45 protein-coding genes, 1 pseudogene and 1 riboswitch are annotated in these 54,325 nt (G+C 65.9%); of the genes and pseudogenes, 26 read left to right on the plus strand and 20 right to left on the minus strand.

Going from position 1 to position 54,325, the window contains the following annotated elements:
• Positions 1-127: 127 nt before the first annotated feature.
• On the minus strand, positions 128-937 hold the full coding sequence (locus tag AC1VXC_RS10685; RefSeq protein WP_481538611.1) for a M23 family metallopeptidase: 810 nt from the start codon (positions 935-937) through the stop codon (positions 128-130).
• A gap of 117 nt (positions 938-1,054) precedes the next feature.
• Positions 1,055-1,174, plus strand: a riboswitch (SAM riboswitch).
• Between the two features lie 71 nt (positions 1,175-1,245).
• Between AC1VXC_RS10685 and metX the strand changes: the two genes are divergently transcribed.
• The 4 genes from metX to rarD all read left to right on the plus strand — a co-directional run bounded on the left by metX (position 1,246) and on the right by rarD (position 5,694).
• Entirely contained in the window at positions 1,246-2,274 is a 1,029-nt protein-coding gene (gene metX / locus AC1VXC_RS10690; RefSeq protein ID WP_481538610.1) for a homoserine O-succinyltransferase MetX, read from the plus strand.
• Positions 2,271-3,521: an O-succinylhomoserine (thiol)-lyase gene (locus AC1VXC_RS10695; protein WP_481538609.1), complete on the plus strand. Its 1,251-nt coding sequence runs from the start codon at positions 2,271-2,273 to the stop codon at positions 3,519-3,521. Before metX ends, AC1VXC_RS10695 begins: the two co-directional genes overlap by 4 nt.
• Positions 3,518-4,585 carry a homoserine dehydrogenase family protein gene (locus AC1VXC_RS10700; protein ID WP_481538608.1) on the plus strand — a complete coding sequence of 356 codons (1,068 nt, stop codon included), beginning with the start codon at positions 3,518-3,520 and terminating at the stop codon, positions 4,583-4,585. The genes AC1VXC_RS10695 and AC1VXC_RS10700 overlap by 4 nt, the downstream gene beginning before the upstream one ends.
• A gap of 227 nt (positions 4,586-4,812) precedes the next feature.
• On the plus strand, positions 4,813-5,694 hold the full coding sequence (gene rarD, locus AC1VXC_RS10705) for an EamA family transporter RarD (RefSeq protein WP_313493037.1): 882 nt from the start codon (positions 4,813-4,815) through the stop codon (positions 5,692-5,694).
• A gap of 3 nt (positions 5,695-5,697) precedes the next feature.
• Here the strand turns inward: rarD and AC1VXC_RS10710 are convergent, their stop codons facing one another.
• The 3 genes from AC1VXC_RS10710 to AC1VXC_RS10720 all read right to left on the minus strand — a co-directional run bounded on the left by AC1VXC_RS10710 (position 5,698) and on the right by AC1VXC_RS10720 (position 8,710).
• Complete coding sequence (locus AC1VXC_RS10710) at positions 5,698-6,570, minus strand: hypothetical protein (RefSeq protein WP_481538607.1); 873 nt, start codon at positions 6,568-6,570, stop codon at positions 5,698-5,700.
• 120 nt (positions 6,571-6,690) lie between these two features.
• Positions 6,691-7,272, minus strand: coding sequence for a hypothetical protein (locus AC1VXC_RS10715; RefSeq protein ID WP_481538606.1), 582 nt, complete (start codon positions 7,270-7,272; stop codon positions 6,691-6,693).
• 55 nt (positions 7,273-7,327) lie between these two features.
• Positions 7,328-8,710 carry an L-serine ammonia-lyase gene (locus tag AC1VXC_RS10720; RefSeq protein WP_481538605.1) on the minus strand — a complete coding sequence of 461 codons (1,383 nt, stop codon included), beginning with the start codon at positions 8,708-8,710 and terminating at the stop codon, positions 7,328-7,330.
• 95 nt (positions 8,711-8,805) lie between these two features.
• Here AC1VXC_RS10720 and AC1VXC_RS10725 point away from each other — a divergent pair, with 95 nt between their 5' ends.
• Positions 8,806-9,030 (plus strand): glutaredoxin family protein, encoded by a 225-nt coding sequence (locus AC1VXC_RS10725; protein WP_481538604.1) that lies wholly within the window; start codon positions 8,806-8,808, stop codon positions 9,028-9,030.
• Positions 9,031-9,036: 6 nt separating this feature from the next.
• Here the strand turns inward: AC1VXC_RS10725 and AC1VXC_RS10730 are convergent, their stop codons facing one another.
• The 4 genes from AC1VXC_RS10730 to AC1VXC_RS10745 form a co-directional block, all read right to left on the minus strand.
• On the minus strand, positions 9,037-9,606 hold the full coding sequence (locus AC1VXC_RS10730; protein ID WP_481538603.1) for a DUF922 domain-containing Zn-dependent protease: 570 nt from the start codon (positions 9,604-9,606) through the stop codon (positions 9,037-9,039).
• A 69-nt stretch (positions 9,607-9,675) separates the two neighbouring features.
• Complete coding sequence (locus tag AC1VXC_RS10735) at positions 9,676-10,248, minus strand: YceI family protein (RefSeq protein ID WP_313172930.1); 573 nt, start codon at positions 10,246-10,248, stop codon at positions 9,676-9,678.
• On the minus strand, positions 10,245-10,823 hold the full coding sequence (locus tag AC1VXC_RS10740; protein WP_313493030.1) for a cytochrome b: 579 nt from the start codon (positions 10,821-10,823) through the stop codon (positions 10,245-10,247). Before AC1VXC_RS10740 ends, AC1VXC_RS10735 begins: the two co-directional genes overlap by 4 nt.
• The gene (locus tag AC1VXC_RS10745; protein ID WP_481538602.1) at positions 10,820-11,506 is read right to left on the minus strand and encodes a YceI family protein; all 687 of its coding nucleotides are present in this window, start codon (positions 11,504-11,506) and stop codon (positions 10,820-10,822) included. The genes AC1VXC_RS10740 and AC1VXC_RS10745 overlap by 4 nt, the downstream gene beginning before the upstream one ends.
• A gap of 184 nt (positions 11,507-11,690) precedes the next feature.
• On the opposite strand from AC1VXC_RS10745, the gene AC1VXC_RS10750 reads away from it, so the two are divergent.
• Both AC1VXC_RS10750 and AC1VXC_RS10755 read left to right on the plus strand, forming a co-directional pair.
• Entirely contained in the window at positions 11,691-15,230 is a 3,540-nt protein-coding gene (locus AC1VXC_RS10750) for a hybrid sensor histidine kinase/response regulator (RefSeq protein ID WP_481538601.1), read from the plus strand.
• 46 nt (positions 15,231-15,276) lie between these two features.
• Entirely contained in the window at positions 15,277-18,834 is a 3,558-nt protein-coding gene (locus tag AC1VXC_RS10755; RefSeq protein ID WP_313172934.1) for a hybrid sensor histidine kinase/response regulator, read from the plus strand.
• A gap of 9 nt (positions 18,835-18,843) precedes the next feature.
• Here AC1VXC_RS10755 and mdtD read toward each other — a convergent pair whose 3' ends face one another.
• The 6 genes and pseudogenes from mdtD to AC1VXC_RS10785 all read right to left on the minus strand — a co-directional run.
• Positions 18,844-20,265, minus strand: coding sequence for a multidrug transporter subunit MdtD (gene mdtD / locus AC1VXC_RS10760; protein ID WP_481538600.1), 1,422 nt, complete (start codon positions 20,263-20,265; stop codon positions 18,844-18,846).
• A gap of 64 nt (positions 20,266-20,329) precedes the next feature.
• Entirely contained in the window at positions 20,330-20,968 is a 639-nt protein-coding gene (locus AC1VXC_RS10765; protein WP_313172936.1) for a hypothetical protein, read from the minus strand.
• A 75-nt stretch (positions 20,969-21,043) separates the two neighbouring features.
• Positions 21,044-22,117, minus strand: a complete 1,074-nt coding sequence (hemE, locus tag AC1VXC_RS10770) for a uroporphyrinogen decarboxylase (protein WP_481538599.1) — start codon at positions 22,115-22,117, stop codon at positions 21,044-21,046.
• Positions 22,118-22,178: 61 nt separating this feature from the next.
• Positions 22,179-22,430 carry a WGR domain-containing protein gene (locus tag AC1VXC_RS10775; protein ID WP_293716036.1) on the minus strand — a complete coding sequence of 84 codons (252 nt, stop codon included), beginning with the start codon at positions 22,428-22,430 and terminating at the stop codon, positions 22,179-22,181.
• A 275-nt stretch (positions 22,431-22,705) separates the two neighbouring features.
• Positions 22,706-23,815 carry a 3-dehydroquinate synthase gene (gene aroB, locus AC1VXC_RS10780; protein WP_481538614.1) on the minus strand — a complete coding sequence of 370 codons (1,110 nt, stop codon included), beginning with the start codon at positions 23,813-23,815 and terminating at the stop codon, positions 22,706-22,708.
• A gap of 18 nt (positions 23,816-23,833) precedes the next feature.
• Positions 23,834-24,355: pseudogene (locus tag AC1VXC_RS10785) on the minus strand (shikimate kinase); the annotation flags it as partial.
• Between the two features lie 99 nt (positions 24,356-24,454).
• On the opposite strand from AC1VXC_RS10785, the gene AC1VXC_RS10790 reads away from it, so the two are divergent.
• Positions 24,455-24,658, plus strand: a complete 204-nt coding sequence (locus AC1VXC_RS10790) for a dodecin family protein (RefSeq protein ID WP_313172938.1) — start codon at positions 24,455-24,457, stop codon at positions 24,656-24,658.
• A gap of 101 nt (positions 24,659-24,759) precedes the next feature.
• Here the strand turns inward: AC1VXC_RS10790 and AC1VXC_RS10795 are convergent, their stop codons facing one another.
• The gene (locus tag AC1VXC_RS10795; RefSeq protein ID WP_481538598.1) at positions 24,760-25,593 is read right to left on the minus strand and encodes a kinase; all 834 of its coding nucleotides are present in this window, start codon (positions 25,591-25,593) and stop codon (positions 24,760-24,762) included.
• A gap of 42 nt (positions 25,594-25,635) precedes the next feature.
• Here AC1VXC_RS10795 and pdxH point away from each other — a divergent pair, with 42 nt between their 5' ends.
• The 4 genes from pdxH to AC1VXC_RS10815 are packed head-to-tail and all read left to right on the plus strand — an operon-like array spanning position 25,636 to position 27,825.
• Positions 25,636-26,235 carry a pyridoxamine 5'-phosphate oxidase gene (gene pdxH, locus AC1VXC_RS10800; protein WP_313172940.1) on the plus strand — a complete coding sequence of 200 codons (600 nt, stop codon included), beginning with the start codon at positions 25,636-25,638 and terminating at the stop codon, positions 26,233-26,235.
• Complete coding sequence (aac(6'), locus tag AC1VXC_RS10805) at positions 26,232-26,690, plus strand: aminoglycoside 6'-N-acetyltransferase (RefSeq protein ID WP_313172941.1); 459 nt, start codon at positions 26,232-26,234, stop codon at positions 26,688-26,690. Before pdxH ends, aac(6') begins: the two co-directional genes overlap by 4 nt.
• Positions 26,687-27,025 carry a hypothetical protein gene (locus AC1VXC_RS10810; RefSeq protein WP_313172942.1) on the plus strand — a complete coding sequence of 113 codons (339 nt, stop codon included), beginning with the start codon at positions 26,687-26,689 and terminating at the stop codon, positions 27,023-27,025. The genes aac(6') and AC1VXC_RS10810 overlap by 4 nt, the downstream gene beginning before the upstream one ends.
• Entirely contained in the window at positions 27,025-27,825 is an 801-nt protein-coding gene (locus AC1VXC_RS10815) for a cobalamin-binding protein (RefSeq protein WP_481538613.1), read from the plus strand. Before AC1VXC_RS10810 ends, AC1VXC_RS10815 begins: the two co-directional genes overlap by 1 nt.
• A 340-nt stretch (positions 27,826-28,165) precedes the next feature.
• Here the strand turns inward: AC1VXC_RS10815 and AC1VXC_RS10820 are convergent, their stop codons facing one another.
• Complete coding sequence (locus tag AC1VXC_RS10820; protein ID WP_481538597.1) at positions 28,166-29,389, minus strand: citrate/2-methylcitrate synthase; 1,224 nt, start codon at positions 29,387-29,389, stop codon at positions 28,166-28,168.
• 122 nt (positions 29,390-29,511) lie between these two features.
• Here AC1VXC_RS10820 and prpB point away from each other — a divergent pair, with 122 nt between their 5' ends.
• The 8 genes from prpB (at position 29,512) to pbpC (ending at position 44,879) form a co-directional block, all read left to right on the plus strand.
• Positions 29,512-30,399: a methylisocitrate lyase gene (gene prpB, locus AC1VXC_RS10825; protein ID WP_481538596.1), complete on the plus strand. Its 888-nt coding sequence runs from the start codon at positions 29,512-29,514 to the stop codon at positions 30,397-30,399.
• 29 nt (positions 30,400-30,428) lie between these two features.
• Positions 30,429-31,019 carry a DUF1003 domain-containing protein gene (locus tag AC1VXC_RS10830; protein WP_313172945.1) on the plus strand — a complete coding sequence of 197 codons (591 nt, stop codon included), beginning with the start codon at positions 30,429-30,431 and terminating at the stop codon, positions 31,017-31,019.
• 33 nt (positions 31,020-31,052) lie between these two features.
• Positions 31,053-32,210, plus strand: a complete 1,158-nt coding sequence (prpC, locus tag AC1VXC_RS10835) for a bifunctional 2-methylcitrate synthase/citrate synthase (RefSeq protein WP_481538595.1) — start codon at positions 31,053-31,055, stop codon at positions 32,208-32,210.
• Between the two features lie 312 nt (positions 32,211-32,522).
• Positions 32,523-35,138 carry a Fe/S-dependent 2-methylisocitrate dehydratase AcnD gene (acnD, locus tag AC1VXC_RS10840; RefSeq protein ID WP_481538594.1) on the plus strand — a complete coding sequence of 872 codons (2,616 nt, stop codon included), beginning with the start codon at positions 32,523-32,525 and terminating at the stop codon, positions 35,136-35,138.
• A gap of 158 nt (positions 35,139-35,296) precedes the next feature.
• Positions 35,297-35,674: an endonuclease domain-containing protein gene (locus AC1VXC_RS10845; RefSeq protein ID WP_481538593.1), complete on the plus strand. Its 378-nt coding sequence runs from the start codon at positions 35,297-35,299 to the stop codon at positions 35,672-35,674.
• 279 nt (positions 35,675-35,953) lie between these two features.
• Positions 35,954-37,147, plus strand: a complete 1,194-nt coding sequence (prpF, locus tag AC1VXC_RS10850) for a 2-methylaconitate cis-trans isomerase PrpF (RefSeq protein ID WP_481538592.1) — start codon at positions 35,954-35,956, stop codon at positions 37,145-37,147.
• 217 nt (positions 37,148-37,364) lie between these two features.
• Positions 37,365-42,272 (plus strand): alpha-2-macroglobulin family protein, encoded by a 4,908-nt coding sequence (locus AC1VXC_RS10855; RefSeq protein WP_481538591.1) that lies wholly within the window; start codon positions 37,365-37,367, stop codon positions 42,270-42,272.
• Positions 42,273-42,536: 264 nt separating this feature from the next.
• A complete protein-coding gene (gene pbpC / locus AC1VXC_RS10860; protein WP_481538612.1) occupies positions 42,537-44,879 on the plus strand; it encodes a penicillin-binding protein 1C in 2,343 nt (780 codons plus the stop codon).
• A 433-nt stretch (positions 44,880-45,312) separates the two neighbouring features.
• On the opposite strand, the gene AC1VXC_RS10865 is transcribed toward pbpC, so the two are convergent.
• Together AC1VXC_RS10865 and AC1VXC_RS10870 are read right to left on the minus strand one after the other, a co-directional pair.
• Complete coding sequence (locus AC1VXC_RS10865) at positions 45,313-45,888, minus strand: ferritin-like domain-containing protein (RefSeq protein WP_313172952.1); 576 nt, start codon at positions 45,886-45,888, stop codon at positions 45,313-45,315.
• Positions 45,889-45,914: 26 nt separating this feature from the next.
• Entirely contained in the window at positions 45,915-46,397 is a 483-nt protein-coding gene (locus AC1VXC_RS10870; protein WP_313172953.1) for a peroxiredoxin, read from the minus strand.
• 156 nt (positions 46,398-46,553) lie between these two features.
• On the opposite strand from AC1VXC_RS10870, the gene AC1VXC_RS10875 reads away from it, so the two are divergent.
• Entirely contained in the window at positions 46,554-46,991 is a 438-nt protein-coding gene (locus AC1VXC_RS10875) for an Hsp20/alpha crystallin family protein (RefSeq protein WP_481538590.1), read from the plus strand.
• A gap of 127 nt (positions 46,992-47,118) precedes the next feature.
• Positions 47,119-48,018 (plus strand): DnaJ C-terminal domain-containing protein, encoded by a 900-nt coding sequence (locus AC1VXC_RS10880; protein WP_312370804.1) that lies wholly within the window; start codon positions 47,119-47,121, stop codon positions 48,016-48,018.
• 298 nt (positions 48,019-48,316) lie between these two features.
• Here AC1VXC_RS10880 and pilH read toward each other — a convergent pair whose 3' ends face one another.
• Both pilH and AC1VXC_RS10890 read right to left on the minus strand, forming a co-directional pair.
• A complete protein-coding gene (gene pilH, locus AC1VXC_RS10885; RefSeq protein ID WP_293714037.1) occupies positions 48,317-48,700 on the minus strand; it encodes a twitching motility response regulator PilH in 384 nt (127 codons plus the stop codon).
• A gap of 91 nt (positions 48,701-48,791) precedes the next feature.
• Complete coding sequence (locus tag AC1VXC_RS10890) at positions 48,792-49,787, minus strand: YhdH/YhfP family quinone oxidoreductase (protein WP_313172955.1); 996 nt, start codon at positions 49,785-49,787, stop codon at positions 48,792-48,794.
• Between the two features lie 295 nt (positions 49,788-50,082).
• Between AC1VXC_RS10890 and hflK the strand changes: the two genes are divergently transcribed.
• The 4 genes from hflK (at position 50,083) to AC1VXC_RS10910 (ending at position 53,929) form a co-directional block, all read left to right on the plus strand.
• Positions 50,083-51,189: an FtsH protease activity modulator HflK gene (hflK, locus tag AC1VXC_RS10895; protein WP_313172956.1), complete on the plus strand. Its 1,107-nt coding sequence runs from the start codon at positions 50,083-50,085 to the stop codon at positions 51,187-51,189.
• Entirely contained in the window at positions 51,186-52,049 is an 864-nt protein-coding gene (gene hflC / locus AC1VXC_RS10900; RefSeq protein WP_282265868.1) for a protease modulator HflC, read from the plus strand. The genes hflK and hflC overlap by 4 nt, the downstream gene beginning before the upstream one ends.
• A 156-nt stretch (positions 52,050-52,205) precedes the next feature.
• Complete coding sequence (locus tag AC1VXC_RS10905; RefSeq protein ID WP_313172957.1) at positions 52,206-52,391, plus strand: DUF2065 domain-containing protein; 186 nt, start codon at positions 52,206-52,208, stop codon at positions 52,389-52,391.
• Positions 52,392-52,636: 245 nt separating this feature from the next.
• Complete coding sequence (locus AC1VXC_RS10910) at positions 52,637-53,929, plus strand: adenylosuccinate synthase (RefSeq protein WP_312918213.1); 1,293 nt, start codon at positions 52,637-52,639, stop codon at positions 53,927-53,929.
• The last annotated feature ends 396 nt before the right edge of the window (positions 53,930-54,325 follow it).

Below are 54,325 nucleotides of genomic sequence, written 5' to 3' on the forward strand. Positions count from 1 at the left end.
CTCCGTCTCGCCCCCACCCCCCCGCCCCCCCCCCCCGCGCGCTCCCCCCTCCCCTCTCCCGCGTCCTCCCCCACCCCCCCCCCCCCGCCGCGCCCCCCCCCCCCCCACTACAGGCGAAGCAGGCTGTTCAGGGCGCCTGTCGGGGAAACCTCAGCTCCCCGCGCGCGCTGCCCATGCGGAACGGAATCGAGCGCAGCGCCAGCCCGGTATTGGCCTGCACCACGAAATGCAGGTGCGGACCGCTGCTGTGCCCGGTGTTGCCGGACAGGGCGATCGCTTGCCCCGCGGCCACGTTCTGTCCGCGGCCGACGCTGGCGCTGCCGGCCTGCAGGTGGGCGTACAAGGCCATGCTGCCGTCGCTGTGCAGGATGCGCAGCAGGCTGCCTTGCTCATGGCTGTCGACCACCTGCATCACCCGGCCGGCACGTGCGGCCAGCACCGGGCTGCCCTCGGGCAAGGGGAAATCCACCGCGTACAGGTTTTGCGCATCGGTGTGGCTGTAGTGCCCGGCGAAGGCCTGGCTGACCCGAACGCTCGTGTTCCGCAGCGGTAGCACGTAGAGGTGATCCTCCGGCTGGGTTGCCGGGTCGCCAGGAAACGCGTCCAAGGCCAGCCGCAGTGGATTGCCATCATCTGCCAGCCATAACAGGCTGCGCTTCTCGCCTGCGGCCAGTACGGTGGCGGCCGGTACCCGGCTATCGCCCTGTAGGCGGACCTGTATCGGGCCGGCGGTCAGGTTGCTGACCACGGCGCTGCGTCCGCCTGCGCGTGCCTCCAGCTGCAGGCTGGCGAAGGCGTCCGAGCGGGATGCCGCAACCACGTGCGTCGACGCAGCAGGCAGCCCCCAGGCGTCGCGCCAGCGGCTGCCTGGGCTGGCTTCGGTGTCGCTGGCACATAGCAGTGCCAACGACAGCAGTATGGGAATGGTGCGGGGCACAGTGAGACGTCCTTGGTGCAGTCCCTGATTGTGCCTGTTTGGTTGCCCTGGAAACTTATTTATCTCTTTATGCGAATAAAGCGATTGACATGCCGGCGGGGCGCTGGCAATGTAGCGTCACCATCGAGACCGGCAGAGGGACAGGCCCTTTGAAGCCGGGGCAACCAGCGGACGCGCAAGCGGCTGCGTTTGGTGCCAAATCCTGCGGTGACCTCCGTGTCCGCCGAAAGATGGTTCGTTCCGTACCGCGTGTACGGCGAACACGAGCTCCGCGAAAGCTCGATGGCCGCTCCTTACCGGATACCGCCATGAGTTTCGCCACCGCTACCGCAGCTCCGCTTTTCCCCGTCGCGTCACTCGACCGTATCGATGACGGCATCTCCGCCGTGCGCGGCGAGATCGAGCTGCAGTTGCGCATGCGTCATGCAGGGCAGCGTGCGCTGCGCCTGCGCTATGAACTGGTTGGTGCAAGCGGTGCGCCGGTGGTGCTGGTAGCTGGCGGTATTTCCGCGCACCGCCACCTCGCTGCGAACAGCGCCTACGCCGAGAAGGGCTGGGCCGAAGGCCTGGTTGGCGTTGGTCGCGCGTTGGACCCGGCACAACGTCGCCTGCTTGGCTTCGACTTCGTCGGTGCCGACGGCGAACTGGACGCGCCCATCGATACCACCGACCAGGCTGATGCGATTGCCGCTTTGCTGGATGCACTGCATATCGAGCAGTTGCATGGTTTCGTCGGTTACTCCTATGGCGCGCTGGTCGGCCTGCAACTGGCGATCCGCCATCCGGCCCGCCTGCACAAGCTGATCGCGGTCAGTGGTGCCCATCGCCCGCACCCGTACGCATCGGCCTGGCGTGCACTGCAACGTCGCGCCGTCGCGCTGGGGCAGCTGCAGTGTGCTGAGAGCCATGGTCTGGCGCTGGCGCGTCAGTTCGCCATGCTCAGCTACCGCACCCCGGAAGAGTTTGGTGAGCGCTTCGATGCGCCGCCGGAAGTCGTCAATGGTCGTGTGCGTGTTGCCGCCGAAGATTACCTTGACGCCGCCGGCGCGCAGTACGTCGCCCGCACCCGCGTCAATGCCTACCTGCGTCTGTCCGAATCCATCGATCTGCACCGGGTTGATCCGGCCGCCGTCAGCGTGCCGACCCTGGTGGTCGCGGTTGAAGGTGACCGCCTGGTGCCGCTGTCGGACCTGGTCGCCCTGGTCGAAGGCCTGGGCCAGCGCGGCAGCCTGCGCGTGCTGCGCTCGCCCTACGGTCACGATGCCTTCCTCAAAGAAACCGATCGCATTGACGCGATCCTCGCCACTGCCCTACGCCTGCCCGGAGAAACCGCATGAGCCTGTCCCACACTTCCGATATCTCCTGTAGCCGTGCCACCGCGGCAGTGCGCGCGGGCATTGACCGCGATACCGCCTACGGTGCGGTGACGCCGCCGATCGTGCTGTCATCCAACTTCAGCTTCGACGGCTTCGGCAACAAGCGCCAGTACGACTACACCCGCAGCGGCAATCCCACCCGTGATCTGCTTGGCGAAGCACTGGCCGAGCTGGAAGGGGGCGCAGGCGGGGTGATCACCGCGACCGGCATGGGCGCGATCAATCTGGTGTTGAATGCCTTGCTGGAGCCCGGCGACAGCCTGGTAGTGCCGCATGATGCCTACGGCGGCAGCTGGCGCCTGTTCAACGCGCTGGCCAGCAAGGGCCACTTCGAGTTGATCACCGCCGACCTGACCGACCCGCGCTCGCTGGCCGATGCGCTGGCGAAGTCGCCCAAGCTGGTGCTGATCGAAACCCCGTCCAACCCGCTGCTGCGCATCACCGATCTGCGCTTCGTCATCGATGCTGCGCACAAGGCCGGCGCCAAGGTCGTCGTCGACAACACCTTCCTGTCGCCGGCATTGCAGACGCCGATCGCTTTCGGTGCCGACGTGGTGCTGCATTCCACCACCAAGTACGTCAACGGCCACAGCGACGTGGTCGGCGGTGCGGTGATCGCGCGCGATGCCGAGGTGCACCAGCGACTGGTGTGGTGGGCGAACGCGCTGGGCCTGACCGGTTCGCCGTTCGATGCCTTCCTGACCCTGCGCGGCCTGCGCACGCTGGATGCGCGTCTGCGCGTGCACCAGGAAAATACCCGGGCCGTGGTGGAGCTGCTGGCTGCCAGCGATGCAGTATCCAATGTGTATTACCCGGGGCTGGCTTCGCATCCGGGCCATGCGGTGGCGGCACGGCAGCAGAAGGGCTTCGGCGCGATGCTGTCGTTTGAGCTGGCCGCCTGCGAAGGCGAGGACCCGTACGCGGCGGTGCGCGCCTTCCTCGATGGCCTGCATTACTTCACCCTGGCCGAGTCGCTGGGCGGTGTGGAAAGCCTGGTCGCACACCCGGCCACCATGACCCACGCTGCGATGAGCGCCGATGCGCGTGCCGCGGCCGGCATCAGCGAGTGCCTGCTGCGCCTGTCGGTGGGCATCGAGTCCAGCGAGGATCTGGTCGCCGACCTGCAGGCTGGCCTCGAGCGTGCTGCCAAGGTAATCGCCGACGCGCAGCAGGCTGCTGGCAACTGTAAAAAAACGGTGGATGCATGAGCGCGGTACTGCGTCCGCTGGAACAGCCGCAGGCGCGGCTGGTATTGCTGGGAACGGGCACGGTGGGTTCGGCCTTTGTCGCGCGCTATCAGGCGCTGCAACAACGCCAGCTGAGCCTGCCATCGCTGCATGTGGTGGCCAACTCGCGCATCGCCCTGGTCTGTGACGATGCGCCAGACGCGGCATTGTCGCGCGCGCGCGACGCGCAGCGGCAGGGGGATGAACCGGTGCACCGCGAGGAAGTGGGGCGCCTGCGGGTTGGCGACATCGTGGTCGATGCCACCGCCAGCGAGGCCGTCGCTGCCGATCATGCGCCGTGGTTGGCGCAGGGCATCCATGTAGTGACCGCGAACAAACTGGGCAATGGCACGGCCTTGGCACGTGCGCAGCAGATTGGTGCGGCAGCCGCGACGGGCACTGCGCGCTACGGTGATGCAGCGACCGTGGGTGCAGGCTTGCCGCTGTTGCGCAGCATCCGCGCCTTGGTTGCAGGTGGTGACCATGTGCATGCCATCGAAGGCGTGCTGTCGGGCTCATTGGCCTGGCTGTTCGATCGTTACGACGGTAGCCAGCCGTTCTCTGACTGCGTGCGTGAAGCCGCAGTCGCCGGTTACACCGAGCCGGACCCGCGCATCGACCTGTCCGGCGAAGACGTGCGGCGCAAGTTGCTGATACTTGCACGTGCGGCGGGTGTGCCGCTGGAGGCGGATCAGATCAAGGTCGACTCGCTGGTGCCGGCGGAATTGGCTGCATTGCCTGCAGCGGACGTGGAAGATGCGCTGTCGTTGTTGGATGCGCCTTTGGCCGAACGGCTGCAGCAGGCGCGTGCGCAGGGCTTGAAGCTGTGCTTCGTCGGGCGTCTGGATGCGCAGGGTGCCAGCGTCGGGCTGCGTGCGTTGCCGCCAGGGCATGCCCTGGCCGGTGGCAGTGGCACCGACAATCGTGTGGCGATCCACAGTGACCGCTACAACACCCAACCGCTGTTGATCCAGGGGCCGGGGGCGGGCGCCGAAGTGACTGCAGCGGCCTTGCTTGACGACGTGTTGAGCATCGTCAATCGCTGAGCATGGCTGCAGCACCATGGCGGTGCTGCAGCGCGGACGCATCGCCGGCTGAGGCCGGCACCTTCGGCTTGCGCGCGTGCAGATGGCGGATGGACGAGGACGCCAGGTATTCGTCGCCAGCAGCAGGACTTTCAGGGATTATGATGCCCGGACGCCGGCATCATGGAGCCGCGTTGCCGTTCCGGGCCGGCCGAGCGCTGCCGGTTCCTTCCTCTGAAAGGTGTGTTGTGTCCAAGGGTGTTCTGGTTTCGCTGGCCGCGTCCCTGTTGTTCGGTCTGATGTATTACGCCAGTCCGCAACTGGCACCGCTGCAGGGCGGGGATATTTTTGGCTGGCGGGTGCTGTTCGCGGTGCCGCTGGTAGCGCTGATGTTGCATGTGACCGGCGAGAGGACGCTGATCGCTGGCACCCTGCGACGTGTGCGGGTGGAGCGCCGGCTGTGGTGGGCGTTGCCGCTGTGTGCAGGCATGGTCGGCGTGCAGCTGTGGCTGTTCCTGTGGGCACCGTTGCATGGGCGCGCGCTGCAGGTATCGATGGGCTACTTCCTGCTGCCGCTGGTGATGGTGCTGCTGGGGCGGGTGGTCTACGGTGAGCGCCTGTCGGGCCTGCAGAAGCTGGCCGTGGCCAGCGCCGCGCTCGGTGTCGGCTGGGCACTGCTGCGCAATCAGGGGTTGTCGTGGGAAATGCTGTTGGTGGCGCTGGGCTACCCGGCGTACTTCCTGCTGCGCCGACACCTGCGTATTGGTCACCTGGGGGGATTCTGGGTGGAACTGGTGCTGTTGCTGCCGGTGGCGTGGTGGGCGGCGATCGGCGATGGGCAACAGTTGCTGGTGGCATTGGCGCAAAAGCCGGCCTTGTACGTATTGATTCCGTTGCTGGGAGCGATCAGCGCGGTGGCACTGATGTGTTACATGCTGGCCTCGAAAATGCTGTCGTTCAGCCTGTTTGGACTGCTTACCTATGTGGAGCCGGTATTGCTGATGCTGGCGGCATTGCTGCTCGGTGAGAGCGTCGGCCACGGGCAGTGGCCGACCTATGTGGCGATCTGGCTGGCGGTGGCGCTGCTGGCCCTGGAAGGCGTGTTGAAGCTGGGCAGGCGCGGCGGCTGAGTTTCAGCCGCGCTTGGCCCGGTCGGCGAGCTGTTGCAGTACGGCTTCACGGCTCATGCGTGCGCCGCTGCTGTCGACGGCGGTGAACTCAACGCCGTTCTCCCAGAGCTGGGGGGCAAACAACACCGCCATGTCTTCGGAGGCGGTTTGTGACTGCAGGTTCAGCAGCCGCTGATTGAAGCCGGCTGCGCGCAGCCATGCGTTGTAGCTGGAGGTGTGTTCGGTGGCGAACTGCACCTGGTAATGGCATTCCTCGCGCTCCGGCGAGGGCCGGGCATCGCATTGCGGGTTCCATTGATGCAGGCCGATCACCGCATCGGCTTCCAGCTGCCGTTGGCCGGCGGCGGCCCACAAGGCCACGCAGATGCTGGCGCAATGCGAGCGAACCCGTACGGTGAGATTGTTGCGGTTGATCAGGCGCGCCGCTTCCAGGCCGGGGTTGGCGTAACCACCGCCGCTGGTGATGTCGATGCGGCGCACGCTCGGGTGGGCAGCCAGCAGCGCCTGCATGTCGTTGGCGAAGTTCCGGCCCACGCTGCCCTCGATACGCAGCACGCTGCCGCCTTCCTGCACCGACATGTGCGCATCATCCACCGTGGCCATGGTCGTGGATTTTTCGCCTTCTATCACCAGTGCCTCGGCACCAGCGGCGGGCGATGTGGCGGAGGTTGCGGTTGCCTGCGCAGCGTCAACGGCGGTATCGGCGCCTGCGGGTGCCGACTTGCGGTTGCCGATGTAATAGGCCAGTGCCAGCAGGGCCACTGCGGCGAGCAGCAGTTTGAGCACGGTTGCCATGCCATTGCCGGGGGCCGAGGTCCGTGCGGCCGAGCGCGGGCGGCGCACCGGCTGTTCGCCTGAGTTCTGTTCGCCGTGCATCCGCTCCCCCTGAAGCAGCGTTGTGATGGGCGATTCTGGTGGAAGCGTCGGCGGCATTGCAAGACAGGCAATACGTTGACGGGGCGCGCGTGCTGTGGGCAGGTCGGCGCCTGCTTGTGGCTAGTGCGGACGACGACGTCGCCGCCACAACGTGTTGGCGAGCAGGATCAGCAGCAGGAGGATGCTCACGGGCAGGACGAACAGCAGGTTGAGCAGTGCCATCCACCACGCCAGATCGATCTGCCAGCTCTTCCATGCCTTGCCATTGGCGGCCCTGACCGCCACCGCCATGTCCATGCCGGCGACGCTGGCGGGCACGACGTCCAGTTGACCGACCAATCGGTAGCGCCCCGGTGCGATGGGGGGCAGGGGCTGGCTGCAGCTGACGGTGTCCACCGACCAACTGTCGATGCGGTGGAAGAGGTCGCTGCCGGCGGCGACCTGCTGCCCGTTGTTTGCCAGTAGTCGCCAGTGCAGGGTGATCACGCCGATGTCCGGCGTTCCCTGCTTCCACAGCGTGGTGCGGTGCGCGAATTGCGCGTCGCTCAAGCTGCCGCGATGGAGATCCAGATTCAGCGCCCAGTGCTCCTGCGGGCGGATGTCCAAGGGCAGATTGAAACGGCCATCGGCGGCGACGGCGCCTTGCCCGGGCACCGCCGTCCAGTAACTGCTCCACAGCCAGCTGGCAGCCAGCCACAGCATCAGGAACAGCAGCAGGCGCCAGCCCCGGCGGGGCCAGCGTCTGCCTTTGTGCGGCTCAGCACTCGATGACGTTGACGGCAAGGCCGCCCCGGCTGGTTTCCTTGTACTTGTCCTGCATGTCGCGGCCGGTATCGCGCATGGTCTTGATCACCTTGTCCAGCGAGACCTTGTGCTTGCCGTCTCCACGCATGGCCATGCGGCTGGCGTTGATCGCCTTGACCGCGCCCATCGCGTTGCGCTCGATGCAGGGAATCTGCACCAGCCCACCGATCGGGTCGCAGGTCAGCCCGAGGTTGTGCTCCATGCCGATTTCGGCAGCGTTCTCGATCTGCCCGGGGTTGCCGCCCAGGGCGGCCATCAAACCGCCGGCAGCCATCGAGCAGGCCACGCCCACTTCGCCCTGGCAGCCGACTTCGGCGCCACTGATCGAGGCGTTTTCCTTGTACAGGATGCCGATGGCGGCAGCGGTCAGCAGGAAGTTGAACACGCCCTGCTCGTTGCTGCCCGGGCAGAAGCGGTCGTAGTAGTGCAGCACCGAGGGAATGATGCCGGCCGCGCCATTGGTGGGCGCGGTGACCACACGGCCACCGGCGGCGTTTTCCTCGTTGACCGCCAGTGCGTACAGGTTGACCCAGTCCAGCGTGGTCAGCGGGTCGCGCATGGCGGCTTCAGGCCGCGAGGACAACTCGCGGTACAGGGTGGGCGCGCGGCGGCTGACGTGCAGGCCGCCGGGCAGGGTGCCTTCGGAGCGGATGCCACGGGTGACGCAGGACTGCATGGCGTCCCAGATCTCACGCAGGCCGGCGCGGATATCTTCCTCGCTGCGCCAGCACTTCTCGTTCTCGAACATCATCTGGGCGATGCTCAGGCCGCTGCGCGCGGCCTGCGCCAGCAGTTCGTCGCCGCTCTTGAACGGATAGGGAATGGGTGTCTGGTCGGGCACGATGCGGTCGTCGGCGGCATCGTCCTCGTTGACCACGAAACCACCACCGACCGAGTAGTAATCGCGGGTGGCGATGATCTGGTCATCGGCATCGTAGGCGGTGAAGCGCATGCCGTTGGTGTGATACGGTAGCTTCTGGCGTTTGTTCAGGGCCAGATCGCGCTTTTCATCGAAGGCGATCTCGCGCTGGCCCATCAGCTTGATGCGCTTGCTGCTGCGGATGCGCTCCAGCGTGGCCGGGATGATGTCCGGGTCGATCTCGTTGGGCCGATGACCTTCCAGGCCCAGCAGCACCGCCTTGTCGGTGCCGTGGCCACGCCCGGTGAGGGCCAGTGAGCCGAAGACTTCGGCGCGGATGCGCACGGTGTTGTCCAGTTGGCCCGGATCCAGCAGCCAGCGGTGGACGAAGCGTTCGGCCGCGCGCATCGGGCCCACGGTGTGTGACGAACTCGGGCCGATGCCGATCTTGAACAGGTCGAACGTACTGACGGACATGCTGATTCTGTTTACTGCATTGAGATGGCGGCTATTCTACGGGTTCCTTGCTGCAGGCCATGGCTGCAGCGCAGCATTGCCGGAGCCGATGGACGATGGGATTGACCCTGTACCAGCGTGACGATTGCCACCTCTGCGACCTGGCGTTGGCAGTGCTGGCGCAGGCGCGGGCACCGGATTTCGACAGTGTGTTCATCGATGAGGACGATGCACTGGAAGCCAGCTATGGCACGCGCGTGCCGGTGCTGCGGGATACCGCGGGCAGGGAACTGGACTGGCCGTTCGATGTACCGGGCCTGCAACACTGGCTGTTGGCCTGAGCGGGGCTAGAGCTCCAGGCCGTTGTTGCGGCCATGGTTGCTATCCCGGTCGTAGGCGATTTCGCGTTGCCGCTGCAGCTCGACCAGCGACGCGCCCAGCTGATTGGCCTGCTGGACCAGGGCTTCACAGCTGCGCTGGTGTGGCAGCGCTGCCAGTTGCCGGCGTATTTCGGCCGCTGCATCCAGCGCAAACCGGTAGTGGCCTTGCTCGTGTTCGCGCAGGAGCGTGCTGTAGTTGTGCCAGCGTTCGCGCAGTTTGGCGTTGGCCGCGTGCTCGCCGGTCCATTTGGGCAGGGTGATGCTGCCGTTGACCTGGGTGTCTACACGTTGCAGCACGCAGCCGTTGCTGCGTGAATTGGTCTGGTAGTTCCAGCGCACGTTCCAGCGCGTGTAACCATGGAAGCGGCTGCCGTCATCGGCCTGTGGGCCGTTGTCCTGCATGGCCTGCAGCAGCTGCGCCGGGGTATCACCGCTGATCGGGTAGTAGCTGATGTCCAACTGCTCGGAAGCGGACGCGTGGCTGGCTACGAACAGTAGTGCGGCGATGATGAAACGTGGCGTGCGCAGGGCAGGCATCCGGTTGGGCAGGGCCCGCAGCGTGGCCGATAGCCACACTGCGGGTCAACAGGGCGGTGGCCCCCTGGCTTACTTTGCGTTGAGTTTGACGATGGTGCTGATCGCGGTTTCGTCGGGGATGGTCTTGGTGTCGGCCCAGTCGCCGCCGCCCACGCCGAAGTCCAGGCGCTTGACCGTTGCCTTGCCGGTCAATACCGGCTGTGCACCTTCCGCCCAGGTGAAGGTCAGCGTCACCGGCTTGCTGATGCCGCGCAGTTCGAGCGTACCGTCGGCGGCGAACTGGTTGTTGCCCAGCGCGCGGAAGCCATTGGCGGTGTAACGGGCCTGGGCGAATCTGGCGACGTTGAAGAAGTCCGCGCCCTGCAGGGTGGAATCACGGTCGGTATTGCCGCTCCTGGCACCGGCCAGCGGAATGGTCACGTCCAGCTTGCCTGCTGCCGGATTGGCCGGATCGAAGCTGACCTGGGTCTGGAAGCCGGGGAAGCTGCCGGTGAACACTTCACCATCATATTTGCTGGCAAACACCAGGATGGAGCCGGCACCCGGTGCCTGCTGGTAATCGGCGGCCATGGCCGGGGCAACCGCCAGCATGCCGGCCAGGGCAGCAGCGACTGCGGCGGGAGAAGTGAGCTTGATGTTCATGCGGAATCCTTTTGCGGAAGGTTGAGCCAGCCTTGCGGCAGCATGCGTGCCAGCGTGGCATCGCGTAGATGAATGTGGTGATAGAACGCAGCCGCTGCATGTGCCAGCACCAACAGGATCAGCGCCCAGAAGCCCCACTCGTGGATGGCGTGGGAGAACTGGCTGGCCTGTTCGCTCGGGGCCACCAGCTTCGGCATTTCGACCAGCCCGAACAGCTTGAATGGCCGCAGGCCACTGGCCGAGTCGTACAGCCAGCCGGACAGCGGAATGGCGAACATCAGCACGTACAGCAACCAATGCGTGGCCGAGGCAATGCGTTCCTGCCAGCTCGGGGTGCCCGGTACCGGCTCGGGGGCGCCTGCGTACAGGCGCCACAGCAGGCGCACCACCACCAGCACCAGCACGGTGATGCCGATGGACTTGTGCATCGTGTAGATCCAGAAGTACTTGGGCGTCTTCGGGAACTCGCCCATGGTCAGGCCGACGATGCCCAGGGCCAGGATCAGCAGGGCGATCAGCCAGTGCAGGCTTTTGCTGAGGCTGCCCCAGCGTTGTGCGGTGTTTTTCAGGCTCATGGGTGGTTTTCCGTTTCTGCTGCTGATTTCAGGGCCGCGTCGGCGGCGTCTTCGAGGCTGTTGTCTGGCGTGGGGACAGGGTCGGCCGCCGCCGGCGGCGCTTCAGCGCCAGCATCGCGCACCGCTTCGGCCTCGATGCGCAGCTCGACCTTGTCGCCGATCAGCGAAGGCCACGCGTCGATGCCAAAGTCGGCGCGGCTGAGCGTCGTACTTGCCGAGAATCCAGCAGTACGCCGGAACGGTGGCAGCGGGTGCCGTTTGAGGGCGTTGAGGGTGACGTCAAGCGCCACCTCGCGGCTCACTCCGCGCAGGGTCAGCTGGCCGACGACACGGGCATGGTTGGCATCGATCGGCTCGATCCGGCTGGACACAAAGCGTGCCTGCGGGAAGCGCGCGCCATCGAGCAGGTTGCGCGCCAGGGTTGCCTGGTTCCATTTGTCATCGCCCAGATCCAGGCGGGTGACCGGAACCATCACCTCCAGTCGTGCGGTGGCCCAGTCCTGCGGGTCGAAGTCGAGCACGCCTTCGCTGCCGGACACCGTTCCCAGCGCGTGCGAGAAGCCGGCGTGCTCGATGGAGAACAACACCCGGGTATGCACCGGATCGAACCGGTAGCGTTCATCGGCGGCACTTGCGGCAAAGGACAGCAGTGCGCAGGTCAGCAATAGCAGGCGTGGCAGCAAGGTCCGGCTCCGGGTCGGGATAGGGGATTCTAGGCGGATGCAGGTGAGGGTTTGTGCGCATATTGCGCAACGGTTTGTTACGTAGCCGGTTCGGGTTACTTTGCCCGGGGCCGGGGGCGGCGCTAAAGTCGCGGCGGTTGGGTGGTGATACATGCCGGTCCGCGATGGGGAGTGTCGGGCGTTGATGAAATGGATTCTTCGAGGTACGCGGCTGGGCGTGTTGGCGTTGCTGTTGTCGTGGCCGTGCCTGGCGGCCGCCCTGGATCTTGCTGAAACCCCCCGCATGCGGCGTCTGGGGGTGGCCGAGGGTCTGCCGTCACGCACCGTGCTTGCGCTGGCCCAGGACCGCCATGGTTATGTGTGGGCGGCCACCGACGATGGTCTGGCGCGCTATGACGGTACCCATTTGCGGGTCTGGCGGCATGATCCGCAGGTGTCCGGTTCGCTGCCGGGCAACACCCTGGAAACGATGCTTATCGATTCCCGCGACCGGGTATGGGTGGGTGCCAATGGCGCTGGGCTGGCAATGCTGGACGCCAACCGGCAGCGTTTTACCCGTTTCGCCGAACTGGAGGCGATCTGTAAACACCAGGTATGGGCACTGGCCACCCAGGGCACCGACCTTTGGGTAGGCACCAGCGGGAGCGGCATCTGCCTGTTGCATGCCGATGGCCGGATCAGCCGTTACCAGCACCGGCCCGACGACCCGCGCAGTCTGCCCGATGACACGATTTATGCCTTGTTGCCGGGCAAGGACGGCAGTATCTGGATCGGAACCACGTCCGGGCTGGTGCGCTGGCGGCCGGGGGCCGGCTTCGCGAGCGTGCGCTCGCCGCTGCTGCAGGGCAAGGATGTGATCCGGCTGAGCGGTGACCGCGATGGCGGCATCTGGGTGGGCACCGATGAAGGCCTGTACCGGGTCATGGATGATGGCGCGGTATCACCGGCGCCCTGGCCGCAGGCCGCACAGACGCGTGCGGCGGTGGTGCTGCACGATCGCGATGGGCGCTACTGGATGGGCAGCTCCAATGGGCTGTATCGCGGTGACGCGCAACGCCTGCAGTTGTTGGAAGGCGACGGTGGCAGCGGCTTCCTGACCGGCAGCAGTGGCGTACTGGATCTGCTGCAGGATCATGAGGGCGGCATCTGGACGGCATTGCTGACCCAGGGCATGGCCTACCTGCGCCCGGACTGGTCACGTTTTTCCAGCCACTATCAGCTCGACGGCAAGTCGCTGGAGAGCCTGTACCTGATCAACTCGGCGGCTGATGGCAATGGATTCCTGGTGGTGGGCGGGCACGGCCTGTACCAGTTGGATGCGGCCGGCAAGTTGTCGCAGTTGGCCGGCGAGGCGCAGTTGGGGCCGGGCAGTATCTGGTCGGTGCAGCGTGGCAGTGACGGTGTGATCTGGCTGGGGCGTGCAGGTGGCATCACGCTATACCGGCCATCGGACGGGCAGGTCCGCCGTATCGACCTGGGGGTGGGCGACGATCCGACCCAGCGCGCTGACCTGATGCGACTGGCCGCCGACGGCAGCATGTGGTTGTCCATCATCAACTATGGCCTGCAGCACCGTGCGGCCGATGGCCGGTTGCTGGCGGCCTATCCGCAGGGCACCGCCTCCGGCTTGCCGGAGAAGCTGGTTGAACAACTGCGACTGGGCACTGATGGCAGCCTGTGGCTGGTCGGTGGAGCCGGCGTGCAGCGCTTTGATGGCAAGCGCTTCGTCAGTGTTGCCGGGGTGTCGGAAGGCATGGTCTACGACCTGGTGTTCCTTGCTGATGGCAGCGCGTGGCTGGCGCGCGATGGTGCGCTGGAGCGCTATCGCCATGACGCCAGTGGCTTCTCCCTGCAGCAACGGCTGGGCACCGATGACGGGGTGCCGGCGGCAGCGATCGGCGGCCTGGTGGCGGGCTGCAGTGGTCAGTTGTGGGCGACGACCACGCGCGGGTTGTTATGGTGGCAGCCGGGCGCAGCGCGGGTGCGGGTGTTGGAAGAAGGCGATGGCCTGACTGACACCGAGTTCACCGCCAGGCCGCCCGCGCACGCAGGCTGCGGCCGGGCATTGGCGGTATCCGCCACGGGGCTGCTCAGTTTCAACCCCGACGCCAAGGTTGCCGCGCCGGTAGGCTCGCAGTTGGTGATCGAGTCGATAGGTGTGCGTCGCGACGATGCCGCGCGCGAGCAGCGGCTGAAAGGCCCCTTGATCCATCTCGGCCCACGCGACCGCGATCTGCGGGTGACCGGACGCCTGCTGTCCTATGTGGATCCGGCGCGGCACCGTTTCCGGGTCCAGATCGAAGGCTATGACCAGAACTGGGTGGATCTGGGCAGTGACGGCGAACGGCTGGTATCGCGGCTGCCCGCCGGCACCTATCGCATGCAGGTGCAGGGTGCGGCGGCCGATGGTCCGTGGACCCCCGCGCAGACACTGCAGATCGACGTCGCACCGCCTTGGTGGCGCAGCAGCTGGGCGCTGGCGGCCTGGGCACTGCTGCTCGGATTGTTGGCGGCGGCGGCGGTGTTCGGCTACCGGCGCCGCGAGCGGCGGCGCAATGAATGGCAGTTGGCGCTGCACAAGCAGGAACTGGCCGAACAGGCCTCGGAGGCGAAAACCCGCTTCCTGGCAACCTTGGGCCATGAGGTGCGCACGCCGCTGACTGGCGTGCTGGGCATGACTGAGCTGTTGCTGGGCACCGAGCTGGATGCGCGCCAACAGCGTTTCGCCAACGCCATCCAACAGGCCGGCACGCACCTGCTCGGGCTGGTCAATGATGCCCTGGACCTGGCGCGCATCGAGGCAGGCAAGCTGGAGCTTGATAATCGTCCCTTCGAGCTCGGCCGCCTGCTGCAGGAAGTAAGCGCGCTGATGGCACCGATGGCCGAGCGCCGTGGACTGGTGTTTGAACCCGCGGCAGCGTTTCCAACGCCGGTCATGGTAGTGGGCGATGCGATGCGCCTGCGGCAGATCCTGATGAACCTGCTGGGCAATGCGATCAAGTTCACCGAACGCGGCAAGGTGTCGGTGGCGGCAGAGCTGCTGCCCGGGCAGAGCGGCATCTGCCTGAGCGTGCGGGATACCGGGCCGGGCATCAGTGCCGAACAGCAAAGCCGCCTGTTCCAGCGTTTCGAACAGGCCGATGGCAACCGCACCGCATCGCGTTACGGCGGCAGTGGATTGGGGCTGGCGATCTGCCAGGAACTGGCCATGGCGATGGGGGGCCGCATGCGGGTCGAAAGCCGCCTGGGGGAAGGCGCGCGCTTCGTCCTCGAAGTGCCTTTGCGCTGGGAGTATTCGGCGGCTGGCAGCGCCGCTGCGGCGGTGGCCGAGTCCGGCACTGCGCTGCAGCCGCTGCAGGTCTTGCTGGTTGAAGATGATCCGACCGTGGCGCAGGTAATCACCGGCCTGCTGACCGCACGCGGCCATCAGGTGATACACGCGGCACATGGTTTGGCGGCGCTGGCCGAGGTGGGCGGGCAGACATTCGATGTCGGCCTGCTGGACCTGGATCTGCCAGCCCTGGATGGCATAGCGTTGGCTGGCCAGTTGCGTGGCTCCGGGCATCGTTTCCCGTTGATCGCGGTGACCGCACGTGCCGACGCGCAGGCCGAGCAGCTGGCGCGTGCGGCCGGGATGGTGGGCTTCCTGCGCAAGCCGGTGACCGGGCAGATGCTGGTCGATGCGATTGCCGAAGCCCTGGCAGCGACGGGACAGGCACAATAGGTGCCATCACAAACGCGCTGGGCGGCGCGGCAGGAGGCAGGGTTTGATGAAATGGTTTGCAGGGATGTTGCTGGGCGGGTTGCTGCTGATCACGGCATCCGCGGCTGCCGAAGTGCCTGCAACGCCGCAGCCGCGGCAGCTGACCGTGGCCGATGGCCTGCCATCGAGCAACATCAACGCCTTCGCCGAGGACCTTACCGGTTACCTGTGGCTGGCCAGCCGTGACGGCCTGGCCCGTTACGACGGCCGCAACTACCGCATCTGGCGTGCCGAGAACGGCTTGCGCGACAACGTGGTGTGGAGCCTGCACACGGACAAGTCCAATCGTCTGTGGATTGGCACGCAGAACGCCGGACTGGTGATGTTGTCGCCGGACCGCCTCAAGTTCACCTTTTTCGACCAGCAGACCTATCCGCAGATTGGCAGCAATACGATCTGGGCCATCGCCTCCACGGCCGATGGCAATGTCTGGTTCGGTACCGCCACCGGTGGCCTGCACCGACTGGATCCGGAAGGCAACATCCGACGCTTCATGCCGATCGCAGGGGACGAACACAGCCTGCCGGCGGCGTCGGTGACCTACATGACGGTCACGCCCGATGGCAGTCTTTGGGTCGGCACCAAGGGCGGCCTGGCGCGTTGGAACGGCGCAGGCTTCGACCGGGTCAGCAGTGCGTTGTTGCCATCGCCGCGCATCAACGGCTTGAAGGTGGACAAGCAGGGCCGGCTGTGGGTGGCCACCAACGAGGGCGTTGTGCTGCGTCATGCCGACGGTCGTTTTGAAGCAGCCAGTTGGGCAGGTGCTGCACCAGGCGACGTATTCAACATGCTGCAGTATTCCGCCGACGGCAGCTATTGGCTGGATACCCGCTCGGGGCTGGGCCGCATCCGTAGCAGCGTGGTGCGCAATGTGCCGCTGTACAGCTCGCAGGAACGCGGAATCGTAAAGCCCAACTGGTCCAGTGCCTACGAGGATCGCGAAGGCGGCCTGTGGTTCGCCAGTACCAATGCTGGCCTATGGCATCTGCCGCCGAGCTGGCGACAGTTCTCGGTGCTGTCGCGGCATCTGGATGATCCCGCCTCGCTGCGCAATCCCTATGCGCTGGCGCTGGCGCCATCCGCCTCCGGTGGCATCTGGGTGGTCGGTACGCGCGGTGCCCTGGATCGACTGGATCCGGGCACCGGCGATGTCCAGCATCACCTGCAGGCGGTTGATGGCACCAACTGGCCGCAATCGGTGGTGGAGGACGCGCGTGGCAAGGTCTGGATTGGCAGCCTCGATGCGCTGGTGCGCTATGACCCGCGCGACGGTGCCGTGCAGCGCTGGCACAGCGGTGACGGCAAGGATGCGGCGATGGTCGGCGATGCCGATATCGTGCGCAGCTGTGATGGCGGACGGATCTGGATCTACTCCGAAGACGGGGGCATGCAGCAGCGGGATGCCGATGGGCGTGTGCTGCTGCAGCTGCAGCCGGGGCAGGCCGGCGTGCCGGAAGTGCTGGTGGAAGACATGCAGTGTGGCCCGGGCGATCACCTGTGGCTGGCGGCCGGCACCGGCCTGCACGCCTGGCAGTCACAGAGCGGGCGCTTCACGCCGGTGCCGGGCGGACCAGCGGGACGGGTGTCCACCTTCAATGTCACCGATACCGGCGTGGTCTGGATCGCTGGCCTGGGGCGCATGGACCGCTATCTGTGGGATGGGCAGCGGATGACGCTGCTGGATCGGGTGGGCGCCGAGCAGGGCTTCCCGATGCTGGCGGCGACCGGCCTGCTGGTCGATGCCGAAGGCGTGGCGTGGGCGATCAGTGCGCGCGGCCTGATCCGCATTGATCCGGCCAATCGTTCGGTGCGCCTGTATGGCGTGCATGATGGCCTGCCAGGGCAGGAGTTCCGTCGCCGTTCGCTGGTACAGGCGCGCAGCGGCCAGCTTGCCGGTGGCACGCCCGATGGCGTGGTGTTGTTCGATCCCGATCAGGTCAAGCCGTCGACCCGTCGGCCGCCGTTGATCATCGAACGGGTCAGCGTGCGCCGTGGTGACAAGGAGCGCGACATCACGCTCGAGTCGCCGCTGCAGATCCTCGATGGCGACCGTGATCTGCGCATTGCGGCGCGATTGCTCTCCTTCGCCGACTCGGCCACCAATACCTATCGCTTCCGTCTCGCCGGCTACGACCCGGACTGGGTGGATGTCGGGGCCAGTGGCGATCGGGTGTTTTCACGGCTGCCGCCGGGACGCTATCAGCTCGAAATCCAGGCGGCAACGTCGGACAACGTCTGGTCACCGGTGCAGACGTTGGCGTTCCGGGTGCAGCCGCCCTGGGTGCGCAGTCCGGCCGGTGTGATGACGTTCCTCGTGCTTGGCGTGGCACTGACCCTGGGGGGCGCCTGGCTGTACCAGCGGCGTCTGCGCAGGCGCAATGAATGGCAGTTGGCACGCCACAAGCAGGAGCTGGCCGAACAGGCCTCGCTGGCCAAGACGCGCTTCCTGGCAACGCTTGGGCATGAGGTGCGGACGCCGATGACCGGTGTGTTGGGCATGAGCGAGCTGTTGTTGGCCACGCCACTGGATGAGCGCCAGCGCGGCTATACGCAGTCGATCCGCCGCGCCGGCGAACACCTGTTGCGGTTGGTCAACGATGCATTGGACCTGGCCCGCATCGAGGCCGGTCGGTTGGAACTGCAGAATCAACCGCTGGAGCTGCGGCAGCTGCTTGAAGACGTGCGTGGGCTGATGGAGCCGCTGGCACAACGACGCGGGCTGGCCTTTGATTTTGACAATGACGCATCGCCGCGGACGCGATTGACCGGCGATGTGATGCGACTCAGGCAGATCCTGCTCAATCTGCTCGGCAATGCGATCAAGTTCACCAGCCGTGGTTCGGTGAGCCTGCGCGTTCGCCTGCAGGAAGGGGGCAAGGGTGTGCGTTTCGAGGTCAGCGACACCGGCCCGGGGATCAGTGCCGAGCAACAGCAGCGCCTGTTCCGCCGTTTCGAGCAGGCGGACGGCGCGCGTACCGCCGCACGCTACGGCGGCAGCGGCCTGGGCCTGGCCATCTGCAATGAGTTGAGCATGGCAATGGGCGGCAGCATCGATGTGGAGAGCAGCCTGGGCGAAGGCACGCGTTTCATCGTCGACCTGCCGCTGGCCTGGGAAGTGCCGCCGACCTCGATGGATGATGACGCTGGCAACAACACCTGGATGAACCTGCCGCCGCAGCGCGTGCTGCTGGTGGAGGATGACCCGACCATTGCCGCGGTTATCCGTGGTTTGCTGGAAGTGCACGGACATGGTGCGGTGCATGCGGCACATGGTCTGGCGGCGCTGGCCGAGTTGTCCAGCCAGGAGTTCGATGTGGCGTTGCTGGATCTGGACCTGCCCGGCATCGACGGTTTTGGGCTGGCCCGGCAGTTGAAGACGATGGGTTACGAAATGCCGTTGATCGCCGTGACCGCGCGTTCCGATGGCGAGGCCGAACCACTGGCGCGCGAGGCAGGCTTCGCCGACTTCCTGCGCAAGCCGGTGACCGCGCAGATGCTGCTGGAGGCCATTGCCGGGGTACTTGACGCGCAGCGTCGGCAACAGGCGCAGGCCGCACAGGATTGAAGCGGGCGACTATTCGGCGACCTCTTCAACCGCGCGCGGATGCGGGCGGTTGTCGGGCAACTGCCAGAACACCAGGGTCGAACTGAGGGTGATGGCACCCACGCACAGGAAGGTGGCATGCAGCGCCGCGGTTGCGCCGTGGCCGCTCAAATGTTCGCCAAAGGCCGCCAGCAGGCTGCCCGCGGTCGCGGCGCCAAAGCCGGTAGCCAGCATCATCACCATCGACAACAGGCTGTTGCCGCTGCTGGCCTGATGCGTGTCCAGGTCGCGCAGGGTAACGGTGTTCATTACGGTGAACTGCATTGAATTCACCGCGCCGAAGATCGCCAGCTGGGTAAGCCGCAACCACAAGGGCTGCTCGGCGGTGATCAGGGCGAAACTGGCCATCGCCAGGCCCACGCAGACGGTGTTGATCATCAGGATGCGGCGGTAGCCAAAACGTTCCACCAGCGTCACCGCAGCGCGCTTGGCGGCCATGCCGGACAACGCCACCGGAATCATCATCATGCCGGCGGTCATCGGGCTCAGACCCATGCCCACCTGCAGCAGCAGCGGAATCAACAAGGGCATCGCCCCGCTGCCGATGCGCGAGAACAGGTTGCCGAGGATGCCGATGCGGAAGCTGATCACCTTGAACAGGCTGAGCGGAAACAGCGCATTGGTCGCGCTGGCGGCATGCAGCCAATAGCCCGCCAATGCGGCGATGCCAACCACCGCCAGCAACAGCACCACGGCGTGCGCCGAGTTGACCGCCGAGACGCCGTCCAATGCCAGCGACAGGGCGATCATGCCGAACGCAAGCATCAGGTATCCGGCCAGATCGAAGCGCTGTTTCCGCTGACCATAATGGTCGGGCATGATTTTCAGCGCGGCGACGAAGCCGATCACGCCGATTGGCAGGTTGATCAGGAAGATCCAATGCCAGGACGCGACCTCCACCAGCCAGCCGCCGAGGGTCGGGCCCAGCAGGGGGCCGATCAGCGCGGGGATGGCGATGAAGCTCATCGCCGAGAGGAATTGTTCGCGTGGCACCGAGCGCATCACCGCCAGGCGGCCTACCGGCAGCAGCATCGCGCCGCCTATGCCCTGCAGCACGCGCGACGCCACCAGCCACTGCAGCGTCGGTGACAGTGCACAGGCCAGTGAGCCCAGGGTGAACAGCACGATTGCGCCGAGGAAGGTGCGGCGCGTGCCGAAGCGGTCGGCGATCCAGCCGGATGCCGGAATGAAGGTGGCCACCGCCAATGCGTAACTGAACACCACCGACTGCATCTGCAACGGGCTTTCGCCCAGGCTGCGTGCCATCGCCGGCAAGGCCGTGTTGACGATGGTCGAGTCCAGCATCTGCATGAAAATGGCCAGCGACACCAGCCATAGCAGGGGTTTCTGGGCAGAGCTGGCGGGCAGGGGGAGCGGGGGAGCGGGGGACATCAGGACGGCTCGCGCACAGGCAGGCCTTCATTGTCCTCCGATGCGTGTGCAGATGCCGCGTAGATCAATCGCCGCCGCCGATGGTGTACAGGGTTGATCCGGAATCGTCAGGGTTCCGGCTCAGCATGATGGTGGAGTTGAGTTCGCCGATGGTGATGCTCCAGCTGTCCTCGTCAATGCGCTCCATCTTGCAGTTGGTTGGGATGCCAGGGTTGTTGCGCGCCCGCGGTGCGCAGTTGCGCTCGCTGATCGGGCCTATTTTCTCTACTGCCTTCTGCAGCGGAACCGCAAGTACCAGTGTGCGGTTGCCGTACATTTCGGCCAGCGTTTCGCGGGTCTCGATGACCGGCAAGCCGTACAGTGTCACCAATCCGGGCTTGATCCTGGCGCTGGCATCGTACGAGGTGTCCTGCATGGCATCGGTGCCGACGGATTCGGTGCTGCAGCGGTCGAGCGAAAGGCGGGTGATGTACGGCCGCCAGCGAGGTGCGATTTCTTCCGCTCGCGCAATGCGGATCTGTTTGCAGCTGGTCGGGAAGTCCATCGGCCCGGTGCTGAAGATGGTCAGCTGTGCGACTTCAGGAAACGCGGCCAGCGTCGGGAAGTCATCCTCGCCCAACTGCAGTGGCGGCGGTGCAGCACTTGCTGCGAGTGGCGCAGCGATTGCCAATGCCAACAGCAGAGACTTGCAAGGTTTGGACATGGGACGTGGGCCTGATGAGGGGCGCCCAGCGTCCGGGCCCGGAAGATTGAAGTCAAGCTTCCGGGCCTTCGGACCTCAGCGGCGGCTGAGGCGATGCACCGCATCCACCAGCACGGCGACGTGCTCGGGGTTCATGTCCGGCGACATGCCGTGGCCAAGGTTGAATACATGGCCTTCGCGCGAACCACCGTTGCCGGCGGCATAGCTTTCCAGCACCTTGCCGACTTCGCGGCTGATCGCATCGGGCGAGCCGTACAGCGTGGTCGGGTCCAGGTTGCCCTGCAGCGCGACCTTGCCGCCGGCTGCGCGTGCAGCGTCTTCCAGCGAGATGGTCCAGTCCACGCCGACGCCTTCAGCGCCGCTGGCGGCCAGCTCGGCCACGTACTGGCCGGTGCCCTTGCCGAACAGGATCAGCGGGGTGCGCTCGGCGCCGTCGCCGCGCTTGAGTTCGCTGGCGATGCGGTTGAGGTAACGCAGCGAGAACTCGCGGTACATCGCCGGGCCGAGCACGCCGCCCCAGGTGTCGAACACCTGCAGGGCCTGCGCACCGGCCGCGCGCTGTGCCGACAGGTAGGCGATGACCGCATCGGTCACTACCTCCAGCAGTTGGTGCAGGGCCTTGGGCTCGTTCAGCGCCATTGCCTTGATACGGGCGAAATCCTTACTGCCGCCGCCTTCGATCATGTAGCAGGCCAAGGTCCATGGGCTGCCGGAGAAACCGATCAGCGGCACCTTGCCGTCCAGCTCGCGGCGGATCAGGCGCACCGCGTCCATCACGTAGCGCAGTTCGGTCTCCATGTCCGGCACCGCCAGCTTGGCGACCGCGGCGACATCACGCACCGGATGCTTGAACTTGGGGCCTTCGCCATCGACGAAGTACAGGCCCAGGCCCATGGCGTCCGGCACGGTGAGGATGTCCGAGAACAGGATGGCGGCATCCAGGTCGAAGCGTTCGAGCGGCTGCAGGGTCACTTCGCAGGCAACTTCCGGGTTCTTGGCCATGCCCAGGAAGCTGCCGGCGCGGGCGCGGGTGGCACGGTACTCCGGCAGGTAGCGGCCGGCCTGGCGCATCAGCCAGACGGGGGTGTAGTCGACGGGCTCGCGGCGCAGGGCGCGCAGGAAGCGGTCATTGCGAAGTGGGCTGGTCACATGGAACTCCTGGGGGGGGAACCGCAGGCGCGCTGCGGCGCACCTGCGAGGAATGCGGGAATCAGGGTGCGGGCTGGCCGGCGGTGAACATCACCTGGAAGCCTTTCTTGATCTGGCCGTCGCGGGCCTTCTCGAAGGCATGCACGGCCTCGTCGTGCTGCAGGAACAGCTCGCGGCGCAGCTGGATGCGGCCACCGGTCTGGCCGCTCTCACGCAGCAACTCCCAGCCGCCGAGCAGATCCGGCACCAGGGACAGTTGAACGTAGCGGGGGGCTTCATTGCCGCTGGGCGGCTGTTGCAGTAGGACGCGCATGGCGGCGATTGTAGCCGTTGTGCGGGTTTTGGGCTGGTTTTGGGGGCGGCGTCCTCCTTCTCCCGGCGGGAGAAGGTGCCCGAAGGGCGAATGAGGGTGCGGGCGAAGCCTCGCGCTCATTTGACGGCACAAGGCTTCGCCCGGACCCTCACCCCAACCCTCGCTACGCGCCCCCGGCCCTTGCGCCAGCGCAAGGGCGTTCAATGGGCAGCGAACCAGTGGTTCGCAAGCTGCCCCTTTCACCCCGCAGGGAGAGGCGCTTCAAGCACTGCCGCTCAGCCCTGCCTCAGCACCGCCAACACCGCCGCCTCATCCACATCCGGCACCACCTCGGCCTTGCCGATGCCGCGCCAGAGTACCAGCCGCAGGCGGCCGGCGATGTTCTTCTTGTCCAGCCTCATATGTCCCAGCAAGGCCTCGGCATCCAGGCCGGCGGGGATGCGGGTTGGCAGGCCGTAGGCCTGCAGCAGTTCACGCAGGACCTCGGTATCGGCCGCATCGGCCATGCCCAGCGCGGCCGACAACTGCGCTGCCAGCACCATGCCGACCGCCACCGCCTCGCCATGGTTGAGGTTGTCGTTGCCCGGCGCGCCATAGCCCTGTGCGGTTTCGATGGCATGGCCGAAGGTGTGGCCGAGGTTGAGCAGGGCACGCTCGCCTTTTTCCAGCGGATCGCGGGCGACGATCTCGGCCTTGTGCTCACAGCTGCGGGCGATGGCCTGGGCCAGCGCGCTGTCGTCACCGGCCAGCAGCGCCTCGCGTTCGGCCTGCAGCCACTGGAAGAACAGCGGGTCGCGGATGGCGCCGTACTTGATGACTTCGGCCAGACCGGCGCGCAGCTCGCGCAGCGGCAGGCTGCGCAGGGCGGCGGTATCGGCCACCACCGCGCGCGGCGGATGGAAGGCGCCGACCAGGTTCTTGCCCTGCGGGATGTCCACCGCGGTCTTGCCGCCTACCGAGGAATCGACCATCGACAGCAGGGTGGTCGGCAGCTGCACGCAGTCGACCCCGCGCATCCAGCAGGCGGCGGCAAAGCCGGCCAGGTCGCCGACCACGCCGCCACCCAGGGCCAGCACGCAGGCGTCGCGGGTGGCGCCCAGGGTCGCCAATGCATTGATTGCGCCGCTGAAGTTTTCCAGCGTCTTGGAGGCTTCCCCGGCGGGGATGATGTACTGGCCGATCTTCAGGTCGGGGCGGGCTGCCAGCAGCGCGGTCTGCACCTGGGCCAGGTATAGCGGTGCGACGGTGTCGTCGCTGACCAGCAGTACATGGCGGCCACGGATGGCGCCGGCCAGTGTCTGCGCCTGGGACAGCAGGTCCGGGCCGATATGGATCTGGTAGGGGTGGTCGCCGCCGACGGCGACGGTGCGGGTGGGGGCGGTCATGCGGGTGGGTTCCAGGATCTGCCATTGCGCGACAAGCCGGGTTACGGTGTGCGCGGTGGCATCGGCGGGGGTATAGAGGTCGGTATCGATGATCAGGTCGGCTACTTCGCGGTAAAGCGGATCGCGGATGCCAGCCATGGTGTGCAGCACCTGTTCCCGGTCCTCGCGCTGCAGCAGGGGGCGGGTCTTGTCGCGGTGCAGCCGCGCCAGTTGCGAGGCCACGCTGACCCGCAGGTAGACCACGAAGCCGTGCTGGCGGATGTGCCGGCGATTGTCCGGATCCAGCACGCAACCGCCGCCAGTGGAAATCAATTGGCCGCTGCCGGCCAACAGGCGGGTCAGTACCCGCTTTTCATGGGCACGGAAGCCGGCTTCGCCGACGTTCTCGAATATGGCCGGGATGCTGGAGCCCACGTCGTCGACGATGGCCTGGTCGGCATCCACGAATACCAACCCAAAGCGCTCGGCGAGGCGGCGGCCGATGCTGGTTTTGCCGGCGCCCATGGGGCCGACCAGGATGAGATTGGGGGCGGGATTCATTACCGGAAGATGCTAGCACCTCGTGTCAGTGCCTTAACACGGTAGCAGCCAAGCTCGGAAGTTCCACGAATGGTTCGTGGTGCAACCAAGGAGTTGGACATGTCAGTGGCGAAAATCATTGAAGTCAGCGCGGCCTCCAAAACCAGCGTCGAGGATGCGGTACGTAGCGGCATCAAGAAGGTGGCCGAGACGGTCAAGGGCATCCAGGGTGCGTGGGTCAACGAGACCAAGGTTGTCACCGATGGCGATGGCAACATCATCGAATGGCGGGTCAACCTGCGGATCACCTTCCTGGTGCAGTGATCGCGCCGCGCGTTGTTGCGCGAGCGCCGGCAACGGTTCGGCGGCGCTATCGCCGTCGAGCTGTTCCTGCGCGGTGATCCGGCCTTGCCAGCCGCAATGCTTCAATCCGCGGTGTCGGCCAATGGTTGCCGTTGCGCGTCCAGCGCGATGACCCGGTCGGCGATGCCCGGCAGGGTACGCAGTGCCTGCCGGCTGATGCGTTCGTAGAACTGCACGAAACGCTCCAGCTGCGCACGGGTCATGCTGCTGCGGCCCGGTGAGGCCTGCTGCAGGGCTTGTTCCTGCTGCCAGCGCCAGTGCGGCACCACGGCGAAGCTGGGTGGTTGCAGCATCCACAGCCGGTCAAAGCGCCGCCACAAGGCCGGGTAGTGTTCGGCCAGCGCCTGGTTGCACCAGCGTCGCCAGGTGCCATCGGCATCGGCGTCGCGCTCCAATGCGTTCAATGGCATCTGCAGGGCAGCATCGGTTTCAGCCGGGGTGCCGAGGAACCAGCCTTCGAATACCAGCAGGTCGAGGGGGTGTTCGATTCTTTTCCACTGCGCTTCCGGCACGCGTTCGTCGGCGAGCTTGTCGAAACGCGGCAACAGGAAGTCCTGGCCTGCCTTGGCCGCATCCAACGTGGCCAGCGCCAGTGCCAGGTCATGTGTTCCCGGTGGCCCGCGTGTGGCAAGCAAGGGGTGCACGCGATCGGCCAGCCGTTGCCGTTGCGCACGGGTCAGGTAGGTGTCGTCGATGGACACGGCGGCGGCGCACAGGCCGCGCGTGCGTGCCAGATCCACGATCTGTGCTGCCAGCGTTGACTTGCCGCTGCCCTGTACGCCGCTGATCGCCAGTACCGGCGTAGCGTCGGCACTGGCCAATGCATCATCCAGCGCCTGTGCAACCAGTGCCGGCGCGAAGCGGCGTTGGGAAAAACTGTGCGGAACGGGGGACATGCCGCCACAATAGCCCAAACACGTGCCCTACGAAGCAGGATCATGACCAATCTTTACGCAGAAGCGCTTTCGACTTTCGCCGCATTGTTTGAAGAGGCCAAGGCTGGCAGAGAGATCGATGCCACCGCGATGACCGTCGCGACCGTGGACATCGATGGCCGGCCATCGGCACGCACCGTGCTGCTCAAGGCTTTCGACGAGCGTGGCTTCGTGTTCTACACGCATCTGGATAGCCGCAAGGGCCGCGAGCTGCATGACAACCACGCGGCGGCACTGCTGTTCCTGTGGCGCAGCCTCCGCGAGGCCGGCATCCAGGTACGCATTGAAGGTGATGCGCAGCTGGTAACCGCGGCCGAATCCGATGCTTACTTCGCCAGCCGCCCGCGCATGAGCCAGATTGGTGCCTGGGCGTCGGTGCAATCACAGCCGCTGGCTTCGCGCGAGGAATTCGAGCAGCGTCTGGCCGGTTTCGAACAGCGCTTTGAAGGCCGTGAGGTACCGCGTCCCGAGGGTTGGGGTGGGGTGCGTATCGTGCCGCGACGCATCGAATTCTGGTACGGCGCCGATTTCCGTCTGCACGAACGCTGGTGCTACGAAGCCGACGCCGCAGGCGAGTGGGGCAAGCGGATGCTGTATCCGTGAATACAGCCGGCCCCGTGATCCGTCGCGCGCTGGCCAGTGACTGGCCGGCATGGGCGCAGCTGCGACGCGCGCTGTGGCCGGACTGCGGCACCGAGCTGGCCGAGCTGCAACAGTTGCTGCAAGAAGGTGGCACCGTGCTGCTTGCCTTCGACCAAGGCCGGCCGGTGGGTCTGGCCGAGGCCAATCTGCGCCATGACCATGTCAATGGCACGGCCAGCTCACCGGTGGGATTTCTGGAAGGCTGGTACGTGGTCGAGGCGTTGCGTGGCAAGGGCATCGGGCGTGCGCTGGTAGCCGAAGTTGCCCGCTGGGCAGTTGCGCAGGGATGCAGTGAGCTGGCATCGGACACGGCCCTGGACAATGCGCTGGCGCAAGCCGCACATCTGGGCAGCGGCTTCGCCGAGACCGAGCGGGTGATCTATTACCGCATGCCGTTGGACGGCCCGGCGGCATGAAGCTGCAGCCGGTCTACCGCATTACCGTATTCGTGCCGCCGGCGGATCTGGCGCGGTTGAAGCAGGGCATTCTTGCCGTTGATGATCTTGCCGCAGGCGGTTACGCCGAGGGTATGTGGGAGAGCGCTGCCGATGAGCAGTACCGGGTACTGCCCGGCACCCGCAGCGTGCAGGGGCAGGGCGGTGAACGGGTGCATCAGCCCACGGTGCGGCTGGAGTTCTGCATAGCACGTGATGCACAGCGCCTGCAGCGCTTGCTGTACGCCATCGCCGCGCATCATCCATGGAATACCCCGGCGGTTTTCGTCGATACAACGGAGTTTGCCGTCGCATGATCGGCCCGCGTCGCATTGTCTGCCTTACCGAAGAACCTACCGAGACGCTGTATGCCCTGGGCGAGCAGGACCGTATCGTCGGCATCAGCGGTTTCACCGTGCGGCCGCCGCAGGCGCGCCGCGACAAGCCCAAGGTCAGCGCCTTCACCAGCGCCAAGGTCGGCGAGATCCTCAAGCTCAAGCCGGACCTGGCGATTGGCTTTTCCGACATCCAGGCCGATATCGCCGCCGAGCTGATCCGTAACGGTGTGGAGGTGTGGATTGCCAACCACCGCAGCGTGGCCGGCATCCTCGATTACATCCGCCGCCTGGGCGGGCTGGTGGGTGTGGCGGCCCGTGCCAACGCCTATGCCGACGAATTGCAGCGCGGATTGGATGCAATAGCCGCGCAGGCGGCAAGGCTGCCGCAGCGCCCGCGCGTCTATGTCGAGGAATGGGATGAGCCCATCATCACCGGCATCCAGTGGGGTGCGGAGCTGGTGGAGATTGCCGGCGGCATCGATGTATTCCCGGAGTTGTCGCGCGAGCCTCTGGCCAAGGCGCGCATCCTTGCCGATGGCGACCCGGTAATTGCGTGCAACCCGGACATCATCATCGGTTCCTGGTGCGGCAAGAAGTTCCGCCCGGAGCGGGTGGCCGCACGTCCGGGCTGGGAGGCGATCAATGCGGTGCGGGATGGCGAACTGCATGAGATCAAGTCGCCACTGATCCTGCAGCCTGGCCCGGCGGCGCTGACCGATGGCGTGCAGGCCATCGCGCAGATCATCAATCAATGGTCGAAGCGGGCAGGGGCCTTGTAGGAGCGGCGTAAGCCGCGACGCTGGCGATGCGGGAAGGGCCGCAAAAGCTTACCCCTCCCCAACCCTCCCCTTTGCTGCGCAAAAGGGAGGGAGCAGACGTGCATCGCCGTTCGGATGTGGGAGCGGCGTAAGCCGCGAAGCTGGTGATGCGGGCAAGGCCGCAACAGCTTACCCCTCCCCAACCCTCCCCTTTGCTGCGCAAAAGGGAGGGAGCAGAAACGCATCGCCGTTCGGATGTGGAAGCGGCGTAAGCCGCGAAGCTGGTGATGCGGGCAAGGCCGCAACAGCTTACCCCTCCCCAACCCTCCCCTTTGCTGCGCAAAAGGGAGGGAGTACAAGCTCACCCCCTCGGTGCCAAGCCGGTATAGCGCGCACGTGGCCGTATCAAGGTGCCCAACGCCTGTTGTTCCAACGCATGCGCCAGCCAGCCGGTAAGCCGGGCAGTGGCGAACATCACCAGCGCATGTGCGCCCGGCAATTCGTAGACATAGCAGATGGCACCCAGCATGCCGTCGATGTTCGGCCGCTGCCCGCTGACTTCCTCGGTGGCCGCCAGCACCGCTTCCACATGGCGCATGCGTGGCGAATCGCCACAGCGTTCGCGTAGCTGCCGCAATACCTCCGCACCGCGCGGATCACCCTCGGGATACAGCAGATGATTGAAGCCCGGCAGCTCATCACCGCGGCGCCAGCGCTCGGCAATGAAGGTCGCTGGCGCGCCACTGGCTTCGGCATCCACCAGCAGGGCATGCGCGCGCGCGGTGGCGCCGCCATGGCGTGGCCCGGACAGCGCCGCCAGGCCCGCGCTCACCGTGGCATGCAGGTGCGCGCCGGTGGAGGCAACCACGCGCGCGGCAAACGCGGACACATTCAGTTCGTGATCGGCACACAGCACCAGCGCCGCACGCACCAGTTCGGCGAATGCCGCATCGCCCGGCACCCAGGCATCGGCAAGCAGCCGGTGCACGGGCCGTGTGTCCGCCGCGGTGCCGACCAGCAGGGCGGCGTTCTGCCGCAGCAACAAGGCGGCGACTTCGCGCCGGACCGGCGCAGCAGCATTGAGTGACTGGCGTTGCTCCAGGGCCAGCAGCGGGATGCAGGCCATGGTGCGTTCCACCGGCGGCAGGCTGGCGTCCAGTGCCAGGCCGGCAATGCGCTCGGGCCAGGCGGGCAGGGCGGTGCTGGTGAAGGGATTCTGCTCTTCGCACTCCCACAGCAGGCGGGCGATGTCCTCCAGCGTGGCGCCGGCCTGCGCCGCGGCTACGGCCGAACGGCCACGGTAATAAGGCGCATCCGGGCGGATCAGCGAGATGCGGGTTTCCAGCACAGGCAGGCCGCGATCCAGGCTCTGCGCCGCGCCGCGCTCGGCACCACGGCCGGCCCGTTTGCGCTGCGCCAGCCGTTCCACCTCCGCCCGCAGGTACACCCGGCTGCGGGCGGAGGGCCCGGGCCGCGAGCTCAGCTGACCGCGGCTGACATAGGCATACAACGTGGCGGCGCTGATGCCGAGCAGGGCGCAGGCTTCGTTGGCGGGGATCAGTTCGGGGTCGAGGGAATCGGACATGGCGTATTCAATAGGTTGATTTATTGAATCAAGATTGATCAATGCATCTGATGGTGCCAGATTAACCGTCACAGCGGAATGGCATGCTCGCCACCGCTCAGCCACAAGCCAGGAGCCAACCCATGAGTCTTTCTTCCGCCGGCGCTGCCTTCCGCGCCGCACTGGCCGCCGAATCCCCGCTGCAGGTGGTGGGTGCGATCAATGCCAACCACGCCCTGCTGGCCAAGCGCGCCGGTTACCGCGCCATCTACCTGTCCGGCGGCGGTGTTGCTGCCGGCTCGCTGGGCCTGCCGGACCTGGGCATCAACACGATGGAAGATGTGTTGATCGACGTGCGCCGCATCAGCGATGTCTGCGACCTGCCGCTGATGGTGGATATCGATACCGGCTTCGGCCCCAGCGCGTTCAACATCGCGCGCACGGTGAAATCGCTGATCAAGGCTGGCGCCGCTGCCTGCCATATCGAGGACCAGGTTGGCGCCAAGCGCTGCGGTCACCGCCCGGGCAAGGAAATCGTCTCGCAGGGTGAAATGGTTGACCGCGTGAAGGCCGCCGCCGATGCCAAGACCGATCCGGACTTCTTCCTGATCGCCCGCACCGATGCCATCCAGATGGAAGGCGTGGACGCGGCCATCGAGCGCGCCCTGGCCTGCGTGGAAGCCGGTGCCGACGGCATCTTTGCCGAGGCGGCCTACGACCTGGAAACCTATAAGCGCTTCGCCGACGCGGTGAAGGTGCCGCTGCTGGCCAACATCACCGAATTCGGCGCGACTCCGCTGTTCAGCCGCGATGAACTGGCCGCGGCCGGCGTGGCGATGCAGCTGTTCCCGCTGTCCGCGTTCCGTGCCGCCAACAAGGCCGCCGAGAACGTGTACGAAGCCATCCGCCGTGACGGCCACCAGCGCAATGTGGTGGACATCATGCAGACCCGCGAGGAACTGTATGACCGCATTGGCTACCACGCTTTCGAGGCGCAGCTGGACAAGGTATTCGCTGGCAAGGGTGCATGATGGGGCCTTTCCCGGCCACCTGAACCGCCATGGCAAGCACTTCGTCCCGAACCGCACGTGTCGATCGCCGAGAAACGGCGCGGCAGTTCCTGCAAAAGGAACTGGAGCAGTTGCCGCCGGAGGAGCGGTTGGTGGTGGAGCGCTTCATTTCGCGGCGCAAGGTCGCGCGCAACGTGGGGCAGGAATTCCACGCTGCGCGCAGCTTCGGTGAGCGGGTGGCCGACCGGGTGGCACAGGTAGGAGGAAGCTGGAGTTTCATCCTGTGCTTCTTCTTCCTGCTGCTGGTCTGGATGGTGGCCAACAGTTTCATGCTGGCCAAGGCCTTCGATCCCTATCCCTACATCCTGCTGAACCTGGTGCTGTCCTGCCTGGCGGCGGTGCAGGCGCCGATCATCATGATGAGCCAGAACCGGCAGGCGGCCGTGGACCGGATGCATGCCGAGAACGATTACCAGGTCAACATCAAGTCCGAACTTGAAGTACTGCAGATCCACGAAAAGCTCGACCTGCTGCGTTCGCAGGATTGGGCTTTGCTGGTTGAACAACAGAACCGCCAGATCGAGATGCTGCAACGGCTGCTGGAGCAGACCACGCGCGGCACCGATCGTAATCCTGATTGAAATCGTGAACCCGTTTTCCCGGAGGTAAACACCATGTCAGAGCAAACTGCCGCACCCGCGTTCAAGCCGAAGAAGTCCGTCGCCCTGTCCGGTACCGCTGCCGGCAATACCGCCCTGTGTACCGTTGGCCGCAGCGGCAACGACCTGCATTACCGTGGCTACGACATCCTGGACCTGGCCAACACCAGCGAGTTCGAGGAAATCGCCCACCTGCTGGTGCACGGCAAGCTGCCGAACAAGGCCGAGCTGCGCGCCTACAAGGCCAAGCTGAAAGCGCTGCGTGGCATCCCGGCAGCGGTGAAGGCTGCGTTGGAAGAGCTGCCGCCGTCGGCGCACCCGATGGATGTGATGCGCACCGGTGTTTCCGTGCTGGGCTGCGTGTCGCCGGAGAAGGACGACCACAATCACCCGGGCGCGCGTGACATCGCCGACAAGCTGATGGCCTCGCTGGGCTCGATGCTGCTGTACTGGTACCACTGGAGCCACAACGGCAAGGTCATCGACGTGGAGACCGACGATGATTCGATCGGCGGCCACTTCCTGCACCTGCTGCACGGCGAGCAGCCGCGGGAGTCCTGGGTCAAGGCCATGCACACCAGCCTGATCCTGTACGCGGAACACGAATTCAACGCCTCGACCTTCGCCTGCCGCGTCATCGCCGGCACCGGCAGCGACATGTACAGCGCCATCACCGGTGGTATCGGTGCGCTGCGTGGTCCCAAGCACGGTGGCGCCAATGAAGTCGCCTTCGAAGTGCAGAAGCGTTACGAGACGCCGGACGAAGCCGAGGACGACATCAAGGCCCGCGTCGAGCGCAAGGAAGTGGTGATTGGCTTCGGCCATCCGGTCTATACCGTGTCCGATCCGCGCAACAAGGTGATCAAGGAGGTCTCGCGCGAGCTGTCGGCCGAGCAGGAAAACATGAAGATGTACGACATCGCCGAGCGTCTGGAGTCGGTGATGTGGGACATCAAGAAGATGTTCCCGAACCTGGATTGGTTCAGCGCTGTCAGCTACCACATGATGGGCGTGCCGACCGCGATGTTCACGCCGCTGTTCGTCATTGCGCGTACTGCGGGTTGGAGTGCGCACATCATCGAGCAGCGCATCGACGGCAAGATCATCCGTCCGAGCGCGAATTACACCGGTCCGGAAGACCAGACCTTCATGCCGCTGGACAAGCGCGGCTGAGTTCGAAGCGTAGATGATGCGTGATGCCTAAAAGCCCCTCTCCCGCTTGCGGGAGAGGGGTTGGGGTGAGGGGAAGCTTCTAGCACGTACAGCCCGCTTGAAGCCCGTAGAAAAAAACGAAGCAAAGCTGGAGCTCAAGCGAGAGCTCAAGCGAGAGCAAGAGCTCCCCCCATCCGCCCTTTGGGCACCTTCCCCCGCAGGCGGGAGAAGGGAACCACCAGATTCCATGTGTTGCTGTGGGATTGCTGCAATCGCAGGCATCCGCGTACAACCCAAAGCACACCAGCAAGCCCAGACCCTCACAGGCCAGCCATGAATACCGATTACCGCAAACACCTTGCCGGCAGCACGCTGGATTACTTTGACGCCCGCGCCGCAGTCGATGCCATCCAGCCCGGCGCCTACGCCACGCTGCCCTATACCGCGCGCGTGCTGGCCGAAAACCTGGTGCGCCGCTGCAACCCGGCCACGCTCACCGATTCGCTCAAGCAGCTGATCGAGCGCAAGCGTGACCTCGATTTCCCCTGGTTCCCGGCACGCGTGGTCTGCCACGACATCCTCGGCCAGACCGCGCTGGTCGACCTGGCCGGCCTGCGTGACGCCATCGCCGACAAGGGCGGTGACCCGGCCAAGGTCAACCCGGTGGTACCGGTGCAGCTGATCGTCGATCACTCGCTGGCGGTGGAATGTGGCGGCTACGATCCGGACGCGTTCGCCAAGAACCGCGCCATCGAAGACCGCCGTAACGAAGACCGCTTCCACTTCATCGACTGGACCAAGCTGGCTTTCGAGAACGTCGACGTGATCCCGCCGGGCAACGGCATCATGCACCAGATCAATCTGGAGAAGATGTCGCCGGTGATCTACCAGCAGGGCGGGGTGGCTTTCCCCGATACCTGCGTCGGCACCGACAGCCACACCCCGCACGTGGATGCGCTGGGCGTCATCGCGATCGGCGTGGGTGGCCTGGAAGCCGAGAACGTGATGCTGGGCCGCGCCTCGTGGATGCGCCTGCCCGACATCATCGGCGTCAAGCTGACCGGCAAGCCGCAGCCGAACATCACCGCCACCGACGTGGTGCTGGCACTGACCGAGTTCCTGCGCAAGGAGCGTGTGGTCGGTGCCTGGCTGGAGTTCTTCGGTGAAGGCGCGGCCGCGCTGACCATCGGTGACCGCGCCACCATCTCCAATATGTGCCCGGAATACGGTGCGACCGCGGCGATGTTCTACATCGACCAGCAGACCATCGACTATCTGCGCCTGACCGGCCGCGAGGAGTCACAGGTGGCGCTGGTCGAGAACTACGCCAGGACCACCGGGCTGTGGGCCGACGCGCTGGAAACCGCGCTGTACGAGCGCGTGCTGGCGTTCGACCTGTCCAGCGTCGTGCGCAACATGGCCGGCCCCAGCAATCCGCACAAGCGCCTGCCGGTGTCGGACCTGACCGAGCGCGGCATCGCCGACGAAGCCAAGCTGCAAAGCGGCCGGGGCGAGGAGGCCGAAGGCCTGATGCCCGACGGCGCGGTGATCATCGCTGCGATCACCAGTTGCACCAATACCTCCAACCCGCGCAACGTGATTGCCGCGGCGCTGCTTGCGCGCAACGCCAATGCGCGTGGCCTGACCCGTAAGCCATGGGTGAAGTCGTCGCTGGCGCCGGGCTCCAAGGCCGTGCAGCTGTACCTGGAAGAAGCCGGCTTGCTGCCGGATCTGGAGAAGCTGGGCTTCGGCATCGTCGCCTTCGCCTGCACCACCTGCAACGGCATGAGCGGCGCGCTGGACCCGAAGATCCAGCAGGAAATCATCGACCGCGACCTGTATTCGACGGCCGTGCTGTCGGGTAACCGCAACTTCGACGGCCGCATCCACCCGTATGCCAAGCAGGCCTTCCTGGCCTCGCCGCCGCTGGTGATCGCCTATGCCATCGCCGGTACCGTGCGCTTCGACATCGAGAAGGACGTGCTGGGCGTGGATGCCGATGGCAACGAGGTGCGCCTGAAGGACATCTGGCCGAGCGACGCCGAGATCGATGCGGTGGTGAAGGCGGCAGTGAAACCGGAGCAGTTCCGCAAGGTCTACAACCCGATGTTCAACGTGCGCGTGGAGCATGGCGAGAAGGTCAGCCCGCTGTACGACTGGCGCCCGCAGAGCACCTATATCCGTCGCCCGCCGTACTGGGAGGGCGCATTGGCCGGTGAGCGCACGCTGCGTGGCATGCGCCCGCTGGCGGTGCTGCCGGACAACATCACCACCGACCACCTGTCCCCGTCCAATGCCATCCTGCTGTCCAGCGCGGCCGGCGAATACCTGGCCAAGATGGGCCTGCCGGAGGAAGACTTCAATTCCTACGCCACCCACCGCGGCGATCACCTCACCGCACAGCGCGCCACCTTCGCCAATCCCAAACTGTTCAACGAGATGGTGCGCAACGAAGACGGCAGCTTGAAGCAGGGCTCGCTGGCGCGGGTGGAACCGGAAGGCAAGGTCATGCGCATGTGGGAAGCAATCGAGACCTACATGGAGCGCAAGCAGCCGCTGATCATCATCGCCGGTGCCGATTACGGCCAGGGCAGCTCGCGTGACTGGGCGGCCAAGGGCGTGCGCCTGGCGGGCGTGGAAGCGATTGCCGCCGAGGGCTTCGAGCGCATCCACCGTACCAACCTGATCGGCATGGGCGTGCTGCCGCTGGAGTTCAAGCCGGGCACCAACCGCAACACCCTGGGCATCGATGGCACCGAGAGCTACGACGTGATCGGCCTGCGCACCCCGGGCACGGACCTGACCCTGGTCATTACCCGTCGCAACGGCGAGGTGCTGAAGGTGCCGATGACCTGCCGCCTGGATTCGGACGAGGAAGTGGCGATCTACGAGGCCGGCGGCGTGCTGCAGCGGTTTGCACAGGACTTCCTGGAGGGCTCGGTTGCCTGAGGGCTAAAGCTACCCTCTCCCCCGGCCCCTCTCCCGTAAAGGGAGAGGGGAGTGGTGATCCAACTGTTTCGCGAGATTGATGAGACTGCATGAGGCCTGAGCCCCTCTCCCTTTACGGGAGAGGGGTTGGGGAGAGGGGGCAAAGGAGGCCCGCAATCATGCAGCAGCTCAAATTTGCAAAGTCGCTACGTAAAAACATGACCGAAGCTGAGCATCGGTTATGGCGCCACCTTCGGGCACATCGTCTGCTGGGTGAGAAGTTCCGCCGACAGCAGCCGCTGGGGCCGTATGTAGTGGACTTCGTGCACTTTGGCGTGCGACTGATAGTTGAAGCTGATGGTGGGCAACACAACCAGAGCAGGCAGGATGCGAGGCGCGATGCTTGGCTGGAGAGTCAGGGCTTCACGGTTCTGCGGTTCTGGAACAACGAGATTCTTGGGAGCGGCGATGCGGTGCTGGAAGTGATACTTGCAACTGTGAGCGCCCTCTCCCCCAACCCCTCTCCCGTAAAGGGAGAGGGGGGCAAAAGCGAATGATGGAGTTCCAGCATTGCCGGCGCTCGCGCAGACCAAAGCCCCTCTCTCCTTGCGGGAGAGGGGAGCGAAAGCAAATGACACGAGTTCCAGCATTGCCGGCGCTCGCGCAGACCAAAGCCCCTCTCCCCTCGCGGGAGAGGGGAGCGAAAGCAAATGACGCGAGTTCCAGCATTGCCGGCGCTCGCGCGGACCAAAGCCCCTCCCCCCTCGGGGGAGAGGGGTTGGGGAGAGGGGGAAAGCTCTCACCCCACACAACAACAACCCGAGGGAACCCACCCCATGTCCCACATCCCCCAGATCAAAATTCCGGCCACCTATATGCGCGGCGGCACCTCCAAAGGCGTGTTCTTCCGCCTGGAAGACCTGCCGGCCCGCGCGCAGCAGCCCGGCGTGGCCCGTGACCGCCTGCTGCAGCGGGTGATCGGTTCGCCCGATCCCTATGCCAAGCACACCGACGGCATGGGCGGCGCTACCTCCAGTACCAGCAAGTGCGTGATCATCGCGCCCAGCAGCAAGCCCGATCACGACGTGGACTACCTGTACGGTCAGGTGTCGATCGATACCGACTTCGTCGATTGGTCCGGCAACTGCGGCAACCTGTCGACCGGCGCGGGTGCATTCGCGCTGCATGCAGGCTACATCGATCCGGCACGCGTCCCCGAGAACGGCATCTGCGCGGTGCGCATCTGGCAGGCCAACATCAACAAGACCATCATCGCCCACGTGCCCATCACCAACGGTCAGGTGCAGGAAACCGGTGACTTCGAACTGGACGGTGTCACCTTCCCGGCCGCCGAGATCGTGCTGGAGTTCATCGACCCGGCCGATGAGGGCGAAGGCGAGGGTGGTGGCGCGATGTTCCCCACCGGCAACCTGGTCGATGAGCTTGATGTGCCCGGCGTGGGCAAGCTGCAGGCGACGATGATCACCGCTGGCATCCCCACGGTGTTCGTCAACGCGCAGGACATCGGCTACACCGGTGCCGAGCTGCAACCCGCCATCAACGATGACAAGGCGGCGCTGGCAAAGCTCGAGGCTATCCGCGTTGCCGGCGCGCTGCGCATGGGCCTGATCAAGACACCTGAAGAGGCGCTCAAGCGCCAGCACACGCCCAAGGTCGCCTTCGTCGCGCCGCCGCAGGACTATCTGTCCAGCGGCAACAAGCAGATCCACGCCGGCGACATCGACCTCAATGCCCGCGCCATGTCGATGGGCAAGCTGCACCACGCGATGATGGGCACGGCCTCGGTCGCCATCGCCACGGCAGCGGCAGTGCCGGGCACCCTGGTCAACCTCGCCGCCGGTGGTGGTCAGCGCGATGCGGTGCGCTTTGGCCATCCGTCCGGCACGCTGCGCGTCGGTGCTGCGGTCGAATCGGTGGATGGCCAATGGACCGTCACCAAGGCGGTGATGAGCCGCAGTGCACGCATCCTGATGGAAGGCTGGGTACGCGTGCCCGGTGATGCGTTCTGAGGCCTTGCGCCGTCCAAGCCAGGATGAGCGCCTGAAGAAGCGTCAGGGCCGCTGAAATCAGCGGCCCTTTTGCTGTTGATGGCCCGCGTGGATCGGGCGTTGTGCGGGAACGGGAGTTCCAGACAAATCGCCTGCAGAAAGCGCACCGCTACACGGGCCTTTACATGCGGGCTGGTTATACTCGGGCGATCTGCGGGAGGACGCCATGGGTAACAGGATGTTGACGCGTATTCGCTGGGCTGCAGTCGCCTTGATGGCGCTGGCCCTGGTTGCAGGATGCAAGCGCAATGAGAGCGGGCAGTTGCCCGGGGCCAGCGGGGAGGCGATCAAGACCACCCAGGAGGAGGTCAAGGGCTTCGCCATGCTGCGCGCCTACCCGGACCAGAAGAGCGGCGATGGCCTGGCGCTGGCGGTGGAGTTCTCGCGGCCGCTGGTCGGCACCCAGGATTTCGACAAGCTGCTGCGCTTCGAGGAGAAGGTAGGCAACGAGGACAGCAGCTGGTCGCTGTCCGACGACGGCAAGACCCTGCGCTATCCCTATGTGGAGGCGGCCAAGGAATACACCCTGATCATCTCCGCCGACCTGCTGGCTGCTGACGGCAACCGTCTGGGCAGCGAGGTCAAGCAGAAAGTGTTCACCGGCGAGCTGGACCCGGCGGTGGGCTTTGCCTCGCAGGGCAGCGTGCTGCCGGCCAAGGACAGCCGCGGCCTGCCGGTGGTGTCGGTGAACGTGCCGGAGGTGGACGTCGAGTTCCTGCGCGTGCGCGAGAAGGACCTGCCTACCTTCTTCAGTCAGTATCAGCGTGGCGGTCGCCGCGGCAGCTGGGAGCTGGACAGCGAATACGGCGACAACACCCCGCTGAACCAGCTGGCCGAGCCGGTCTACGTCAACCGCTTCGTGCTGGGCGGCAAGCAGAACGAGCGCGTGCTGACCTACCTGCCGATCCAGGACGTCAAGGAACTGCAGCAGCCGGGCCTGTACTTCGCGGTGATGAAGCGCACCGGCAGCTTCGACAACGAGTTTGATACCGCCTTCTTCACCGTCAGTGACATCGGCCTGCACACCCGTGCCTACAAGGACAAGCTGTTCGTGCATACCGCTTCGCTGGCCGATGGCGCGCGGGCCAAGAAGGTTGAGCTGAAGGTCATCGACGGCAAGGGCGAGGTCATCCTCAAGGGCCAGACCGATGCCAATGGCAATGCCCTGCTGAACTACACGCTGGATGCGGCGCATGTGCTGGTGGCCAGCAGTGGCAGCGACACCACCATGCTGCCGTTCAACCAGCCGGCGCTGGACCTCAGCGAGTTCGCCGTGGCCGGCCGCCAGAATGCGAACTTCGATGTCTTCGCCTGGTCCGGACGTGACCTCTACCGCCCGGGTGAAACGGTGCGCATCTCCGCGCTGCTGCGCGACAACGACGGCAAGACCCTGGCCGGGCCGGCCACCGGCGGCCAACCGGTGTTCCTGCGGCTCAAGCAGCCCGATGGAAAGACCTTCCGCGAGACCCGCCTGCAGCCGGGCGAGCAGGGCTATTTCGCGTTCGAGCAGACCATCCCGGTGGAGGCGCCTACCGGCCGCTGGACGGTGGAGTTCCGTACCGACCCGGGCAGCAAGGAAGCGGTGCAGGGCATGACCCTGCGCATCGAGGAATTCCTGCCCGAGCGCATGAAGCTGGACCTGGACAGCGCGCAGAAAACGCTCAAGCCGGGCGAGGCCCTGCAGCTGCAGGCCGATGCGGCCTATCTGTATGGCGCGCCGGCCGACGGCAACCGCTTCACCGCACGCTTGGCGGTGGCGGTGGAGCAGCATCCGGTGGAGGCCATGCCGGGCTGGTTCTTCGGCGACCCGACCGTGCAGTTGCCGCGCGAAGCCAATGACGTGATCGATACCACCCTGCCCAAGGACGGCAAGCTGCGCCAGGACGTCGCCTTGCCAGCCGAGGCAGGCAAGGCCACCACCGTGGCCGCGCTGTTGTCCGGCAGTGTCTATGAAACCGGTGGCCGCACCGTTACCCGCACCCTGAAGCGGGTGATGTGGCCGGCGCCGGTACTGGTGGCCGTGCGTCCCCTGTTCAACGACGCCGATGGTGCCGATGCCAATGCCTACGCGCGCTTCGAGCTGATGCGGGTGGACGCCGAGGGCAAGCCGCAGCCGGCCAAGGGGCTGAAGGTCACCCTGGTGCGCGAACTGCGCGACTACCACTGGACCTATACCGACAACCGTTGGGATTACGACTTCACCCGCCGTTTCGAGAACAAGGAAACCCGCACCATCGATGCCGGGACCACCGCGGCCCGTTTCGATTTCCCGGTGGAGTGGGGCGAGTACCGCGTGGACGTGTTCGACCCGGCCACCGGCCTGACCATGCGCTATCCGTTCCGCGCCGGCTGGAGCTGGAACGACGACAACCGTGGCCTGGATGCGCGCCCGGACAAGGTCAAGCTGTCGCTGGACAAGGCGGGCTACCGTGCCGGCGATACCGTCAAGGTCACGCTGACCCCGCCACATGCCGGCCGTGGCCTGCTGATGGTGGAAAGCGACCACATGCTGTACGTGCAGGACATCGACGCCAAGCCGGGCAGCACCTTTGAAATCCCGGTCACCAAGGACTGGGAACGCCACGATGTCTACATCACCGCACTGGTGTTCCGCGGCGGCACCGCGCCCAGCAAGATCACCCCGGCGCGTGCCGTGGGCGTGGCGCATGTGCCGATGGACCGCCGCGACCGCCGCGTTGCGGTCGGTTTGATCGCGCCCAAGCAGATGCGTCCGGAGCAGCCGATGACGGTGACCGTCAGCGCGCCGGAACTGGCCGGCAAGCCGGCGCACGTCACGGTGTCGGCGGTGGATGTGGGCATCCTCAACATCACCCGCTTCCCGGTGCCGGATGCACCGGCGCATTTCTTCGCACAGCGCCGCCTGGGCGTGGATGCCTATGACATCTACGGCCGGGTGATCGAAAGCTTCGAGGGCAACAGCGGCAAGCTGAAGTTTGGTGGCGACATGGCCTTGGCAGCCTTGCCGCAGGCCAAGCGGCCGACCGCGCGGGTGCAGACCGTGGACCTGTTCTCCGGACCGGTGGCGCTGGATGCCAAGGGCAATGCGCGGGTGCGCCTGCAGGTACCGGATTTCAACGGCACCCTGCGCGTCTCGGCGCTGGTCTACTCGGCCGACCGATACGGCAACCGTGACGTGGAAACGCTGGTGCGCGCGCCGATCCTGGCCGAAGCCAGCATGCCGCGGGTGATGGCGCCGGGGGACCGCAGCACGGTGACCCTGGACGTGCAGAACTTCACCGGCAAGCCCGGCGAATTTGCCGTGCGGGTGGACGGTGAAGGTCCGCTGGGCATTGCCGAGGCAAGCCGCAAGGTGCAGCTTGGCGTGGATGCCAAGAGCACCCTGAGCTTCCCGCTGAGTGCGCAGGAAGGCTATAGCGTGGCCAAGGTGCGGGTGCGGGTGGATGGCAATGGCTTCAAGGTGGACCGGCGCTATGACCTGCCAGTGCGCGCAGCTTGGCCGTCAGTGCTGCGCTCGCAGACCCGCACCCTGGACCCGCTGGCACCGGTCAACCTGGACAGCAGTTTCGCCAACGGCCTGATGGACGGTTCGGTCAATGCCCGCATGCTGGTCAGCGCGCTGCCGCCCATTCCATTCGCGTCGGCGCTGCAGGGGGCGTTGAACTACCCCTATGGCTGTGCCGAGCAGACCACCAGCAAGGGCTATGCGGCGCTGATGCTGGATGAGGCCACCTCGGCCATGCTGGGTGCCGATGGCCTGGATGCCAAGACCCGCCGCGAGCGCATGGAGGGCGCGTTCGGGCGGCTGGCCTCGATGCAGGTGGCCAACGGCAACTTCTCGATGTGGGGCGATGACGATTACATCAACCCGGCATTGACGCCGTATGTCGCCGAGTTCCTGCTCGACGCCAAGGATGCCGGTTTCGCGGTGCCGGAGAACGTGCTGCAGAAGGCCTTGAACCGCATCAGCGAAGACCTGCTCAGTGGCGGCAACCAGTTCTACGGCAGTGATCGCCGCGACGGTTTGAAGTTCGCCAACCAGGCCTATTCCGGCTACGTGCTGGCACGGGTCAACCGCGCCCCGCTGGGCACGCTGCGCACGCTGTGGGACAACGAACGCAGCAAGGCGGTCACCGGCCTGTCGCTGGTGCACCTGGGGGCGGCGTTGGCGATCCAGGGTGACAGCAAGCGCGGCCAGGCGGCGATTGCCGCGGGTTTTGCCAAGTCCAGCGCTGACCGTCCGGAGTACTTTGGCGACTATGGCACCCGCCTGCGCGATGAGGCCTTGATGATCGCGCTGCTGCACGAGCGCGGCCTGTCCAAGCCGGAGTACGATGCGCGCGTGATCGATCTGGGCCGCACCCTGGATGTGCGTCGCGGCAACGGCCTGATGTGGCTGAGCACGCAGGAACAGGTGGCGCTGGCGCGTCTGGGCAAGGCTCTGATGGCCAACCAGAAGAAGCTGGTGTCCGGTGAGCTTGCGGTCGGCGACAAGGTCGAGGCCATCGATGCCCGCAAGGCCTTCGGTCGCGTGTTCGATATGGCACAGCTGGCACAGGGCGTGCGGTTCTCGCCGCAGGGCGAGGCGCCGATGTTCGCCAGCCTCGACGTTGCCGGCATTCCGCGCCAGCCGCCGGCGCCGGACAACAGCGTGATCGGCATCGAGCGCGCGTGGTTCGGTACCGATGGCAAGCCGTGGACGCCGCGGTCGTTGAAGGAAGGCGAGGCCTTGATCGTGCGGCTCAGCGTCACCGCCAATTCGAACATGCCCGATGCCTTGATCACCGACCTGTTGCCAGCCGGGCTGGAGATAGAGAACTTCAACCTGGGCGATGCCAAGCAATGGGCCGACGTGGTCGTGGGTGAGGTGCAGATCAGCGACCGTTCGCGCGCCGCCGACGTCAAGCACGAGGAGTTCCGCGATGATCGCTACGTGGCGGCGCTGAAGCTGTCGCGTGGTAGCACCGCGCACGTGTTCTACCTGGTGCGTGCGGTCACCCCGGGCACCTACATGGTGCCGCCGCCGCTGGCCGAGGACATGTACCGGCCCGACATGCGCGGCGTGGGCCGGGCCAACCCCAGCACGATCACGGTGGTGCAGCCGTAGTCGGCTCCTGCTCCCTCCCTTTGCCAACGGCAAGGGGAGGGTTGGGGAGGGGTAAGCTCTTCCGCGGCCAAGCTGTTCCGCCCCAGCTCCACAGTCAACAATCGCGGCGCCCTGCTCCCTCCCTTTGCCGAAGGCAAGGGGAGGGTTGGGGAGGGGTAAGCTCTCCCACGGCCAAGCCAATCCGCCCCAGCCCCCCAGCTCACGTTTGAAGAATCGTCCCCAGTGAAAGCGCGCTTCCCCAGGCTGAAACCTCTTGGCTCCCGCCTGCGCGCCGTGTTCACGCTCCGCAACCTGCGCTGGGCGCTTGCCGCACTGCTGACCTTGCTGCTGGTGCTGGACCTGGCATTCCCCGTGCCGCTGCCGAAATCGCGCGACACCAGTACCCTGGTGGTGGCCGCTGACGGCACGCCGCTGCGCGCCTTCGCCGACGCCGAAGGGGTGTGGCGCTATCCGGCCGATGCAAAGACCGTTTCGCCGCTGTACCTGCAGGCGCTGCTGACCTACGAGGACCGCTGGTTCTGGCGCCACCCCGGCATCAACCCCTGGGCGCTGCTGCGGGCCGGCAAACAGATGCTGCTGGAGCGGCGCATCGTGTCCGGTGGCTCCACCCTGACCATGCAGGTCGCGCGCATCCTCGATCCGCATACGCGCACGCCCTGGGGCAAGCTCAAGCAGTTGCTGCGGGCACTGCAACTGGAAGTGCATCTGAGCAAGGCGCAGATCCTCGATCTTTACCTGGAACGCGCGCCCTACGGCGGCACCATCGAAGGCGTGGAAGCGGCCAGTTGGGCGTACCTGGGCAAGTCGGCCACCCACCTGTCACAGGCCGAGGCGGCCTTGCTGGCGGTATTGCCGCAGTCCCCCAGCCGACTGCGCCCGGATCGGCACCCCGAGGCCGCGCAGCGCGCCCGCGACAAGGTGCTGGCGCGCATGGCCGAGCTGGGCGTGTGGTCGGACGAGGAGGTCGCCGATGCGCGGGTTGAGTTGGTGGTCGCGCGTTCGCTGCAGCAGCCCCTGCATGCCGCCTTGCTGGCGCAGCGCCTGCGCAGTGCCCAGCCACGCATGGCCCAGATCGAGACCACCATCGACAGCGGCCTGCAACGCACGCTGGAAGAACGCGTGGCCGCGTATTTCTCGCAGTTGCCCGAGCGCACCTCGGCGGCCTTGCTGGTGATGGACAACCGCACCCTGGAGGCGCGCGCCTATGTTGGCTCGGTCAGCTTCGGCGACAAGGCGCGGCTGGGGCATGTGGACATGGTGCAGGCCTGGCGTTCGCCCGGCTCAACGCTCAAGCCCTTCCTGTATGGCATGGCCCTGGACGATGGCCTGATCCATTCGGAAAGCCTGATCATCGACGCGCCACAGAGCTTCGGTGGTTATCGGCCGGGGAACTTTGATGCGGCGTTCAATGGGCCGGTAGGCGCGGCCACGGCATTGCGTTTGTCCTTGAATGTGCCGTCGGTGGATCTGCTGGACCGGGTAGGGCCGGCGCGCTTTGCCGCGCGGCTGGGCAATGCCGGCATCAATCTGCGCTTTCCACGGGGCACCCAGCCCAGCCTGGCCTTGATCCTTGGCGGGACGGGCGCACGGCTGGAGGATCTGGTCGGCGCGTTTTCGGCCTTGAACCGCGACGGCATCGCCGGCCGCGTGCGTTATACGCCCGAGGACGCGCGCATCGAACGCCGCTTGGTCTCGCCGGGCGCGGCATGGATCGTGCGCGACATACTCGAATCCAATCCGCGTCCCGGTTATGGCGTGGGCACCTTCGATACCGGCAACCGCCCGCGCGTTGCCTGGAAGACCGGCACCAGCTACGGCTACCGCGATGCCTGGGCGATAGGCAGTACCCGCACCTACACCGTCGGGGTCTGGGTTGGACGCCCGGACGGCACGCCCTTGCCCGGCCAGTACGGTGCGGTGACCGCCTTGCCGTTGATGTTCGAGGTGATCGACAGCCTGCCGCGGCAGGCCGGTGACAATGCGGTGCGCGCGCGTCCGGACAGCGTCAGCGAGGTGGAGATCTGCTGGCCGCTGGGCATTGCCGCCGCGCAGACCCCGCCGGCCATGTGCCAGCGCCGTTTCCCCGCCTGGGTGCTGGAGGGCGTGGTGCCGCCCAGCTTCCCCGAACGTGAGGCGCGGCTGTGGCAATCCGGGCGCCTGCGTTTCCAGGTAGATGCAATAACCGGCCAGCGCGTGTCGCCCGGCTGTGAGGGGCATGCGCGGGTTGAAGATCGCGAGATCGCGCGGTGGCCGGCATTGGCCTCACCGTGGCTGAGCGTCGCCCAGCGGCAGGCACAGGCGCTGCCGCCCTTGGCGGCGGACTGTGCAGACGATGGCCGGCAGTCGGACGGTGTGCTGCATATCGAAGGTCTCAATGATCTGGCCACGCTGGCCCGCCCGCCGGGCGCGCAGCACGGCCCGCGCCTGCAGTTGCGGGCGCTGGGCAGCGAGGCGACGATCGAATGGCTGCTGGATGGCCGCTGGATCGCCCAGACCCAGGGCACGCGCGGTTTCACCCGTGATTTCAACGCCGCCGGCGAACACACGCTGACCGCGCTGGCCGCCGACGGCGCCTGGACCCGCGTGCGCTTCCGCGTGGTGAACTAGAAACCCGTAGTGCCGAGCCATGCTCGGCAGAGGCCTTCCCAGCAATGCCCGTAGTGCCGAGCCATGCTCGGCAAGGGGCTTCTCCCAGCAATGCCCGTAGTGCCGAGCCATGCTCGGCAAGGGGCTTCTCCCAGCAATGCCGGTAGTGCCGAGCCATGCTCGGCAGAGGCTTCCCCAGCAATGCCGGTAGTGCCGAGCCATGCTCGGCAGAGGCCTTCCCAGCAATGCCCGTAGTGCCGAGCCATGCTCGGCAAGGGGCTTTCCCGACAATGCGTGCACGACCAGCGCAAGCCATGAAGCCGACGCCTACAAACCCGCTGCGCATCTGCAATCGGATTGATTGACAGTCTCGCGGCTCGCGGCGCTCCCAAAAGGTTGGGATTGCCGGTAACGCCCCTGCCGAGCATGGCTCGGCACTACACGTTGGGCGGGCTTACTCGCCTATCCAGCCTTCCAGCATGTCGGCGAAATCGTCGGCGTGGTCTTCTTCCTGCGCCAGGATCTGTTCGAGGATGCGCTTGGTGGTGGTGTCCTTGTCACCAACGAAGTTGATCATCTCGCGGTAGCTGTCGATGGCGATGCGCTCGGCGATCAGGTTCTCGCGCACCATGTCGCGCAGGTTGCCGCCTTCCTTGTACTCAGCATGGGCGCGCGCGGTAAGGGTGTCCGGATTCAGATCCGGCTCGCCCCCCAGTTGCACGATGCGCTCGGACAACAGCGCCGCATGCGCCTGTTCCTGCTGCGCATGCTCCAGGAATTCGGCCTTCACCGCATCGGCCAGCATGCCCTTCGCCATGTAGTAATGGCGGTAGTAGCGCAGCACGCATACCCACTCGGTGGCCAGCGCATCGTTGAGCAGCTTGATCACCGCCGTTCGATTGGCGGTGTAGGTGGGCGTCACCGCACCGTCCTCGATGCTCTTGCGTGCGTTGGCACGCAAGGTCTTGCGATCGGTGATACCTGCCAACTGCGTGGTTTTTGCGGATTTGGCGGCGGGCTGCTTGCTCATGGCTGGCCTTTCCTTCTGTTGCGCCCCTATGCGGGCAGATGGGCGAGCACGTGCTCGGCCCCGGATACCTCGAATTGCCCCGGCTGTTCGATATAGGCGGCACGCACCACGCCGTCTTCCACATACAGTGCGAAGCGTCGCGAACGCAGGCCCATGCCCGAACTGCTGGCGTCCATCTCCAGGCCCAGCGCGCGGGTGAAATCACCATTGCCGTCGGACAGCATCTGCAGTCCGTCCGGCACCGACTGGCTCTTGGCCCAGGCCTGCATCACGAACGGATCGTTCACCGCCATGCAGAACACTTCGATACCGCGCTTGCGGAAGTCCTCGAAGTGCTCCACGTAGCCGGGCAGATGCCGGGCCGAACAGGTCGGGGTGAAGGCGCCCGGCACGGCGAACAGCACGACCTTGCGGCCGTCGAACAGTGCATGGGTGTCGATCGTTTCCAGGCCTTCGCGTAGACGCTTGAGGGTTACTTCCGGAATGCGATCGCCGACGTTGATGGACATTGGGTGGGGCTCCTAGGCTGAATTTGAGTTTAAAGAGGCGGTGGAAGCGCCGCGTCAACAGCTTGAAAAGACGGTCTTCACACAATACGTCCTGGGCATGGGAAAGGCAGTGCCATTCCGGCGTGCCAGTCCCTTCCTATCTTGCAGGAGGACATCATGAGCATCGTACGTTACCGCCAGTGGCCGACCCAGTCCGAGATTCATCAGTTGTTGTCGCCGCTGCTCGAAACCGTCACCAACAGCACCGCGTCGGCATGGCTGCCTGCCGTCGATATCCGCGAGGAAGCCAACCGTTTCGTGGTGATGGCAGATCTGCCCGGTGTTGATCCCGCCAGCATCGACGTGCAGATGGAAAAGGGCGTACTCACCATCAGTGGCCAGCGCAGCACGCCTGAACTGGCCGAAGGCCAGCGCCTGACCCGCAGCGAGCGTGGCCAGGGCAGTTTCAACCGCCGCTTCGTGCTGCCGGACAGCGCCGATGCCGAGGGCATTGTCGCCACTAGCCACAACGGCGTGCTGGAGGTGCGTATACCCAAGCGCAGCGAGGCGGCTCCCCGCCGCATCCAGGTGGTGCAGGGCCAGCCCAGCGCCTGAGCGGCGTGAGCGAACTTCCACCTGCGCAGTGGCCGTGGCCCGGTAGAATGGGGCCACGGCGCCTGCCGATTGCACGATGGCCCGTTGCCGCAAGGTGTCGGGCCAGTTTTTTTTCAGAGGTGTATGGATGGAATTCAAGGATTACTACGCCACGCTCGGGGTTGAGCCCAGCGCCGGTGATGCCGAAATCAAGACCGCTTACCGTCGGCTGGCGCGCAAGTACCATCCGGACGTAAGCAAGGAAGCCGGCGCCGAGGAGAAATTCAAGGCGGTCAACGAGGCCTATGAGGCGCTGCGCGATCCGCAGAAGCGCCAGGCCTATGACCAGTTGCGCGCGCAGGGCTACCGCCCCGGCGAGGAGTTCCACGCGCCGCCGAACTTTGGCGGTGGCCAGGGCTTCGATTTCGAAGAGGTGTTCGGCGGCGGCGGTGCCGGCGGCGGCTTCAGCGATTTCTTCGAAAGCCTGTTTGCGCGCCAGCGTGGCGGCGCCGGTGCCGGTGGTCGGCGACCGGGCCCGGGCTTTGGCGGCGCCGGCCCGCAGCCGATGCGTGACACCCGCGCCAAGCTGTCCGTGCCACTGGAGGCTGCCTACAACGGCGACAGCCTGCGCATCACCGTGGATGGGCGCCAGCTTGACGTGCGCGTCCCCAAGGGCATCCGCCCCGGCCAGGTGATCCGCCTGGGCGGGCAGGGCAGCGGCGGCGGCAACCTGATGCTGGAGGTGGAATACGCCTCGCACCCGCAGTTCGAGGTGGACGGCCGCAATATCCTCTACACCTTGCAGGTCACCCCCTGGCAGGCGGCGCTGGGCACCAGCATCAGTGTGCCTACCCTGGGCGGTGCGGTGGAGTTGAAGGTGCCGGCCGACTCGGACAGCGGCCGCAAGCTGCGCCTGCGTGGCCGTGGCCTGCCGGGCAAGCCTGACGGCGACCAGATCGTGGAGTTGGAGGTGGTGGCGCCGGTAGCGGGCAACGAGGCCCAGCGCAAGGCGTACAAGGACCTGGCCAAGGCGTTTGGCGAGGACTGATTGCGGCTTTGTTTACGCTGCTGATGTCGGAGAGAAGCGGGCTTTGCCCGCTTTTCTTTTGTCTTCGGCTGGGATTTTTGGCCAGGAGCTTGCCCTCACCCCAACCCCTCTCCCGCGCGCGGGAGAGGGGCTAGTGCACTACGAGCGCAAGCAATCCGAGCCCCTCTCCCGTTTACGGGAGAGGGGTTGGGGTGAGGGCAAGCTTCCAACAAGCAGAGCCAAAACAAACCCCAACCACCAAAAACAGGAAAGGCGGGCAAAGCCCGCCTTCCCAAACGCTTTCCCCAAGAAAGCAGCTTCACCCAACCGGCGGTGCCTCGGCACTGAACACCTGCGCGATCACCGCCGACAAGTCCTCCTCGGTGAACGGCTTGGTGATGTAAGCCTTGGCCCCCTGACGCATGCCCCACAAGCGATCAGTGTCCTGATCCTTGGTGGTCACCAGGATCACCGGGATGTGCTGGGTGGTGGCCTCGCGCTTGAGCGTGCGGGTGGCCTGGAAACCGTTGAGGTTGGGCATCACCACGTCCATCAACACCAGGTCCGGCAGCACCTGCTTGGCAACCTCTACCCCGGAGGCGCCATCAGTTGCGGTGAAGATTTCATGCCCCAGTTTTTCAACGATGCGTTGAATGCCCATCAACTGCGATGGTGAGTCATCGACAATCAGGATACGCGCCATGTTTTTCCCCAAGTAGTGCCGGCAGTGTAGTGCCGGCCTGCTCCCGGCGTGAAGCCGCGCGTTCCACGCCGGGGTTGTGCTGTGACTTGCGTCAATCAATTCTTACGACGGTGCGGCCGAAGGATTTGCCGTCCAGCATGGTCGAAAATACCCCCGGCAGTTCGTCCAGCGCCACTTCGCGGGTACAGATGCGGTCCAGGTGACGCGGCTTCCAGTCGCTGCCCAGTCGCTGCCAGACCTGCTCGCGGATGTCGCGGGCGGTGCCGGCCGAGGCCACGCCCAACAGCGATACGCCACGGATGATGAAGGGCATCACCGTCATGTCCAGCGCGCCGGACGCGGCCAGGCCGGCCGAAGCGACATTGCCATAGGGCGTGGTCTGCGCCAGCAGGCTGGTCAGCATGCTGCCGCCGACGTTGTCCAGGCCGCCGCCAAAGCGGGCCGATTCCATCGGCCGGGTGGTGGCCAGGGCATCGCGGCCCAGTACCTGGCTGGCGCCGATGGCGGTCAGGTAGTCCGCGGCCTCGGCCTTGCCGCTGATGGCATGCACCTCGAAACCGGCGCGGCTGAAGATGTCCACTGCCAGCGAGCCGACCCCGCCGGTGGCACCGGTGACGGCCAGTGGGCCGTGGGCTGGCGTCTGCCGGTTGTCGGTCATGCGCAGCAGCGCCAGCGCGGCGGTGAAGCCGGCCGTGCCCAGCACCATGGCCTCGCGCAGGCTCAATGCCGCCGGCAACGGGATCACCCACTTGGACTCCAGCCGCACATACTGGCTGTAGCCACCGTCGCGGGTCTCGCTCAGGCCGCAGCCGGTGGTCAGTACCTGGTCGCCCTCGCGGAAGGCCGGGTCGGTCGAGGCCACCACCTCGCCGGCCACGTCGATGCCGCCCACCAGCGGGAAGCGGCGCAGAATCTTGCCCTTGCCGGTGCCGGCCAGCGCGTCCTTGTAGTTCACCGAGGACCAGCGGGCGCGGATGACCACCTCGCCGGGGCTGAGCTGGTCCAGGCCCAGCGACTCCAGGCCGCTGCGGTAGCCGGCGTCGTCGTTGTGGATGCGGAAGGCGGTGAACGGGGCGGTGTGGGACATCGGTAGGCCTGCGTCGGAACGGGGGAGTGCAACCATAACGGTTGTGAAAAGGCCGGTCTGCCCCTATTCCTAGTCTTGGCGGGCCCGTTCCGGGGTCGAATGGATATTGCGGGACCGGGCTTCGGCCAGGGGGGGCCGGGGATCATCCACCTTGGGGGAAGGTCAGCGGGCAAACCCTGTCGGTTCAGCTAGCCCCGAACCTGTTCAGAGTCTGCCTTGTTAGAATCGGGATTCGATAGATGGTCAGGTCCTCGGCGGGAGCCCCCGCAGCCTGGCCCTTACAGATGGAGTATGCATGGCCTGGAATACACCCGGCGGCAACAGCGGTGGTGGTGCGGACAACAACCGCGCGCCGCGTACGCCACGTGGCGGCAATGGCGGAGGTTGGGGTGGTGGACTGCCTGGACCGCTGCGCGACCTGTTTGATGGCGGTATCTGGCGCTGGGTGCTGGTCGCGTTGGCTCTGCTGTTGTTGTTCTCCAGCTTCCAACTGATCGGTGAACAGCAGCGCGGTGTGGTCCTGCGTTTCGGCGAGTACTCGCGCATCCTGCAGCCGGGCCCCAACTTCAAGCTGCCGTGGCCGCTGGAGTCGGTGGTCAAGGTCAATGCGACCCAGATCAAGACCTTCAGCAGCAACGTGCCGGTGCTGACCCGTGACGAGAACATCGTCAACGTATCGGTCAACGTGCAGTACCGCGTGGACGACCCGCGCGAGTACCTGTTTGGTACGGTCGATGCCGACCAGATGCTGGAACAGTCCGCGCAGAGCGCCGTGCGTGAACAGGTTGGCCGCGCCGACCTGAATACCGTGCTGAACAACCGTGGCCCGCTGGCCGTGGTTGCCGAGCAGCGCCTGCAGGCCTCGCTGAAGACCTACAAGACCGGTCTCAGCGTGACCGGCCTGACCCTGCCTGACGCGCGTCCGCCGGAAGAAGTGAAGCCGGCTTTCGACGAGGTCAACGGTGCCCAGCAGGTCAAGGAACGCCTGATCAACGAAGCCCAGGCTTACGCCGCCAAGGTGGTGCCGGAAGCGCGCGGCCAGGCCTCGCGTGCCCGTACCACCGCCGAAGGCTACAAGCAGGCCATCGTCGCCCGCGCCGAAGGTGACGCCCGTCGCTTCACCCTGTTGCAGGGCGAGTACAAGAACGCGCCGGAAGTCACCCGCAAGCGCCTGTGGCTGGAAACCGTGCAGGAAGTGCTGGCCGAGAACCGCAAGGTCATCGGTGGCGACGGCCGCCAGCTGATCTACGTGCCGATGCCGGCCGACGCCGGCAAGACCTCGGCTGCCCCGCAGCTGACCCCGGAAATGGTGGCACCGGCCTTGCCGGCGGCGACCGACAGCATTCGCAACGCGGACCGTTCGGTCTCGCGCTCGGCATCGCGTGAGGAGGCCGGCCGATGAAAAACTCAGTCGTTATCGGCGTACTCGTCGCGGTGTTGCTGGGCCTGTTGGGCTCGGTCTATGTGGTGCGCGAAGACCAGACCGCCATGGTGCTCAACCTGGGCAAGGTGGTGCGTGCCGACATCAAGCCGGGCCTGCACTTCAAGGTGCCGTTGGTGGAAACCGTGCGCGTGTTCGACCGTCGCTTCCAGGTGCTGGACACCGCCCCGGCGCGTTATTTCACCGCCGAACAGAAGGACGTCAGCGTCGACTTCTTCGCCATTGGCAGGATCTCCGACGTTCGCGCCTACTACCGCGCCACCGGCGGCGACAGCAAGATCGTCAACGCCCGCCTTGCGCCGATCATCACCGACTCGCTGCGTAACCAGATCAACTCGCGCACCTTGCAGGCCTTGGTGTCCGGTGACCGTGGCGAGCTGATTGCCGGCCAGCTGAAGTCGATCAACGAGGCGATTGCTGCCTTGGGCATGGAGATCATCGACCTGCGCATCAAGCAGATCGACCTGCCGACCGACAGCCAGGTGATCGCCGACGTCTACGAGCGCATGCGCGCGCAGCGCAAGCAGGAGGCCGCCAAGCTGCGCGCCGAGGGCGAGGAGCAGTCGCTGACCATCCGTGCCCAGGCCGACCGCGAAAGCACCGTGATCGTGGCCGAAGCCGAGCGTGATGCGCAGCAGCTGCGCGGTGAGGGCGACGCCCAGGCCGCCTCGATCTACGGCAAGGCCGGCTCGGCCGACCCGTCGTTCTACGCCTTCTACCGCAGCCTGGAGGCCTACCGTGCCTCGATGACCGACGGCAACGGCGTGATCGTGCTCGACAAGAACGACCCGTTCCTGCAGTACATGAAGAGCGATCGCTGATCGCTTGACCTTTGACCCCTCTCCCGCCGGGAGAGGGGTTGGGGTGAGGGTAAGGGGCGGGATGCCCCTGATGTCCCTCATTCGGTGGGCTTCGCCCGCACCCTCATCCGCCCTACGGGCACCTTCTCCCGGGGGAGAAGGCAATGGCTATAGCGCATGCAAGACCTCTTTTCCGCCCTCTGCCTCGTGGCCATCATCGAAGGCCTGTTCCTGTTCGTCGCGCCGCTGGCGTGGAAGCGGATGGCCGCACAGATGCTGGAGCAACCTGCTGCATCCCTGCGCGCAATGGGCGCAGCGGCGCTGTTCGTTGGCCTGGCCGTCCTCTGGTGGGTCCGCCACTGAACCAAACCCTGACGGCCATACCATCCTGAACTCGTGGGGGTGGTAGCTGCCATGCAAAACCCGGATAATCCAGAAAAGCCGGTCGGGCGAGCTCCTTCAAGAGCATCCCCGTTCGGCTTTTTCCGTGTATGACCCTGGTGTTTGCCGGAGGCTCCCCGATGGGGTTTCCACCAAGGCAGACCATGGGCGGTACACGGCCCCGTCCGCGGCCCCGATGGCCGCAGCAAACTCAGGAGTTACCCGTCATGGGTCAATCAGTTGTCGTTCTCGGCGCCCAGTGGGGCGATGAAGGCAAGGGCAAGATCGTCGATCTGCTGACCGAGGAAATCGGCGCAGTGGTTCGTTTCCAGGGTGGTCACAACGCCGGCCATACCCTGGTCATCAACGGCAAGAAGACCGTCCTGCACCTGATTCCGTCCGGCATCCTGCGCGACGACGCGCTGTGCCTGATCGGCAATGGCGTGGTGATTTCCCCGGCCGCCCTGCGCAAGGAAATCGAAGAGCTGGAAACGGCTGGCGTGGAAGTGCGTTCGCGCCTGAAGATCTCGCCGGCTGCGCCGCTGATCATGCCGTACCACATCGCCCTGGATCAGGCGCGTGAGAAGGCTGCTGGCGGCAAGGCCATCGGCACCACCGGTCGCGGCATCGGCCCGGCCTATGAAGACAAGGTGGCACGTCGCGGCATCCGCATCGCCGACCTGCATTACCCGGAACAGCTGGCTGAAAAGCTGCGTGCCGCGCTGGATTACCACAACTTCGTGCTGACCAAGTACCTGGGCGTGGAGCCGGTGGATTTCGACACCGTGTACCAGGAAGCACTGGCCTTCGGCGAATACGTCGAGCCGATGAAGTCCGACGTCGCCGGCATCTGCCATGACCTGCGCAAGCAGGGCAAGCGCGTGCTGTTCGAAGGCGCCCAGGGCGCGCTGCTGGACATCGACCACGGCACCTACCCGTACGTCACCAGCTCCAACACCACCGTTGGCGGCGCACTGGCCGGTACCGGCGTGGGCGCTGACTCGATCGATTACGTGCTGGGCATTGCCAAGGCCTATGCCACCCGCGTTGGCGGCGGCCCGTTCCCGACCGAACTGGACGACGAAATCGGCCAGGGCATCCGTGACCGTGGCGCCGAGTACGGCGCATCGACCGGCCGTCCGCGTCGCTGTGGCTGGATGGACATCGTCGCGCTCAAGCGCGCCGTGGCCATCAACGGCATCTCCGGCCTGTGCATCACCAAGCTCGACGTGCTCGACGGCATGGAAAAGCTGAAGGTCTGCATTGCCTATGAATACCGTGGCAAGCGCTCGGAATACGCACCGCTGGATGCGCAGGGCTGGGAAGAGTGCACCCCGGTGTACCTGGAGTTCCCGGGCTGGAGCGAGAACACCCACGGCATCACCGAGTGGGACCAGCTGCCGCCGGCCGCACGCGCCTATCTGCGTTCGCTGGAAGAACTGGCTGGCTGCCCGATCTCGATCGTCTCGACCGGTCCGGACCGCGACCACACCATGATCCTGCAGGATCCGTGGGGCTGATAGCGGCACCGTGATGCAACAGGCAACGCCCCGTGAAAGCGGGGCGTGGTCGTTCTGGGCTAGGAGACCCGCTTCAGCGTAGTGCCGACCCATGGTCGGCAGCGGGGGTACCGGGAATGCTTCTGCCGCGCAGGGCGCGGCACTACCCTACGGCTTCGGGATGGTCGGCAGCAGGTCGGCTTCACTGTAGTGCCGACCCATGGTCGGCAGCGAGCGGTAGCGGGAAGGCCCCAGCCGAGCATGGCTCGGCACTACCCTCCGGCTTCGCGATGGTTGGCAGCACGCCGGCTTCACTGTAGTGCCGACCCATGGTCGGCAGCGAGCGGTAGCGGGAAGGCCCCAGCCGAGCATGGCTCGGCACTACCCTCCGGCTTCGCGATGGTTGGCAGCACGCCG

The sequence above is a fragment of the Stenotrophomonas sp. STEN033 genome, from assembly GCF_056856655.1.

Coding starts and splice junctions, on each gene's coding strand:
- hflC (WP_282265868.1), top strand. CDS start 51,186: ATGAAAAACTCAGTCGTTATCGGCGTACTCGTCGCGGTGTTGCTGGGC.
- prpF (WP_481538592.1), top strand. CDS start 35,954: ATGTCCCACATCCCCCAGATCAAAATTCCGGCCACCTATATGCGCGGC.
- AC1VXC_RS10740 (WP_313493030.1), bottom strand. CDS start 10,823: ATGAGCCTGAAAAACACCGCACAACGCTGGGGCAGCCTCAGCAAAAGC.
- AC1VXC_RS10830 (WP_313172945.1), top strand. CDS start 30,429: ATGGCAAGCACTTCGTCCCGAACCGCACGTGTCGATCGCCGAGAAACG.
- AC1VXC_RS10905 (WP_313172957.1), top strand. CDS start 52,206: ATGCAAGACCTCTTTTCCGCCCTCTGCCTCGTGGCCATCATCGAAGGC.
- AC1VXC_RS10730 (WP_481538603.1), bottom strand. CDS start 9,606: ATGCCTGCCCTGCGCACGCCACGTTTCATCATCGCCGCACTACTGTTC.
- prpC (WP_481538595.1), top strand. CDS start 31,053: ATGTCAGAGCAAACTGCCGCACCCGCGTTCAAGCCGAAGAAGTCCGTC.
- AC1VXC_RS10790 (WP_313172938.1), top strand. CDS start 24,455: ATGTCAGTGGCGAAAATCATTGAAGTCAGCGCGGCCTCCAAAACCAGC.
- AC1VXC_RS10795 (WP_481538598.1), bottom strand. CDS start 25,593: ATGTCCCCCGTTCCGCACAGTTTTTCCCAACGCCGCTTCGCGCCGGCA.
- AC1VXC_RS10755 (WP_313172934.1), top strand. CDS start 15,277: ATGAAATGGTTTGCAGGGATGTTGCTGGGCGGGTTGCTGCTGATCACG.
- AC1VXC_RS10775 (WP_293716036.1), bottom strand. CDS start 22,430: ATGCGCGTCCTACTGCAACAGCCGCCCAGCGGCAATGAAGCCCCCCGC.
- pilH (WP_293714037.1), bottom strand. CDS start 48,700: ATGGCGCGTATCCTGATTGTCGATGACTCACCATCGCAGTTGATGGGC.
- AC1VXC_RS10855 (WP_481538591.1), top strand. CDS start 37,365: ATGTTGACGCGTATTCGCTGGGCTGCAGTCGCCTTGATGGCGCTGGCC.
- mdtD (WP_481538600.1), bottom strand. CDS start 20,265: ATGTCCCCCGCTCCCCCGCTCCCCCTGCCCGCCAGCTCTGCCCAGAAA.
- AC1VXC_RS10875 (WP_481538590.1), top strand. CDS start 46,554: ATGAGCATCGTACGTTACCGCCAGTGGCCGACCCAGTCCGAGATTCAT.
- AC1VXC_RS10890 (WP_313172955.1), bottom strand. CDS start 49,787: ATGTCCCACACCGCCCCGTTCACCGCCTTCCGCATCCACAACGACGAC.
- AC1VXC_RS10750 (WP_481538601.1), top strand. CDS start 11,691: ATGAAATGGATTCTTCGAGGTACGCGGCTGGGCGTGTTGGCGTTGCTG.
- AC1VXC_RS10700 (WP_481538608.1), top strand. CDS start 3,518: ATGAGCGCGGTACTGCGTCCGCTGGAACAGCCGCAGGCGCGGCTGGTA.
- AC1VXC_RS10765 (WP_313172936.1), bottom strand. CDS start 20,968: ATGTCCAAACCTTGCAAGTCTCTGCTGTTGGCATTGGCAATCGCTGCG.
- hflK (WP_313172956.1), top strand. CDS start 50,083: ATGGCCTGGAATACACCCGGCGGCAACAGCGGTGGTGGTGCGGACAAC.
- prpB (WP_481538596.1), top strand. CDS start 29,512: ATGAGTCTTTCTTCCGCCGGCGCTGCCTTCCGCGCCGCACTGGCCGCC.
- aroB (WP_481538614.1), bottom strand. CDS start 23,815: ATGACCGCCCCCACCCGCACCGTCGCCGTCGGCGGCGACCACCCCTAC.
- AC1VXC_RS10810 (WP_313172942.1), top strand. CDS start 26,687: ATGAAGCTGCAGCCGGTCTACCGCATTACCGTATTCGTGCCGCCGGCG.
- AC1VXC_RS10715 (WP_481538606.1), bottom strand. CDS start 7,272: ATGCTGTGGCTGGCTGCCAGCTGGCTGTGGAGCAGTTACTGGACGGCG.
- acnD (WP_481538594.1), top strand. CDS start 32,523: ATGAATACCGATTACCGCAAACACCTTGCCGGCAGCACGCTGGATTAC.
- AC1VXC_RS10870 (WP_313172953.1), bottom strand. CDS start 46,397: ATGTCCATCAACGTCGGCGATCGCATTCCGGAAGTAACCCTCAAGCGT.
- AC1VXC_RS10695 (WP_481538609.1), top strand. CDS start 2,271: ATGAGCCTGTCCCACACTTCCGATATCTCCTGTAGCCGTGCCACCGCG.
- AC1VXC_RS10845 (WP_481538593.1), top strand. CDS start 35,297: ATGCAGCAGCTCAAATTTGCAAAGTCGCTACGTAAAAACATGACCGAA.
- AC1VXC_RS10710 (WP_481538607.1), bottom strand. CDS start 6,570: ATGCACGGCGAACAGAACTCAGGCGAACAGCCGGTGCGCCGCCCGCGC.
- AC1VXC_RS10910 (WP_312918213.1), top strand. CDS start 52,637: ATGGGTCAATCAGTTGTCGTTCTCGGCGCCCAGTGGGGCGATGAAGGC.
- pdxH (WP_313172940.1), top strand. CDS start 25,636: ATGACCAATCTTTACGCAGAAGCGCTTTCGACTTTCGCCGCATTGTTT.
- AC1VXC_RS10880 (WP_312370804.1), top strand. CDS start 47,119: ATGGAATTCAAGGATTACTACGCCACGCTCGGGGTTGAGCCCAGCGCC.
- AC1VXC_RS10820 (WP_481538597.1), bottom strand. CDS start 29,389: ATGTCCGATTCCCTCGACCCCGAACTGATCCCCGCCAACGAAGCCTGC.
- AC1VXC_RS10735 (WP_313172930.1), bottom strand. CDS start 10,248: ATGAACATCAAGCTCACTTCTCCCGCCGCAGTCGCTGCTGCCCTGGCC.
- metX (WP_481538610.1), top strand. CDS start 1,246: ATGAGTTTCGCCACCGCTACCGCAGCTCCGCTTTTCCCCGTCGCGTCA.
- AC1VXC_RS10865 (WP_313172952.1), bottom strand. CDS start 45,888: ATGAGCAAGCAGCCCGCCGCCAAATCCGCAAAAACCACGCAGTTGGCA.
- AC1VXC_RS10725 (WP_481538604.1), top strand. CDS start 8,806: ATGGGATTGACCCTGTACCAGCGTGACGATTGCCACCTCTGCGACCTG.
- AC1VXC_RS10720 (WP_481538605.1), bottom strand. CDS start 8,710: ATGTCCGTCAGTACGTTCGACCTGTTCAAGATCGGCATCGGCCCGAGT.